A 55607-nucleotide genomic window follows, 5' to 3' on the forward strand; every position below is an offset into this window, starting at 1 on the left:
ACATTCAAACTGATTTGCGAATCCCAGATTCCGCTAAATCACAGCATGCTCTAGAGGCCGGTATCTCGGTGACATGAGAAAGGACGCTGTAACACATTGGATTGCTGCATCATTTTATTCTTAAATCGACTCCGATTTAAGGTATGGGTTGAGATAGCAGCCGGCAACGGTTATTTGGTGCCGACCTGCAAGCGGACTCTCCGCGAACGACAAGGCGCATAGCTCCTATGATCCCCGATTTCCTCGTCACCCATTCCGGTGGCTTTCATGCCGACGAATTGCTGTCGAGCGTCATCCTGACCCGGCTTTTCCCGCAGGCGCGAATTGTCCGCAGCCGTGCGCCGGAGTGGATCACGCCGGGCGAAGACCGGATCATTTATGATGTCGGCGGAGCCTATGATCCTGCTGCCGGGATATTCGATCACCACCAGCGCGCCGCGCCGCTACGCGACGATGGCCAGCCCTACAGCTCGTTCGGCCTGATCTGGAAGCATTACGGCCGTGATTATCTGGCAGCCTCCAGCCTTCCCGAAGCACATGTGGAAGCGATGCATGGCTCTTTCGACGCCAGCTTCGTGCTGCCGATCGATCTGACCGACAATGGCGCGTTTAGCCCGTCGGGGCCGCTGGCCGGGCTGACACTGCCGGCGCTGCTGGAGACCCTGAAACCGGTTTTCGACGAGACGGCCCCTGACGCCGACGATCGCGCCTTCCACGCGGCCCTTGCCATTGCCCGCAGTTTCGTCGAGGCCAGGATTGCCCAGAGTGCTGCAAAATTGCGGGCCGAGGCGATCGTGCAGCGGGCAATCGAGGCTGCGGGGCAGGGGCGTGTTCTGGAATTGCCGAGGGGAATGCCCTTCCGTCCCGCCATCGTCAAGGCGGGCGCCGATCACCTGCTGTTCGTCGTCCACCCGCGCGAAAAGGACTGGTGCGTGACCGGCATCCGCCGCGCCGAGGACGGGTTCGAGCTCCGAGCCGACCTGCCGGCAGCCTGGGCCGGTCTCGCCAATGGTGAGCTGGAGGCGGCTTGTGGAGTAGAGGGCGCGAGCTTCTGCCACAACGGCCGCTTTATCGCCGCCGCCAGGACCCGCGAGGCCGCTCTCGCCATGGCCGAGTTGGCGGTAGAAGAGGCGCTTTCGATCGGGACGTAGTCAAATGGCGGCAGCTGGGGTGGCGCGAGACCAGCATCATATCCAGCCCCGGCGGCAGGTCGCTGATCCTGTTACCGCCCTCCGGACGTTCGCCCAGCCTTTCCGTGACGAAGGCGGTTTGCCCGTCTTCGCTATCCGGCCTGCAATGTTGCCATCTTGGCGCCGAAGCCGATGAAGACCACGCCTGTCGCGGCTTTCAACCAGCGCTGGAAGCGCTGGTTGCGCGCAGCTCTGGCGAGCCTCGCAAAGAGCATGACCATCGAGCCGAACCAGATGACGTTGAGGCTGGCATGGACGGTGACCAGAAGGAAAGCCTCGCCGATCGCGGCCCGGCCATTGGCATCGTGGTGGATGAACTGCGGGAAGACCGCGAGGTAGAACATCGACACCTTCGGGTTCAGGGCGTTGGTGAGGAAACCCTCGAGGAAGGCGCGGGGGAGGTGCCTTACCTTACGGGAAGGGGTCACTGACGTTACGGCAGCATAACCGCGCCAGGCGCCGACCAGCGCCTTGATGCCGATCCAGCAGAGATAGGCGGCGCCAACCATCTTGACGACGAGGAAGGCCTGCGCCGACTGCGCCAGCAGCAGGGAGATGCCGCAGATCGACAGGGTGCCGTGCACATAGAAGGCGGCGACGAAGCCGGCAATATTGGCGAAACCGGCGCCACGCCCCGAGGCCGGCACCGTCTTGGCGATGAGGACGCCGTTGGGGCCGGGGGAAATGATCAGCAGCGCGGTGACGAAAGCAAAAGACAGAATTTCAGCAATCGACATTGCGCGCCTTTCCTGGGGCTGGTTTCGACTGTGGGGGCTTCAAGCAAGTATGTCGTCGCCGATACCGGCGTCAATATCCAATTCTCTGGGGTGACGGACCCTCCCGAGACTGGAACAGGCCCGGCCTGCGTCCAAATTGTGGAACCGATTGACTTGCACCCACGAACGACTAATCTTCATGATATCGCGACACCATTCGCGGGAGAGAGACGGCGGATGGTGCGAGTGGGTGGGAACCCTTCAGGAGGAAGAGGTTTGCCGTGGATTACCGTATTGTACTGCTGATCGGTGCTGCCGTGATTGCCCTTTGTCCTGGTAACGCCGGGGCTCAGGAGGGCGATCCGACGGCGGGTGCTGTCGTTTTCAAGAAATGCGCCACCTGTCATATCGTCGATTCCGATACGAACAAGGTCGGCCCGTCGCTGAACGGGTTGTTCGGCCGCAAGGCCGGAACGCATCCTAATTTTGCCTATTCGGCCGGTATGAAGGCGGCTGGCGAGGGTGGTCTTGTCTGGGACGAGACGGTGCTGCGCGATTATTTGCACAATCCGAAGGCGAAGGTGAAGGGCACGAAGATGGCCTTCGTCGGCGTGAAGGACGACCAGGAGATCACCGATCTCATCGCCTATCTGAAACAATATTCCAAATGATGGGCAATATTCCAACTGCGGGCATTACTTCAAATGACGGGTCGCGGCCGGTGGCGCGTGCCTAAATTGCGGTAATTGCCGATATTTTCTATCTGTGCGATAATAAAGACGGACTTTTTACGGAATGCGGTTTCACGGGTCACTGCTCGAGGAGGAGCGGACATGGCTGTCGTGCTGATCCTCGTCCTGATTGTCGTCGGCTCGGTGCTGTTCCATGTGCTGAGCCCGTGGTGGTGGACGCCGATCGCGTCCAACTGGACCTATATCGACAGCACCCTCGTCATCACCTTCTGGATCACCGGCATTGTCTTCGTGGCGGTGGTTTCGTTCATGGCCTATTGCGTCTTCCGCTTCCGGCACAAGCCAGGCAACCGGGCGCATTATGAGCCCGAGAACCGCAGGCTGGAATTGCTGCTGGGAGGGGGAACGGCGGTCGGCGTCGCGGCGATGCTGGCGCCTGGCCTGATCGTGTGGAACCAGTTCATCACGGTGCCTGCCGATGCCGCATCGGTCGAGGTCGTCAGCCAACAATGGCTGTGGAGCTTCCGGCTGCCCGGAGCCGACGGAAAGCTCGGCCGGGCCGAGACGCGCGACGTCACCCCCGAAAATCCGCTCGGCCTCGACAAGAATGATGCAAGCGGCCTTGACGACGTCATCATCGAAGGCGGCGAGCTGCATCTGCCGATCGGCAAGCCGGTCCACATATTGCTGCGCTCCGTCGATGTGCTCCACGATTTCTACGTGCCTGAGTTTCGCGCCAAGATGGACATGATCCCCGGCATGATCACCTATTTCTGGTTCACGCCGACGCGCACGGGGACCTTCGAGATCCTCTGCGCCGAACTCTGCGGCGTCGGCCATCCGCAAATGCGCGGCACCGTCGTCGTCGATAACGACGCGGACTACCAGACCTGGCTCGGGCAGCAGCAGACATTCACCCAGTTGACGGCATCATCGGGAGAGCTGCCGCCGGCAAACTGAACCGGCCGGAGGCCGCGTACCGGTTCAAGGAACCGGAGAAGCAGTTGCAGACCGCTTGGGAAAGGGAAGAGAGATCATGGTCGAGATTCCATCCGGCAGCATCCCATCCGCCGAAGTCGAGGATGTCGAGCTTTATCACCCGCACAGCTGGTGGACCAAATATGTGTTCAGCCAGGACGCCAAGATCATCGCCGTGCAATATTCGATCACGGCCATCTCGATCGGCCTGGTGGCGCTGGTGCTCTCCTGGCTGATGCGGATTCAGCTCGCCTTTCCCGGCGCTCTCTCCTTCATCGATGCCGATCACTATTACCAGTTCATCACCATGCACGGCATGATCATGGTGATCTATCTGCTGACCGCGCTCTTCCTCGGCGGCTTCGGCAATTACCTCATTCCGCTGATGGTCGGCGCCCGCGACATGGTGTTTCCCTATGCGAATATGCTGAGCTACTGGATCTATCTGCTTGCGGTGCTGATCCTGGTCGCCGGCTTCTTCGCCCCCGGCGGCCCGACAGGGGCCGGCTGGACGCTCTATCCGCCGCAATCGGTTCTATCAGGTACACCCGGCGGCAAGGACTGGGGCATCCTCTTGATGCTCTCCTCGCTGATCGTCTTCATCATCGGCTTTACCATGGGCGGGCTGAACTATGTGGTGACGGTGTTGCAGGGGCGGGCGCGCGGCATGACACTGATGCGGATGCCGCTCACCGTCTGGGGCATCTTCACTGCGACCGTGATGGCGCTGCTCGCCTTTCCCGCGCTCTTCGTCGCCTGCGTCATGATGCTCTTCGACCGCGTGCTCGGCACCAGCTTCTTCATGCCTGCCATCGTCGAGATGGGCACGCAGCTCCAGCATGGCGGCGGCAGCCCGATCCTCTTCCAGCACCTGTTCTGGTTCTTCGGGCATCCGGAGGTCTATATCGTGGCGCTGCCGGCCTTCGGCATCGTTTCGGACCTGATCAGCACCCATGCGCGCAAGAACATCTTCGGCTACCGCATGATGGTCTGGGCGATCGTCATCATCGGCGCGCTCAGCTTCGTCGTCTGGGCGCACCACATGTATGTCAGCGGCATGAACCCGGCCTTCGGCTTCTTCTTCGCCACCACGACGCTGATCATCGCTGTGCCCACGGCGATCAAGGTCTATAACTGGGTGCTGACGCTGTGGCGCGGCGACATCCACCTGACGCTGCCGATGCTCTTTGCGCTCGCCTTCATCGTCACTTTCGTCAATGGCGGGCTGACCGGCCTCTTCCTCGGCAATGTCGTCGTCGATGTGCCGCTATCGGATACGATGTTCGTCGTCGCGCATTTCCATATGGTCATGGGGGTGGCGCCGATCCTCGTCATCTTCGGGGCGATCTATCACTGGTATCCGAAGGTGACGGGACGCATGCTCGACGAGGTGCTCGGCCAGATCCATTTCTGGGTCACCTTCCTCGGCACCTATGCGATCTTCTTTCCGATGCATTATCTCGGCCTGCTCGGCGTGCCGCGCCGTTACTTCGAGATGGGAGAGACGGCTTTCGTTCCGCCTTCGGCCCACACGCTGAACATCTTCATCACCGTGATGGCGCTTGTTGTCGGAGCCGGGCAGATGGTCTTCCTGTTCAATCTGGTCTGGAGCCTTTTCCGGGGCAGGGAGTCCGGCGGCAATCCATGGAGGGCAACGACGCTCGAATGGCAGACGCCGCAGACGCCGCCGGCCCACGGCAACTGGGGCAAGGACCTGCCCGTCGTCTACCGCTGGGCCTATGACTACAGCGTGCCGGGGGCGGCTGAGGATTTCATCCCGCAGAATGTGCCGTCAAGCGACGGCGTCACCCGGGAGGTCCACGCATGAACGTCATCCTGGTCTTCCTTGCTGCAATCGGCGCCATCATCATCTGGTGGCTTTCCGGGCAGCGGCTGACCTCGAAGCCCTGGCTGGAAACCGGATCGGTGCAACTGCCGGATCATCACAGCGCTGACCGGCCGCCGGTGCCGGCGGTGAAGATCGGCCTCTTCGTGTTTCTCGGCGTCGTTGGCGCGCTCTTCAGCCTTGCCGTCAGCGCCTATTTCATGCGTGCGGCGTCCGCCGACTGGTGGGCGATGCCGGTTCCCCGGCTGCTCTGGGTGAACACCGCGGCACTTGCCTTGAGCAGTGCCTCGCTGCAATGGGCGAAACGAGAAGCGGGGCAGGGCCGCATGGAAAACCTGCGGCCGGCGCTTGCCGCCGCGTTTGTCCTTGCCGTCGCTTTTCTCGTCGGACAGGTCCAGGCATGGCGGGAGCTGGTGGCGGCCGGCTACGTGCTTGTCGACAATCCCGCCAACAGCTTCTTCTACATGCTGACCGGCCTGCACGGGCTGCATATCCTCGGCGGGCTTGCCGTGCTCGCGCACACGACGGTCAGGGCATTTTCAACTGATGTCGCGCCGGAGAGACTGCGCCTCAGCGTCGATCTTTCCGCCATCTATTCGCATTTCATGCTCGCTGTCTGGCTGTTGCTCTTCGCGCTTTTCGCCGGCTGGGCGAATGATTTCGTCGATCTCTGCCGCACACTACTGAACTAAGGGGTTTGCAGATGGCACAGACTATCGAGACACACGGCGAGCCAGGCCTCAGGCCGGCCGGTCTGCGCGGTGTCGCGTCCGATTTCAGCTCTGATCAGCGCGCCTTCAAGACCGCCTCCTGGGGCAAGGCGATGATGTGGATCTTTCTCTTGAGCGACACCTTCGTGTTCGGCTGTTTCCTGATCGCCTATATGACGGCCCGCATGTCGACGCCCGTTCCGTGGCCCAATCCGAGCGAGGTCTTCGCGCTGCATATCGGCGGTGAGGACGTTCCGCTGATCCTGATTGCGATCATGACTTTCGTGCTGATCTCGAGCAGCGGCACCATGGCGATGGCGGTGAATTTCGGCTATCGCCGCGACCGCCGCACGACCGCGATCCTGATGCTGCTGACGGCGCTTCTCGGCGCTTGCTTCGTCGGCATGCAGGCTTTCGAATGGACGAAGCTGATCACCGAAGGCGTGCGCCCCTGGGAGAACCCATGGGGGGCGGCACAATTCGGATCGACCTTCTTCATGATAACAGGCTTTCACGGCACCCACGTGACGATCGGCGTCATCTTCCTCATCATCGTCGCCCGCAAGGTCTGGCGGGGCGATTTCGACGTGGAACGGCGCGGCTTTTTCACCAGCCGGAAAGGCCGCTATGAGGCCGTCGAGATCATGGGCCTCTACTGGCACTTCGTCGACCTGGTCTGGGTCTTCATCTTCGCGTTTTTTTATCTGTGGTGAGGTCGTCATGAGCGAGACAACGGCGCATGCACAAGTGCAAACGGCGCATGTACAGGCACACACCGGACAGCAGCATCCGCTCCGGCTCTATTTTCTCGTCTGGGGCCTGCTCTTCGTGCTCAGCGCGGCGTCCTACATGGTCGATTATCTCGGCGTCCAGAGCTACTTGAGGTGGACGCTGATCCTCGTGTTCATGATGCTGAAGGCCGGGCTGATCGTCGCCGTCTTCATGCATATGGCCTGGGAACGGCTCGCGCTCGTCTACGCCATCCTGCTGCCGCCGCTGCTGGTGCTGGTTTTCGTGGCGCTGATGGTATCGGAAGCGGACTACACGATCTTCACCCGGCTGGCGTTTTTTGGGGCTGGGCCGTAGGGCAGCAATCGGGCGGTCTCCGTTAGCGTTCCGATCGTCCATTTACTCGACTGCTACATCTTCAACCTGTCGAAGATGGGTAGTTCCCCTTCTTCTCCCAGGATCGCAGCGCACGCCAGAGCACGGTGTTGTCTGCATAACCCAGGACACGCGCAACTTCGGACATCGGTGCGGCATGTCGGTCGCCGAGATAGTGGGCGGCGAGTGTCTGACGATGCTGGCGAACGAGATCGCGAAGCGACACGCCTTCCTCCGACAGCCGGCGCTGCAGGCTCCGCGGCGACATCTTCAGTTCGGCGGCAAGGGTTGCGACTGTGATCGGCTTGCGGCCGAGATAGATGCTGATCAGAGCCTGGACCTTTTCAGTGACGATATCGCCGGCCGCTGGCTCGTTGACCAGATCGCCGATATGCCGCTCCAGGATTTCGATCAGGCTTTTGTCTTCCGCACGGTGCACACGATCAGCCTCCGCCCTGTTCATGACCATCCGGTTGCCGGATTGGCCAAACAGGATGGGCGCGCCACAGATGCGTTCCAGCGCACTGGCGTCGCGCGGGGCGTGATGCTCGAGCTGGATTTCGATCGGCCGCCAGCCACGGCGGAAGCACGAACGGACGAGCTGACAGGAGGCGGCGATCGTGAATTCGCTGTCCTGCCGGCGCGGCCACATCGCTGGATCGACGATACGGTAGCTCCAGACAAAATCGCCATTCTCCTCGAACACGCCGGAACTGGTCGCGCCCTGGACCGCGTTCACATATTTCGACAGCCGTTCGAAAGCGCTGCGAATGGTCGGCGAGAGCGCAAAGAGCATTCCGATGGGGCCGATGTCGGCGGGCTTGAACCCGGTGCCCATGCGAGCTCCTAGTGCCGGTTCGCCGGTTATCGTCGCGGCCTCCTCGAACAGCGCGACATAACGCGCCATAGGCAGGACAGCGTAGGGATCTTCCAATTGCGAGCGCAGAATGCCGTGCGAAGCGAGAAGAAGGTCGGCTTTCCCGGATCTTTTATCGATTTGTTGCACCAGCGGGATCAAGACGGAGGCTCGAATAGAAGCAACTGCGGGCATGCGGCTGATCAAATGCGATGCAACTGCCATTTTCAGCGTCTCCGGTGACCGTCGTGGCGCGAATTATCGATTCATTGGCATAAACTGCAATTTCGGGGCCAGATCGCCGGGCTTACCTTCTTGGCAACAAACAAGCAAAGAGGGGTTCTCCATGACACTGGAAGCAAGCATGCCCGCACCATTATCGCCGGAGCGTCGTCTGGCCAGGAACTCGGTCGGCCTCGCCCACATCGTGTTCTTCGTCGTTGCCGCGGCCGCGCCGCTCACGGCCGTCGTCGGCGCCTCGCCGGCCGCCTTTGCCTTCGGCAATGGCGCAGGCGTCCCCGGCGCTTTCGTGCTTGCCGGCCTGCTCTACCTGCTCTTCTCGGTCGGCTTCACCGCCATGAGCCGGCATGTGGGCGGGGCAGGCGCTTTCTACACTTATATCACCCACGGCATCGGCAAGCCGGCGGGTGTGGGTGGCGCCTTCATGGCGCTGGTCACCTATAGCGCGGTTCAGATCGCCATCTACGGCCTGTTCGGTTTCTTCATGGCCAATGCCATAGCGCCGCTTGGGCTGGTCCTGCCCTGGTGGGGCTGGGCCTTCGCAGCACTCGTCGTCGTGCTGGTCTGCGGTCAGCGCAACATCGCCTTCTCAGGCGCGATCCTCGGCGTCTGCATGATTGCTGAAATCGCCATATTGCTGGTTCTGGATCTTGCCATCGTCTTTTCAGGCGGCGGACCGGAAGGCATCAGCTTCTCCTCCTTCATGCCATCGTCGGTCTTCGCGCCCGGCCTTGGTGCGGCGCTGGTCTTCGTTATCGGTTCGTTCATCGGCTTCGAAGCTACGGCCATTTTCGGCGAGGAAGCTGAAGATCCGGAAAAGACCATTCCCCGTGCCACCTATGTCGCTGTGCTGCTCATCACACTCTTCTATGCCTTCTCCACCTGGGCAATCGTGCAATTCTACGGTCCGGGCAAGGTGCAGGCCACTGCTGCTGCCGGCCTCGACAGCTTCTACTTCGCCGCCGCCAATTCCGTGCTCGGCGCGTGGTCGAGCCAGGTGATGAACGTGCTGCTGATCACCAGCCTGTTTGCCTGCATCCTGTCCTTCCACAATACGCTCAACCGCTATTTCTTCGCCCTGGGCCGTGAAGGCCTGGCCGCACAGGTGCTCGGCAAGGTGCACGCCAAGCATGGCTCACCCTATGCTGCAGGTCTGCTGCAAAGTCTGATCGCGGCCGTCATCCTTGGCCTGTTCGTGATTTTTGGTGCCGATCCTTACACCGTTGTGTTCTCGTTGATGGCAGCGCTCGCAGGTATCGGTATCCTGCTGGTGCAGGTGCTGGTCTCCGTCGCGATCGTCATGTTCTTCCGCAAGACGCCGAACAGATATAGCGCCTGGACCACGATGATCGCGCCGGCGCTGGCGCTCCTCGGCCTCGTTGGTTCGCTGGTGCTGGTCAGCTCCAATCTTTCACTCCTTTCCGGCAGCGAAAGCCCGATCGTCAAGGCTTTCCCCTATGCCATGGTGCTGGTGGGCATTCTTGGCGCGCTGTTTGCGATCCAGGTCAAGAGATCCAAGCCCGCTCTCTACGCCTCCCTTGGAAAGGTCTTCGAATGAGTGCCGTTGTCGAACTTGCACCCGTCGATTGCCTTCTCGTTCTCGCGGTCGCGATCCTTGCCGGCGCAACACTGCTGGTTGCCGTTGAAGCGCACGCCTTCTGCTCAGTGTTCTGCATTCATCGAGGCACGATGATGATCGAGACGCAGATCTGCTCCGGTCGATCCTGATCACCGCAGCTAGCGACGCGCCATGGTGCGTCGTCTCTTCCGAAACCAAGAGGCCCAAAACCAAAGAGGTATATCCATGGACGCCGTTGTCGCAGTCACCCATCCGCTCGATCCTCTGAGCCTCGACGAGATCGCTTCTGCCGTTGCCATACTCAAGGATACGCAGACACTCGCACCCACCTTCCGCTTTCCGATAACCCGGCTGGAGGAGCCGACCAAGGCGGATCTTGCCGCTCATCGCTTGGGCGACAGGCTGCCGCGCCTCGCCTTCATCCTGGCGATGGATATCAGCAATGGCGAAACCTTCGAGGGCATCGTAGACCTGACTGCCGGCACGGTGTCCTCCTATATCCGGCTGCCTCTTGATGAACTGCCTTATGGCCAGCCGCCGGTCATGCTGTGCGAGTTCGAAACCGTTGAAGGCACCGTCAAATCCGATCCGCGCTGGATCGCTGCCGTCAAGAAGCGCGGCATTACCGACGAGGATATTCCGCTTATCCAGATCGATCCTTTTTCCTCGGGCTATTTTGGCCGCGAATTCGAGAAGGGAAAGCGCATCGTCCGCGCCGTATCCTATTGGCGCGAGGATATCCGTGACAACGGCTACGCACATCCGATCGAGGGCGTGGTGGCGGTGGTTGATCTGATCACCAACCGAGTGGTCGATCTTGTCGACGATGAGAAGATCATTCCGATTCCGAGGAAGAAGCGCAATTATGGCCGCGAAACCTTCCCGGAACCGCGGTCCGATCTCACGCCGCTGCATATCGTTCAGCCGCAAGGGCCGAGCTTTACTGTCGACGGCTGGAAAGTCGAATGGCAGAACTGGAGTTTCCGTGTCGGTTTCACCCCGCGCGAGGGCCTCGTTCTGCATGAACTCGGCATCAGGGATCAGGGGAGGCTGAGGCCCGTCGTCTTTCGCGCCAGTGTCACCGAAATGGTCGTGCCCTATGCGGATCCGACCGCGAACCACTATTGGAAGAGCGCCTTCGATGCCGGCGAATATGGTCTCGGACGCCTGGCCAACTGCCTCGAACTCGGCTGCGACTGCCTCGGCCATATTCACTATTTCGACGTGCCGGCGGCGGACGATTTCGGCCAGCCTTTCATGATGAAGAATGCCATCTGCATGCATGAGGAGGATTACGGTATCCTCTGGAAGCATTACGAATTCCGCAACGGTGTTTTCGAAGTGCGCCGTTCGCGCCGCCTCGTCATCTCCTTCTTCGCAACCGTCGGCAATTATGATTACGGCTTCTACTGGTATCTCTACCAGGACGGCACGATCCAGCTCGAAGCCAAGCTCACCGGCATCATCCAGACGGCGGCGGTCGCGACCGGCGAAACCTATCCATGGGGCGGCATGGTCGATGACAATCTCGGCGGTCCGACCCACCAGCATTTCTTCAATGCGCGCCTGCACATGGATGTCGACGGCGGCGACAATACGGTAACCGAGCATGAGTTCGTGCCGCGTCCCTGGGGTGAAGACAATCCCTATGGCAATGTCTTCGATACCAGGACGCGTGTACTGAAACGCGAACTTGATTCCCCGGCACTCGCCAATGGCGAGACCGGCCGTTACTGGAAAGTCTCCAACACCAACATAAAGAACAGCGTCGGCAAGGCGCCGGGCTACAAGATTGTCGTCATGCCGTCTCCGGTCATGCTTGCCCAGCCGGATTCGACCGTTGCCCAGCGCGGCGGCTTCGCCAAGAAACACATCTGGGTCACGGCCTTCGATGCCAGGGAAAAATATGCGAGCGGCGATTATCCGAACGTGCATGCCGGCGGCGACGGCCTGCCGGGTTATGTCCAGCAGAACCGCGAAATCGAGAATGCCGATGTCGTGCTCTGGCATTCCTTCGGCCATACCCATGTCTGCAAGCCCGAGGATTTTCCGATCATGCCCGTGGAATATGCCGGCTTCACGCTGAAACCGAACGGCTTCTTCGCATCCAACATCGCCATGGACCTGCCGCCGGAAGGAAACAGCCAGAGCGTCGACAATCGCCTGCAGCGTTCGCTCGATGACACCGGAAACGGTTCCTGCTGCCACATGTAGCTGCAATGCTACGGCTGTTCCCTTTTAAATAGCTTTTTGGTAGTCCGACGGATTGTAAGAAAGGCAGGGAACAGAATGCAGTGGCTTCTCCAGCAGTTCGAAGATACCAACAAGCTGGCCGAGGCGCTCGACCAGCTCGGAATCTCCTACACATGGCACAAGGTCGTACCGTTCGTCGGCGAGCTCATCCCTGAGCCGGTCGTCGCTGATCCGGGTTCGGTGGTCATGTTTGGCTCCTACACGCTGTGGAAGAACGCCGAGGCGAACGGTTACCGGCCGGGTGTCTTCAAGCTGCGTCCTTTCGTTCACGAACAGGTGTGGCATCCTTACCTTCTCAACGGCGCTGATGCGCTGTTCCTGACACTCCGGGATGTCCCTCAGTGTCTGGCGGATGACGGAAGGGACTGGTTCCTGCGCCCGGTCGACGACAGCAAGGAGGAGCCCGGAAATGTCAAATCGACCGGCGAGATCATCCGTATGGCGGAAATGGTACTGGCGCTCGACGAAGATGAAATCCCGAACGGATCGCTTCGCCACGACACGCTGCTGATGCTGACCGAGCCTGTCCGCATCAGCAGCGAATGGCGTCTCTGGGTGGTCGACGGCCAGATCGTCACCTATTCGCTCTACAAAGACGGATCGCGTGTCGTCCACCGCCACGAGATCGATGGTGATGCGCTGGATTTCGGGCAGCGCATGGTTGATATCAACCCCGGCTACTCCCAAGCCTATGTCATTGATATCTGTCGGACCGAGGAGGGGCTGAAGCTGCTCGAGACGAACTGTCTCAACGCTGCCGGGTTCTACGCCGCAGATCTCGTGAAGTTGGCGAGGGCGATCGACGGCCTGGCCCGCGATTGACGTCTTCCGGTGAGGCGAGGGCGCCGGAGGCTCCGTATGGCTGGGGTCTTGTTGTTTCATCACACACAGGGGCTGACCCAAGGGTGCGCGCGCGTTCGCCGCGAAGCCTCACACGGCAGGTCGAGAGAGCGTCAGCTCTGCCGGGCTGCTGCGATGAAATCGGCCGACTGGCAGATCAGCGCATCTCCCATGAAGGCCATGTTGGCGAATGAGCGCTCGGCGGCCTCGGCATGCCCGGCGCCGCAGGCGTCGCTGATGACGAGCGGCACGAGCCCGAGGTCGGCACCGTGGCGAACCGTCGGCTCGATGCCGATTTCGGTGGCGACGCCGCAAATGGCGAAGCTGGTCAGACCCAGATCGCGCAGAATGATCGACAAAGGCGTGCCTTCGAAAGCCGAAAAGGTAATCTTGTCGATCACCGCCTCGTCGTAGCGCGGCTGAAGTTCAGGCACGATCTCGAAGCCTTCGCTTCCTCTGAGAAACCAGGGCTTGATGGCGGCCGGATCGTCGATCCTTTGCCAGGCCATGGCCTGACGGCGCTGGAAGGCGCCCATCAGAGCGAGCGGCATCGACATGTGCCGCATGAAGATGACGGGAAAGTTCGATGCCCGCGCGGCGGTCAGAATCGACAGGACGCGGGCGGTGATGCCGGCGCCGTCAGGCATTTGCCGCATGATGCCGATCTGCATGTCATAGACGACGAGAGCCATTTGATCCGGCCGGCAGAAATCGCCGATCGTCTTGCCGGGGTGTTTGATGGAATGCATGCGCGGCCTCCTCTTTTCCTGCTTATGTAGAGGCGATGAATTGCGTCCGGCAAGCAGAAGGTGACAGTTTCCGGGGCGAGGTGGATATTGTCGGCGACGAACTGCCTGCCGGGCTAGTCTGCCGGGTTCTCGTTCGCTCTGAGCGGCTGCGAATACGCGACCGTCCAGGCTGAAGGGGAAGCCGATGTGACATCTTGACTCGCTCCGGCGCTGTGTCAGGCTTCAGATATGAGTATGCCTCGAGTTCGCATGCTCTCGATACCCCTCTATGTCACCTCGGGGATTTCAGCCATGGATAACGCTCAAGGCAAGAAAGTGATCTTGGAATTCTTGCGCCGGCACACCCTGGCGGTGATCGCGACATCGCATGCGGACGGCAAGCCTGAAGCTGCGGTCATTGACTTTTCGGTGCGTGACAACCTCGAAATCGTGTTCGATACCTTCGAACAGACGCGCAAGTTCGAAAACCTGTCGGATAGAGGCAGCGTCGCACTTGTCGTCGGCTGGGACAAGAACATCACGGTGCAATATGAGGGCGATGCCATGAAGGTTTCCGCCTCCGACGTGCAGGAATACCAGAAAGCGCACCTTGAAAGCGTTCCAGTCGAGAGAGAGTTTGTCGAGAAGGGCGCCGTGTTGTTTAAGGTCGTTCCTCGGTGGATACGATATTCCGATTTCACCAAAGACCCTGTCGAACGTTTAGAGCTCCGCTTTTAGGTGCCACGCGAGCGTGCACTGAATCTCTACCCCAACCTTCCTCAGAAAAGCATATCTTCTGTTGCCGATCGATCGCCCGGCGGCTATGTTGCCGATGTCGGAAAAGGCATGACTTGGTGTGGTTGGCCCAAGTCCTTTCGGAAACGAAAGCTCTGTTCCTTGCCTCGTGCATGAGTTCTCCACGACGAACACGGACGCTGCTCAAGCGTCCCACTGTTCGTCCGTGTGGTTCTCGAAACGACGAACTGCTCCGGTCGAACGACCATAAAGGAGTAGTTCATGCCCGATTTTCCCATGATTCATGATGTTGTGATTGCTGGTGCCGGCCCTGTCGGTCTGTTTCTCGCCTGCGAACTGCAGCTGGCCGGCCTCTCGGTGCTGGTGCTGGAGCAGGCCGAGGACCCGCATTCGCCGTTGAAACGGCTGCCGTTCGGCATGCGCGGCCTTTCCGCGCCGACCATCGAAGCCTTCTACCGTCGCGGGTTGCTGGATGACATCACAGCGCCGCAACGCGAAAAAGATCAATCGACTTCAGCGCATTGGATGCAACAGTCACGCCGCCCGGGCGGCCATTTCGCCGGCATTCAGTTCTTCCACGACACCATCGACACAGCGAAGTGGCCGTATCGCCTGCCAGGTCCGGCGGGCACCAGCATGGCGGTCGAGATGGAGCACCTTGAATCCATCCTGGCCGCGCGCGCAAGCGCGATGGGTGTGGAGATCCGGCGCGGGCTCGGCGTCGACGGTTTCGACCAGTCGGATGAAGGGGTGACCGTTCGCGCCGGTGGCGAGAGCTTTCGCGGACGATGGCTCGTCGGTTGTGACGGCGGGCGCAGCATGGTGCGCAGGGCAGGCGGCTTTGAATTCGTTGGCACCGATCCCGAATTCACCGGTTATTCCGTTCAAGTCGAGATGGCCGATTCGGAGAAGCTCGCCCCGGGCCGCCATTATACGCCAACAGGCATGTATACCTATCAAAAGCCCGGCACGATCGCGATGGTCGATTTCGACGGCGGCGCGTTTCACCGGACGCAGCCGATCACGGCGGAGCATGTGCAGCAGGTGTTGCGGCATATCTCCGGCACCGATGTCACGGTGACGGGCCTCGAGCTTGCCACCACCTGGACGGATCGCGCCTATCAGGCGACGGCTTACCGCAAGGGCAGGGTGCTGCTTGCGGGTGATGCTGCGCACATCCATTCGCCCCTCGGGGGCCAGGGGCTTAACCTCGGACTTGGCGATGCGATGAATCTTGGATGGAAGCTTGCGGCGACGATCCGCGGCGATGCGCCGGATGGTCTGCTCGACAGCTATATCTGCGAACGGCATCCAGTGGGAGCTGAGATTCTCGACTGGTCGCGCGCCCAGGTCGCGCTGATGCGGCCAAGCCGGAGCTCGCGCGCGCTCGAAGCCATCATCCGCGATCTGATCGACACGCGCGACGGCGCGACATACTTCGCCGAGCGCGTCTGGGGGGTGTCCCTCCGCTACGATCTTGGCGGCAGTCACCCGCTGGTCGGCCGCAGCGCTCCCGATTTCGAGCTGGCCGACGGCACGAAGCTCGCCGATCACCTCAGGGAGGGCAAAGGCCTGCTTTTGGACTTTGACGCCGGTGCGCCGCTGCAAGCACTGGCAGGCCGCTGCAATGGGATCACCTATGTCGCAGGCGATGCGAGGGATCGGCTGGGGCTGAGCGCGCTGCTCGTGCGCCCCGACGGCTTCGCGGCGTGGGTTGGTGGGGCTGTGCCTGACAATGAGGAAGCCGCGCAGGCCGCATCGCGGTGGTTCGGCAAAGCCCAAAACTATGCCGCCGGCGGCGGCGACCATTTTCCCCGCCATTGAGGTTTGGAAGGACGTTTCTAAGAAGCTCCAACTTTTCCAGAAAATTCGAAAAACCAGAAGCGAAACACGTCTCCAAAATTCCAGGGAATTTGTTGCTTTCTTAGAAACGTCTTTGCCACTCTTAAGAGCTTGAATCACAATGTCTTTTGGAGACAAGACGTTTTTAAGGATGGCATTTGGCCGTTTTTCCCGCTCTAAAAATGCCGGCTGAGCGCAAGAAGGCCTATCAGTCCGGTAGAGCGTCACGGAGGTTTCCCGCTATCGGTTTTCGGCGAGTTGCAGACGTTGCTTCGCAACGTATCCGCACTCTTCCCGACAAGGCGGCGACGCTGTAGAGTGGCGATGCGCCCAACCGTCCCGCCCGGAGGCTCCTAATGGCTGAGATCCTGTTGTTCCATCACGCACAGGGGCTGACCCCGGGTGTGCGCTCGTTTGCCGACGATATCAGGGCAGCCGGTCACATCGTGCACGCGCCTGATCTCTTTGACGGGCGCACATTCCCAAGCATCGAAGCGGGGATCGCCTATATCGGCGAGATCGGATTCGACGCCATGCGGGAGCGCGGCGTGCGCCTCGCCGACGAATTACCGCCCACGCTCATCTATGCCGGGTTCTCGTTCGGGGTGCTGCCGGCGCAGAAGCTGGCGCAGACACGGCCCGGCGCCCGCGGGGCTCTGCTCTTCTACTCCTGCCTGCCGATCAGCGGCGAGTGGGCCTTCGGACCCTGGCCAGACGGCGTCGCGGTGCAGATCCACGGCATGGACAACGATCCGATTTTCGTCGGCGAGGGCGACATCGACGCCGCCCGCGAGATCGTGGAGAAGGTCGAGGACGCGGAGCTTTTCCTGTACCCAGGCGATCAGCATTACTTCGCCGACAGCTCGCTGCCCTCCTATGATGCGGATGCAACCGCGCTGCTCACCCTCCGCGTGATCGAGTTCCTGAATCGTGTCTGATCCAGACATTCCGCGGGAGATCCGGTTTGGCGCTGGTATAGCCGACCTGAGATGGGAGCCTTTCATGCTGCAGCGCGTGCTTTCGGCCCGGAGCGGACTATTCGGACGCCACGCAGAAGTTGTTGCCTTCGGGATCATTCAAGACCGTGTAGCCATCTGCTTCCCGGACGAAGCTCGCTCCGAGGGATAAAAGCCGCTCTACCTCCCTGGCCCGATCAGGGGTGGCAATATCGAGATGAAGTCGGTTGCGGGCGGGACGTTCCCCCTGGCGAAGGTGGAAGCAAAGGCGGGTTCCGGGACCTTCGACCATCACGGTCGGGTCAGTCTCGGGTGTCAATCCGAGAGCGGCAAGGCGGGCCAGTTCTTCGTCGTCATATGGCATCATGTCGTAGCCATCGAGCGCCTCCGCCCAGAACCGGGCGACGCGCGAGGGAATGTCGCAATCAATGACGATTTCTTTCAGCCTTGCCATGGACCCTTCAAGAATTGTTGGGCCGGCGACGGCAAACGCGTTCAACGAGAGCGCCACCGATGGCCGGCAACAATGCGAAAAGCACGAGCTGCGGTGTCTCCGTCAGCGCCAACAGGCTAGACATGAGGAAGGCGACCAATAATCCTGCCAGCACCCCGGCTGCATAGGGCAGATAATCCTTCAAGAAAGCCTCCGTCTTGTGCTGATCCCAAACAGAAGGGGCATTGTTGGCTTGAGATAGAGATCTTGGCGGTATCGGCAATGGCTGGTTGCGGCCGAACCTCACGTCGTCCAATCGGTTTATGCGGAATGCCACCACGTTGGTTTACGGGACAGGTCGACCCAAATGACGTGAGCCGGTGCGCCTGATTTTGCAGGAGACGACCAATTTCTTTCGCGCTATGAAGACTGACCGCATATCCCCGCCACATCCGACACCGAGGTCCTTCACATGGCTTTGAAAATCCTTTTCGTTGGCGGTACCGGCCAGATTTCATATCCATGCGTCGAGCGCGCCGTTGCCGAGGGCCACCATGTCAGCGTCTATAATCGCAGCTTGAGAGGCGACCCATTGCCTGCGGGGGTTACCGCGATCGTCGGCGATCTCGCGGCGCCCGCCTACGCGGACTTGGCCAGGGCCAATTACGACGTCGTGTGTCAGTTCATTGCCTTTACACCCGATCAGATCGCGCGTGACATCGATGTGTTTTCCGGGCACTGCGGCCAGTACATCTTTATCTCTTCGGCCTCGGTTTATGAAAAGCCGCCGCGCCACTACGTGATTACCGAGCAGACCCCGGCGATCAACCCCTACTGGCGCTATAGCCAGGACAAGATTGCCTGCGAGACGCTGCTCAAGAACTCCCAGAATCTCGCCTGGACCATCGTTCGTCCCAGTCACACCGTTCGCACGGGCCTGCCGATCATGATGGGCGACAGCGATGTCATGGCGAGACGCATGCTGGATGGCGAGCCCACCATTGTGGCGGGCGATGGCCATACGCCCTGGACGCTGACGCGCTCGGTTGATTTCGCGGTGCCCTTTGTCGGGCTTTTCGGCAGGCCGGCGGCGTTGAACGAGATCTTCCACATCACCTCCGACCGCGCCCACATCTGGAACGATATTCAAACGGCGATCGCCAGATTGCTTGATGTCGAGGCCAGGATCGTACACGTGCCGACGGACACCCTTGTCCGCTACAATCCGGAGTGGGTTGGCCCGCTGCGGGGCGACAAGGCATGGTCGGCGATCTTTGACAATTCAAAGGTCAAAAGCGTGGCGGGCGACTTCACCTGCGCCGAGAGCCTCGAGGAAATTCTGGCGGAGCCGATCATGCATCTCAAGCAGCGCCTGACCAAGAACCGCCCGCCAAAGGGCGATCTCGATACTTTGGTCGATCGGATTTGCGCCGCGCAAAGCGCTCTCGGCTAGGCCGGTCCTCGTAGAGCAACTTTCCGAAAGACACGGCGCAGACGGTCGTGCCCGCGCTGATCACCCGGACTTGCGATGTCGCCGATCTCGACAGCCTGTCGGGTTGGCTGGAAAACAACCATACCCACCTGAACGGCGGATTGAGACTTGTGGCCGGCGACCCGAAGGGCCGGGCGAGGTATCACGGTATGCAGTTCACAAAAAATCCCAGCCTAAAACACGTCCTAAAACATGATGAAGGTCGCGCCGGCGGAGGATCTCGGCAATGATGGCCATCTGTTTGCCACTCCGATCCTGCAGGCCATGCTGTTCATTCCGCTTCCCTTCGTCGTTGCTCTTCTGCTGCTCATCCTCTTCGTCACCGTTCTCAGGCGCGACGAGGAGGCGCAGCCCAACCGGTCGTTTCTGGCACTGATCCTGCTTGCAGTGCTGCAATCCGTCCTCTCCGGCCTGCGTTGGGGCTACGGGGTGCAGGCGGTGAGCGTGATCGCGCCGGTCACCGCGGCGATGGTGCCGCCGCTTGCCTATGCCGGGGTTTCCAGTCTGGTGAGGACGAGCCGGCGGTCGCTGCCGGCGCGGATTACGCTGCATGCCGTGCCCGCCGCCGTCATCCTCTTGTTGATGGTGGTCTGGCGGGATGTGATCGATCTCGCGCTGGTGCTTGTTTTCGTCGGTTATGCCCTGGCGATCCTGCTTCTGATGCGGCCGGGCGCGGATGCGCTTCGGCTTGCGCCCTTCGAGGGAGCGGTGCCGGCCTATCGGGCAATCATCTTCGCGGCGGCGGCGCTATGCCTGTCGGCCTCGGTCGATATCTTCGTGTTTCTCGACTTCACTTGGGCGCATGGCGAGCATGCGCTGACGCTGATCAGCGTGAGCAACCTCGCCGTCCTCGTCATCCTCGGCATCGCGGCAGCCGCCGCCAGCCGAAGCCGGGCGCCCGCCGAGACGGCGGAGGCGGCGCTGAAGCCCGAAACGACGGAGGATAAGGAGACGATCGCCATGGTCGATGCATTGATGGACGCGAGGAAACTCTATCGCGACGCCAATCTCAATCTCGACCGGCTGGCCCGCAAGGCCGGCATTCCCGCCCGCCAGATCTCGACGGCGATCAACCGGGCGATGGACAAGAACGTCTCGCAATATGTCAATGACTACAGGATCGGCGAGGCCTGCCGGCTGCTTGCCGTGACCCAGAAATCGGTGACCGAGGTGATGTTCGAGGTCGGCTTCCAGACCAAATCCAACTTTAACCGCGAGTTTCGCCGCGTGACGGATATGACGCCGGTTGCCTGGCGGGAGAAGAAGGCAGAGCGGTGAGGAGCAGGCCCGACGGGGCTTTGGTCCTCGTCAGGTTCGCTTGCCTATAACGCCCAGATGGGTGTGGCTGAAGGCGGATGCGTATTTCAATCCATAACCCAGGCTTCGGTCAAAGCCGGCATGAGCCGCCAGAATGAGGGCGATCTGCCAGAGCAGGTCGATGCCCAGCAGCCAGCTCGCGCCGGCGAGCAGTATGGCCGAGATGTAGCTGTGAACCATATTGTAGACGATCGCTCCCAGCCGGGCATTGAGAGCATAGGCCGCGAAGCTGAGATCCGGCGTGAAGAACAGAATGGCATAGAGCCAGGGGTTGCCGCCGGAGACGAAATAGGCCGTTGTCGCGGCCGCCATGATCGCGAAAGCCTCGAGCCGCAGCACCTCACGGACGCCGCCGGTCACTGATCCTGCGGAAGGAGAAATGATGTTCGCTGCCTGGTTCATCGGTCCTGTTCCTTCATGACAATTGTCGCCGCGCTGCCGGCGCCCTGATGTGTGGATTTCCTAGCATGAACATTGCGGGTGCAAAATTCGCGATCGATGAATAAGCGTCATACATATTTGTATCTTTGGCTCGTAGGCACTAACGTTTTCGAATGCCGAAATCCCATTCGTCTGGATGGTCATCGCCGTACAATTCCGCAATTATGAACGACGTGCCGCGCCAGCCCTGCGCCGGGGGATGAGATAGGAGGTCGCTGCCACACACATATCTTCTCCCAGCGGGAAGAGGCGCTGGCAGGCGAATGAAGAGGTGAGCAGTGGAACTGCGAATGCTCGGAGCGTAAGCGAGGGCAATAAAGGGCGTGCCGTGTGGCCCGCTCATCCGACCCTCCACCGACAGGGAGGCTCGACCCGTCCCACGGACTCCCGGAGAAGAAGGGAGCAAGCCTCAGCCGCCGACAATTGCCGTTACCACGTACACAATCGCGATCGAGGACTGTCTGGAACGTGTTCGAGGTCGCAGTTCCGGCCGGATCGGCGATGCTTGCGGCATGAACACGACAACCGAACATGACCGTAACCTTGTCGCCAAGCTGAAATCGCTTTCGATCGAGCCCGCGGCCTTCAAGACAGAACCGCCGAACCGTCAGGCCCGGCGGCGCGTGATCCCTGTAGCAATGCTTGCCCTTGCGGCAATGGCATCGCTAGCGGCAGTGTTTCTTTATCGACCCGATAGGCTTCAGCGCATTGAGACGGTGCTGGCAGGTTTCGCGGGCAAGGATGGGACGGTGCTATCCGTTGGTGGAGCGGAGGTGCCGGCCGAGAGCGGCGCCGCCATCGAGCCGACACGGGTTTTGCCTGCTAATACGCCATCGGCACGGGCCTTGTCGCCCCGTGAGGTGACTGGCTCCGGTTATGTCGTCGTCGCCGACATCGCCACCGTCTTCTCCAAATATGAGGGGCGGATCGTCACTGTTGACGTTGAGGCCGGCGACCGGGTGTCGGTGGGGCAGGTTCTGGTGCGGCTCGATGATGCCGGTGCGCGCTTTGCGCTTGAGGGCGCCGAGATTGCCGGGCGGTCGGCGGAGCTGGCGCTGGCGGCAAAGAGTATTGATCTCTCGCAGGCGCGGTCTTCGCTCACGCGGATCGAGCGGCTGGCCGGGCGCGATGCGATGTCGGCGCAGGTGCTGGAGGAGGCGAAGACCGCGTTCGACACTGCCGAAAATGCTGCCCTGCAGGCACGGCAGGATGTAGCCAAGGCGGATCTCGATATCGACAGGGCGCGCGAGCAGGTGGAGGCGCTGACCGTCCGGGCGCCGATATCAGGCACAGTAACGCGGCTTACCGCGCATGTCGGCGACACCGTGCTGTCGCGCGAGGACAGCGTCCGGGAGAATGAAAGCCTGCTTGCGATTGCCGACATGGCGAACATGGTCATCGATGCCGATGTGGCCGAGGCGAATATCGCGTTGATGCGGCCAGGGTTGCGTGGCGAGGCGGTGCTCGACGGCTTTCCCGACCGGCCCTTTGCGGTGGAAGTATCGAAGATCGCTCCGATGATTTCGCGCGAGAAGGGGACGGTGACGCTTCGCCTGTCACTCTCCTCGCCGCCGCCAGACATGCGCCCCGCCATGGCCGCGCGCATCCGCCTTGTGGTGGGTGAGGCCGCAACCTCTGTTCCCACAGCCTCTCATCCCCCGGGCACCGGCGCACAGACGGGCGGACCTACGACCTTTCGGCCGCAGGCCGGGGATACCAGAGACCATCAGCAACGAGCAGAGCGATGACCGACACTCAAGAACCCTATATCGCGCTTCGCGGCGTCAGGAAGGCATTCAAGATTGGCGCGGAGACGATCCCGATCTTTTCCGGACTCGACCTTTCCATAGCCCGCGGCGATTTCGTAGCCGTCATGGGCCCGTCGGGCTCGGGGAAATCTACACTGCTCAACATGCTCGGCGGCATCGATAGCCCCGACGGAGGGGAGATCAGGATCGGCCGCAGCCATCTCGAGCAGATGGGCGAAGGCGCCAGAGCCGCCTGGCGGGCACACAGCATGGGCATTATCTTCCAGTTCTACAATCTGCTGCCGATGCTGAATGCGGGCGAGAATATCGAGCTGCCGCTGCTATTGAAGCCGCTCAAGCGGAAGGAGCGGCGGGCGCGCGTCGAGACGGTGATGGACCTGGTCGGGCTCTCGGGGCGGCAGCGGCAGTTTCCATCCAGCATGTCCGGCGGGCAGCAGCAGCGTGTCGGCATTGCGCGCGCCATCGTCAGCGATCCGGATCTCTTGCTCTGCGACGAACCGACCGGCGATCTCGACCGGAAGTCTGCAAACGATATCATGGAGATGCTCGGCTTTCTTAATCAAGAACTGCGGAAGACCATCATTATGGTGACGCATGATCCCGAGGCGGCTTCCTTTGCCCGGCGCACGCTGCATCTCAACAAGGGCGAATTCGTCGAGCAGGAAAGGTTGGCCCAATGACCTTCTTCCAGCTGATGCGCCGCAATGCCTGGCGCAAGCCGCTCAGGGCCACGCTTCTGATGTTCTCGGTCGGCGTCGCCTTCCTGATCTATGGGCTGACGGCGAGCTTCCTCAGCGGCTCGCAAGGGGCGGCCGGGGCGAGCGATACGCTGCTCGGCGTCTTCAACAGATCGGGGCGGGCGCAGCCGCTGCCGCTTGCCTATCTCAACCGGATTGCCGCCGATAGCGATGTTGCCGCCGTCGCCTATATGACGCGCATGCGGGGCTTCGTCGATGTCGAGAAGAATGTCGTGATGACGAGCGCGGTCGATCCACGATTGATCGCCGCGGCCAATGGCGACGAGCTCGGGCTGACGCCGCAGCTGATCGCTGCACTGGAAGAGAGCCGCGACCGGGTGTTGGTCGGGCGGGCGCTCGCCGAGGCACAGGGGTGGTCGGTCGGCCAGCGGATCGGCGTCACCAGCCAGGTGACGAGGGAAGGCGGCAGCCGCGATTGGAGCTTCGAGATCGCAGGCATCTTCGAAGGTGCCGATGCCAGCACCGACACCTATTTCATGATCGCCCGCTATGATGCCATCAATGAGGCGCGCGCCCGCGGAAAGGATACGGTCGATGGCTTCGTGGTGCGCCTGCGACCGGGCGTTTCATCCGGCGTGCTGGCGGCAAGGATCGACGCGCTGTTTGCCAATTCGGCGGCACCGACCCGCACTCAATCGGAAAAGCAGTTCCTCGAGGCTTTCTTGCGGCAGTTCGCCGATATCGGCCTGATCGTCAGCCTCGTCGTCGGCGCCGCCTTCGTGACGATCCTGATGATCGTGGTCAACACCATGCTCTTTGCCGTGAGGGAGCGAAGCTTCGAGATCGGCGTCATGAGGGTGTTCGGCTTTTCCAGGGGGCGGATCATTGCGTTGATCCTCGGCGAGACACTGTTCGTCTTCGCCGTCGGCGGGGCGGACGGGCTCGTTCTCGCCAAGCTCGCGACGCTGTTTGCCGGGCCGGAATTCGGCCTCGCCTTCACCTCGCCCGTGCTGCTGAAATCCGTCGCCATCATCGCCGGTCTCGGCCTCCTGACTGGATTGCTGCCTGCCGCCAATGCCATGCGCCTGCCCATCGTCAACGCCTTCAGATCGAGATAGTCCAATGTCATCAGCACTCAAGCAGATCTTTCTCATGATCAGAGTCAATCTCGGCAGCCTGCCGCGGCGGGTGTGGATCTCGCTGTCGATGGTACTCTCGGTGGCGCTCGTGGTGGCGGTGCTTGCGGGTTTTCTCGCCATGGCCAGGGGCTTTGAGGCAGCCCTTCAAGGCGCGGGTTCGACCGGCATCGCCGTCATTCTCGGCGGCGGCACCAACCAGGAGACCGGCTCGGATGTGCCGGCCGAAGCGATCCGCAGCCTGACCGCCGCAACCGGCGGGATCGGCGTGGCGCGGAATGCCGCGGGCGGGCTGGCGCCCGCCGGCGGATTGGCGCTGTCGCGCGAGATCGTCGTTCCCGTCGATGTCGTGAGGGCCCGCGACGGCGCAGAGCAGACGCTGTCGCTGCGAGGCATGGATCTGGCCGGCTCTGCTTTACGCGACCGTGCGGTGCTCTCCCAAGGGCGGCTGTTTTCGCCGGGCGCGCGCGAAATCGTCGTCGGCGCACGCATCGCCGATGAATTCTCCGGCTTCGCCGTCGGCGACAAGGTGCGACTCGGCGCGGTCGACTGGACGGTCGTCGGGCATTTCACCTCCGGCGGCAGCGCCTTCGAATCCGAGATCTGGGCGGATCTGGAGGCGGTGCAATCGGCCTTCGACCGGCAGGGACAGGTGCAGAGCCTGCGCGTGCGGCTTGCGGGGGCAGGCGGATTGCCGGTGCTGCAGGAGCATCTTTCCGCATTTCCCGGTACGCCGCTCACCGCCGTCTCCGAGGCCGATCTTTATGCCGCGCAATCTGAGCGCACCGCGAGCCTCATCCGCCTGTTCGGCTGGCCGCTGGCGCTGCTGATGGCGGTCGGCGCCACCGCTGGCGCTTTGAATACTATGATGAGCTCGGTCTCCGACCGCACCGTCGAAATCTCAACGCTGCGCCTGCTTGGGTTCGGCCGCCTGCCGGCATTTGCTGCGACCTGGGTCGAGGCCGTGGCTCTCTCGATATCAGGCGCCGCCCTCGGCATCCTCGCCTCCCGGCTCGCCTTCAACGGCTGGCAGGCCAGCACGATGGGCACCAACAACACCAAGATGGCCTTCCAACTCGACGTCACCACCGACGTCGCGCTCACCGCCGGGCTGCTGGGGCTTGCCATCGGCATCATCGGCGGAGCGTTGCCAGCGCTGGCGGCGACACGGTTGCCGCTGACCTCGGCTTTGCGGGCGAGGGGGTAGAGGCTGGCTGTCTAAACCTTCCGGACGGGTCACATCATCGCGGCGACCGTCCTGATCGGCCCGAAGGGACATCCGCTACAGGCGGAGCGCCGCCGCCTCATCTGTGCAGCCCACGGAAACTGTGGCATAACTGAGCCATGGCAATGAATGTCTTGGCGGTCCATCGCGACACGGTCGGGACGGAGCAGGCGCCAGGCAATTCGCTTGCCGCCGCCTATTCCGTGGGTGTTCTCTGCTGGCTGCTGTCGGCAGGCGTCTATATAGCAGCGAAATGGGTTTCTTCGGAGATGCCGCCCTGGGCGCTCTGCTTCTGGCGCGTTCTGATCGCCTTCGCGATCCTGATGCCGATCGTGCGCTGGCATTTCGGCGACATGGTCGCGCTGGTGCGGGCTCGCGCCCTCGAACTGCTTGCGATTGGCGGTGTGGGACTGGCGATCTGCCAAGGCATGATTTTCGTCGGTCTCGAACATGCCGATGCCACCACTGCCGGCATCATCATCGCCCTGATCCCGATCATCACCATGATCCTTGCCCGTTTGATGCTAGCCGAGCCGATGGGACGCTGGCAGGTGATCGGATCGATCTTGGCCTTTCTCGGGATCGTGGTCATCATCATCAAGGGCAGTCCGGCCGCGCTGATGCGGCTCGACTTCAACCCGGGTGAACTGTGGATCGTCGCTGGCGCGTTCTGTTTCAGCCTCTATACCGTCCTGCTCCGCCGCGCGAAATTCGATATGAATCGCCTTGCGCTCCTGGTGCTGCTGCTCGGCGCGGCGGTGCTGACGGCGCTGCCCTTCTACCTGTTCGAGCTATTCTCAGACGAGCGCTCGACGCTCAACGGCAGCGGGCTCATCGCGCTCGCCTATGTTGCGATCCCTGGCGGGGCGGTCATGTACTATCTCTTCAATCGTAGCATCGAGGCACTGGGAGCGGCTCGGGCCGGCGTCCTCCTTTACATTCAGACCATCTTCATCGCCGTGCTCGCCTATCTGATCCTCGGCGAGCAGTTGCAACGCTATCACCTCGAAGGCGCGGCACTCATCATCGCCGGCTTGCTTCTCATCATCCTGCTGAAGCCGAAGATCAAGGCCGAAGCGGCTACTGCATAATTCCTTAAATCGGAATCGATTTAAGGATAAAATTATGCAGCAATTCAAAGTGCTACAGCGTCCTTTGCGCGTCTGAAAAGACGCGCGGCGCTGTAGGGCCTGAGGTCTCCCCATCGCTGCGACATGGTTGCCGCTGACCTCGGCTTTGAGGGCGAGGGGGCTAGGGTTTCACCTTGGAGTGCGCCTTTCGCTTACGCTCAAGGCGTTCGTCGCTGGCGCTCCTCACGTCTTGAGCGCAAGCGAAGGCAAGAATCATATGGCGTACAGACCGAAGGCGACGTGCACCTCGCGCAAACACGCTGCGATTTATTCACCTCGAAGTCGCCGATTTCTCGGCCCAAGTTGTAACTTTCGTCACACCAGGCAATTGCCTGTGGAATGAGGCGCGCGAACCCGCCCGCTGCCCCATTGACAACATCTTATCGCCTTCTTGCCGTGGCCGGTTGCCCTCCGCCGCATCCGATCGGCCGATTCTGGGCGATCCCGGCGGCGACATTAGCGATCCGACGAACAGGGCAACATGGCGATATGACAGTCTACTATGTGAACTCAGCGACTGGCTCCGACCGCAACGGTGGAACGGGCCAGAACTCGGCTTTTGCGACTTTGTCCAAAGTGGAATCCTTAAAACTGAAACCCGGCGACAGCGTGCTTCTTGCCAAGGGGAGCGTGTTCAACGAGCAGTTCGATATCAAATATTCCGGCAGCGAGAGTGCGCCGATCAAGATCGGCAGTTACGGGACGGGGGCTGCGCCCGTCATCCACAGCAGCGGCGACGGCATCCACAGTCTCTATGCCTCGAACATCGTCATCGAGAACCTGAAGATAACGAATACAGCAGGTGCGGGCATCTATGGCGGCAGTGTCACGAACTGGACGGTCCGCGACGTCGAGATCGCCAAGACGGGATTGTCCGAAAACGCAGGCGCCGTCACCTTCCGGAGCAGCAAGAACGTCACGATCGAAGACAGCAAGATATCGGACGTCAGAGGCGACGGCTTCTGGATCGAAAAGGTCACCGGCATCAAGCTTCTCAACAATACCGTCACCAACGCCCATGGCGCGACGGCCGATGCCGTGCAGATGAACGACAGCAGCAACATTCTGATCCGCGGCAATCATCTCGACCAGACACATGCCGATAGTCCGAAGGGCGTCATCGCGCTCGTCAGGCCGGTGAATGCCGTGGTCGAGGATAATACGCTCACCGGCGGCAGCTTTGGCATCAGCGCGCAGGCCGGCAAGAATGTTGCCATCCGCGACAACGACATATCGGGTTTTCACGGCTACAGCTGGTCCTTTGCCGTCGGTCTCGGCGACACGGGCGATACGAGAGACTACGATATCGCGGGCAACCACATCCATGACGGCGCCTGGGGCGTGGTCATCTCCGCTGCCGGCAGCCCGAGCTATGACCGCACGAATATCAAGGTCCACGACAATGTCTTCGACGACCTCTCACAGGCAGCGTTGAAGGTGGACAGGCTGGCATCCGGCTCCTTTTCCAACAACACCATCGAGAGCGGCGTCAAGGCCACCAGCATATCGCCTGATATCGTCGACGCCCACACCTTCTCCGTCAGCAACAACCATACGGTTGCCAATGTCGAGACGGCGCTCGCGAGCCCGGTTGCCAAGACTGCCGCAGCGACGGAGGCGGCCGTGGATCCGGCGGTTGTCGCTGTCCATGACAATTTGAAGATCCTGACTGATACGGGCGCTGCCCATCATGGCAATCTCCTCGAAAACGACAGCTCGGACAATGACACCCTGGTGCTTCGGCGCTTCGGGGATGAAACTGTCGGCAAGCACGGCCTGACGCTGACCGGGGAATACGGCGACATCCACGTGGACAGAGAAGGCAACTATGCCTACACGCTCGATGAAACGAAGCTCCCTGACCATAGCGGACATGTGAGCGAGTCCTTCAGCTACGGGATCAATGATGGAAGCTCGCATCATAGCGATGGGGATACGCTGACCGTCTTCATCCATTTGGATGGCTTGCTAAGCTGAGGTGAGGGTGCCGGGAGCGGCGCTACGCCGGGAGGCGTTCCGTCCGGGGAGGCGTGGCTCCCCGGGGAAGCGTTGCTCTCGCCACCACATGGCTCCGCAGAGTTCCTCATCCGGCTGCCGCCGGGTGAGGGTAAGGGGCTGCAATACGGCCTCAACCTTTCCGGCTTGCGACTGACCTGAAACAGGACGTCTCACCTCCTGCGACCATACGTCGCCGAGGCGGACGATTACCATTCATTCACCTTTTGGTCGTTATTTAGTAGATTGTTTTCGTATAAGTTGTCATCTCCAGTATATCGCCTCCGCCAGGCGTTCTCGGGACCAAGGCAGGCCCACAGGGTCTGCCGACCGTCGTGAAGGCAATATCGAAGGCCATGGCCTTTAGCCCCGACCGCATCCGATCCACGCGTCGCAGCCGATTCAGACGGCTGCGCGGCAATTCGAGAACAAGGCGATATGACAATCTATTATGTGAATCCGGCGACAGGCTCCAATGGCAACAGCGGAACGAGCGAGGCCACGCCGTTTTCGTCGTTCTGGGCGGTGGAAAACTTGAAGCTGCAGCCGGGCGACAGCGTGCTGCTCGCCGCCGGAAGCGTATTCAACGACCAGCTCGACCTGAAATATTCCGGCACAGTGAGTGCCCCGATCACCATCGGCAGCTACGGTGTCGGCGATGCGCCAGTCATCCATAGCCCCGGCGACGGTATTCACAGCCTTTATGCATCGAACATCGTCATCGAGAATATCAAGATATCGGATACCGGCGGCGCGGCCATCTATGGCGGCTATGTTTCGAACTGGACCGTGCGCAATGTCGAGGTCGATCATACCGGCTTGGCAGGCAAGGCCGGTTCGATCACCTTCCGGACCGGCTCGAACATCACCATCGAAAACAGCACGATCAACGACGTGAACGGCGACGGCGTCTGGATCGAAAAAGTCAACGGCGTCAATTTTCTCAACAACACCGTCACCAACGCCCACGGCACTGCGGCAGATGCCGTCCAGATGAACGACAGCAGCAATATCCTGATCAGCGGCAACTACCTCGACCAGACGGGCGCAGCTACGCCGAAGGGCGTCATCGCGCTCGTTCGGCCCGTAAATGCCCTGGTCGAGGACAACGCGATTGTCGGTGGCGGCTTCGGGATCGGCGCGCAAGCCGGCACCAACGTCGCTATTCACGACAACGATATTTCAGGCTATGGCGGCTACAGCTGGTCCTATGCCGTCGGTCTCGGCGACCAGGGCGATACGCGGGACTACGATATATCGGGCAATTACATCCATGATGGCGTATGGGGCGTGGTGATCAGTGCCGCCGGGACGACCAGTTACGTTCGCGAAGATATCAATATCTACGGCAACGTTTTCGATGACCTGTCCTCAGCGGCGCTGAAGGTCGACAGGCCGGCATCGGGCTCCTTCCACGACAATGTCATCGCCAGCGATGTCACGCCCTACAGCATATCTCCCACCATCATCGCCGCGAACACCTTTCCCGTCAGCAACAACACGACGCTCGACGAGGCCCAGGCGACGATGCTTGCGAGCAGCGATAGTCACGCGGTCGGCGATGTGACGCACACGGACACGGCGCCTGCGCTTGTCGCAACCCATGACAGCCTGAAAATCTCGTCCGACCTGGACGCCGCCCATTATGGCAATCTCCTCGAAAACGACAGCTCTGCCAATGGCACCCTGCTGCTTCGCCGCTTCGACGGCGAGATCGTTGGCAAGAACGGCCTGACGCTGACCGGCCAATACGGCACCATCCATGTCGATAGTGATGGCGATTACACCTATACGGCCGATGCGGCGAAGCTCGCCGGGCTCAGCGGAGATGTGAGCGACACCTTCCACTACAAGATCTCCGATGGGACTTCGCTGCATTTCGACACGGATACTTTGAGCGTCTCCATCCATGTGAATGACTTGCTGAGCTGATAGGGATGCCGGCAGCAATTGGCGTTGCATCATCGCGGCGGCAGCCCGCCCAACATTTGCGAAGTCTCATTGATCGCCGAGCAGGATCCTGATGACGTCGACTTCGATTTCCGCGCAGATGATCTCGTATTCGGTGATGATTGCGGAATCGGCCGATCTATCCCGGCGCATGCGATCGAGGACGGCGCAGGCTTCGCCGTAGGCGCCGCATATTTCGTAAAAATGGGGCTGGCTCGCCGCGGCTGTTCTGATCGTTGCCCGCGTCGCAGGCAGCCTCATCATCAGCCTCGCCAGCCCCTGTTCCGCGGCTTGCCGGGTGATATGGGCTACGCCTTCTTTCCTGACCATGCCGTCATTCCTCGCTGCCTGTGTTTTCCCATTCAGGGGGTACGCAAGACCCAACCCCTGAGTAGTACGCAGGAATCCTGCATCTGGTTTCATACCGGATGAAGGATTTGCGTCGCAGTGCTGCGCGTCTTCGACCGAGCTCGGCATTGCGGGACAATTGGCACTGCAATCCGACAGCCGGTGCTACCAGCGCAGGAGGCGGGGCCCGAGCAGCGCGCCGATTGCACCGGTCAAGAGGATGCCGAGCGAATACCAGAGGGTGACGAAGGGCAGGCCGTTTTCCGTGCAAAACCAGGAATAGACCCAGGCGCCGGATGCGCCGGCGGCAATGCCGGCGATGAAGCCTGTGATGCCGAGGTTGCTCGGGGCGCCGCCACGGAGAACCCAGGTATTTGCGATCAGGATCGGCATGGCAAAGGCAAAGATCAGCAGCGGGCAATGCAGGGCGGAGGAGCCGAGCACCAGCACGGGATAGCTTGCGGCCGGCGACAAAGCGAGCTGGATGACCGCCATGACGGCGAGGGCGAGTATGATGGCCGCGGCAATTCCGAAAAAGCGGCCTTCCGAGCCATCCGGCCGGGACAGCCGGTAAACGGCTGCGAAGGCGGCGATTGCGAGCAGGGCATTGTAGGCGGACTTGATCCAGAAGACCGGCAGCATCAGCGCCTGCGCCATATCGGTGCGAAGGCCGACGACGATAAGCATCAGCAGCAGCGAGACTGCCAGAGCAGGCAGGATGGCGAGCGCGAAGCGGCGTTCGAGCGCATGTCTCGGCACCGGCTTCAGATCCCGGACAAGGCTGTCGATCACGTCCTCAGTCTCTCTCACATTCCACCTCGCAATCTTGCCGCCAGCGCCTTGATGCCCCTGTGAACGCCGACCTTGACCGCCGATTCCGACTGTCCGGTGCGGCTTGCCGTATCGGCCACCGACTGCCCCTCGAGCTTGACCTGCCGGATCAACTCCTGCTGGTGCTGCGGCAGGCCGTTCAACAGCCGTTCGACATCCATGCGCGCTGCAATCGCATCCTCCCTGAAGTCGTCTTCGATCTCCTCGTCCAGCTCCATTTCCGCCCTGTACCGGCCGCCATGCTTTCGGTGGTGGTCGATCAGCTTGTAGCGGGCAATCGAGAAGAACCACGCGGTGAACGGCCGCTCCCTGTCATAGGTCGCCCGGCGCGAATGCAGCGCCAGCAACGTCTCCTGCACGAGATCTTCCGTGTCGGATTTCGCCGTCGCGCCGATCCGCCCGCCGTAATAACCGACGAGCAGGGTTCGCAACGTCACGAGCAGACGCCGATAGGCAGCCTCGTCCCCGTCGAGGGAAAGAAGCATCAGCATCTTCAGTGCTTGTTCCGAATGGGTGCTCGTCATGTCGTCTGCAATATCATTCGGGTGGATGAAGCTTTGGTTACAGGCGGGTTCAAAAATCTTCCGGTGGCAATTCAAAGTGTACAGCGTCCTTTGCGCGTCTCGAAAAGTCGCGCAAAGGACGCTGTAGCGCTATCACATAAGCGTGAGGCTGTAACCGTCTTCGCAAGGGGTTCGAATTCAGGACTGTGAGCCGTCGGCGGGTGCCGGCGGACATGTCAATCGATCCGAGGAGACCCTCATGACCAAGATCCTTTCCAGCCTTGCCGCCTGCACCTTCGTCATCGGCCTGTCGCTTGCCGGCGCCGCCAGCGCCCAGAGCAGCGATGCCATGAAGAAAGACAGCATGAAGACCGACGCGATGTCGAAGGACGCGATGTCCAAGGATGTAATGTCGAAGGACGCAATGGCGACCGGCAGCACCAAGGCCGATTGCATGCACAATGCCGGCATGGAGAAGGACACGATGAAGAAAGACACGATGATGAAGGCCTGCGACGCGATGAAGTAAGTTTAGCCGCGGCCGCTGAAACTTTATCATCGGCGGCCGCGTCCTTTCTCGCGAAGACCTTTCATGTCGATCCGGAGGAACTACAATGGCCACGACCGATGCCGGCATGGCGAGCGGACGCATGCTCTTCTACCGCCATGACCTGCTGGTGCGCCTGTCGCACTGGGTGAATGTGCTGTGCATGACGGTGCTGCTGTATAGCGGCCTGCAGATATTCAACGCCCATCCGGCGCTCTATTGGGGCCAGTATGGCGCTGACGACGATCCGTCCTTCATCTCCATGGAGGCGGAACAGGAAGGCGATGTGCTGAAGGGTGTCACGCACTTGGGCGGATTGAGCTTCGACACGACGGGCGTTCTCGGGGTTTCGAATGTCGACGGCGAGGCTGCGGTGCGCGGTTTTCCAAACTGGCTGACCTTGCCGAGCTATCAGGATCTGGCATCGGGCCGGCGCTGGCATTTCTTCTTTGCCTGGCTGTTCGTCATCAACGGCTTCATCTATCTCGCTTATGGTTTTGTCAGCCGGCATTTCCGCCGCGATCTGCTGCCGGCGGCCGAAGAGCTGAAGCCTTCGCATCTCGGCCATGAGATCGTCAATCATGCCCGGCTGCGCTTTCCCAAAGGGCCTGAGGCCCGCCACTATAATACGCTGCAGAAACTCGCCTATGTCGCCGTGATCTTCGTGCTGCTGCCGCTGATGATCGGGACAGGGCTTACCATGTCGCCGGGCTTCGACGCGGTCGCCCCCTGGCTGCTCGATCTGTTCGGCGGCCGGCAATCGGCCCGCACACTGCATTTCCTGACCGCCTTCTCGCTCGTCGCCTTCGTCGCCGTGCATGTGGCGATGGTGCTGGTTTCGGGCGTGTTCAACAACCTGCGCTCGATGGTCACCGGTTATTACGACATCGGGCAGGGAGGAAAGTCATGAGCCGCATCATCACCAGACGTCGCTTCCTGATCGGCGCGACGATGACGGCATCGGCGCTGGGGCTCGCCGGCTGCGATGCCCTCGTCGAAAACGATCGAACGAAATCGGTGCTTAAGATCGCCGAAGGCTTCAGCATGAAGACGCAACGCTTCTTGCTCGGCGACGACGCGCTCGCCCGCGAATTCACGGAAGCCGATATCTCGCCGACCTTCCGGGCCAACGGCACGAGCATGCCGGATAATGCCCGCTATATCGACTGGATGAACCAGCGGTTTTCAAGCTGGAAGCTCGAGGTCGGCGGGTTGGTCGACAGGCCGATGCAGCTGTCGCTGGCGGATCTGAAAGCCCTGCCGGCCCGCACGCAGATCACCAGACATGACTGCGTCGAAGGCTGGAGCGCGATCGGCAAATGGACTGGCGTGCCGCTCGGAGCGCTGCTGCAAGCGGCCGGTCTGAAACCCGAAGCCCGCTACATTGTTTTCCACTGCGCCGACGAATACGAAAAGACGCTCGACGGCAGCGGCTGGTATTATGAGAGCATTGATCTGATCGATGCGTTCCACCCCCAGACGATCCTTGCCCATACCATGAACGGCCGCGATCTCGAAGTCGCCCATGGTGCGCCGCTCCGGCTCCGAGTCGAACGCCAGCTCGGCTACAAGCAGGCAAAGTACCTGACCGGCATCGAAGCCGTCGCCGATCTCAGCCAGCTTTACGGCGGCAATGGCGGCTTCTGGGAGGATCGCGGTTATGAATGGTATGCGGGCATATAGGCAGTGTTCTCCGACCGACATGCCGAACTTGACCTTTTCCTCGTGCCGGATTCCACGGCCGGAGGTCGTCGTGGTCGAGGGTGCGAAAATCCCGCTGCTCCCTCTCAGGCAGAGAGACCGATCGTGATGGTGGCGGACAGCACGCCGCCATCGAGCTTTTCGAAATCGAACATGTGATCGGCCGCATCCTCTGGAATGATACCGTCTTCGTCGTTGCGCGTATCGCGGGCAGGGCGCCCGAGATAATCAGGATGCTCGCCATAGATGATGTCGCTCAGCGCATCGTCGAAATAGATCTGGCTGACGAGAAGCTCCTTGCCGTCGACAAGGATGCGGCAATGAACATGCGGCGTGCGGCCCTTGTACCATCCGGGATAGGCCGTCAGGAAGCTTGCCTGCCCCTTGGCATCCGTCAGCTGGCGGCCGCGGAAGGCAAGACCGCTGATCGCCTCGACATCGCCGAAGGTACACATCTCCGCAGCCTCGCGGCCGGAATAGATGCCGCGTTGATCGGTATGCCAGATTTCGATATCGGCATTTTCGATCGGCCGGCAATCGGCGGCATGGACGATCCTAATGGCCAACCGCAAAGGCAGCCCGGCCTTTCCTTCCGAAACGTCCTGACGGGTCGGGACATTGTTGACATGACAGGGGCCAAGGGTCTGGGCGACGGTGACGACGCAGTTCGGACGGCTGCGGAAGAGCGGCTCGGGCAGCTTTTCCAAGGCGATCGACTTTGTGCCGCCGTTTACGAAATCGGTTCCCCTCCAGTCGAATGTCCGGGCGGCAACAGTGATATGCCGCCGTGGCCAGATTGCCGCCGCAGCCACGAATGATGCGACAATGGCCGTACCTCCAAGCACAAGGGTCCGTCTTTTCATCTATTTCCTTTCCTGAAGACGCAGGATTTAAGGAGGATGCGCAGGAAACTCCAATTAAATCCAGGCAATGATCGATGGCAACGCGATCATCGGCGTCAGATGTCTGCCGAGACAGTAGGCTGCGGTCCCGAAGCGGCGATTCCGTCCGGCGCATTGACGAGAAAGCGTATTCTGCCGATGCTAGCACACGGACGGGTTGCTCTAAGCCGTCCACTGGGATTCGTCGCGAAAATGCAGGGTAACGCTTTGAATTGTTGTGCAATTCTTTGAAACGACTCCAGATTTGAATTATGCAGAAGGTATCCGAAATTCGTTGCTGAGCCGGGGCAGAGGCACATGGAACCAACCCACTTATTCGAGCTCGTCATCGCGATGTTTCTGGCGATCATCGCGCTGCACTATGCCGCCCACCGGCTCGGACTGCCGCCGTCCGTCGCGCTGCTGACTGGGGGCGCATTGCTGGCCTTTGTACCGGGGTTGCCGGCGATATCAGTCGATCCGGAGCTGGTGCTCGTCATCTTCCTGCCGCCGTTGTTGATGGACGGCGCCTGGTCCATTGCTGTGGCGCGGTTGCGGCGGCATGTGATCGGCATCGCCTCGCTTGCCGTCGGCGCGGTGTTCTTCACCTGCGCGGTCGTCGCCGTCGTCGCCCATCTGATCTTTCCATCGATTCCCTGGGCAGCTTGCGCAGCCCTTGGCGCGATCGTTGCGCCGCCGGATGCGGTTGCGGCGCGTGCCGTGCTGCAGCGAGTCAGGCTGCCGCGGCGGCTTCAGATTCTGCTGGAAGGCGAGAGCCTCCTCAACGATGCGAGCGGCCTGGTGCTCTTCCGTTTCGCCGTTGCCGCTGCCGCAACGGGCGCCTTCAGCGCGGCGGAGGCGGGCGGCAGTTTCCTCGTGCTGGCGCTCGGCGGCGCCGTCGTCGGCATCGTCGTGGGAACGGCGTGGTTCAAGCTCGTCCGGCTCCTCGGCGACGAATATCTCATCATCGCAGCCTCGGTGCTGCTCGGCTGGATTGCCTATCTCGCCGGAGAGCAACTGCATGTTTCCGGCGTCATCGCCACCGTGACCGCGGGTCTGATCATGAGTTGGCACCAGCACACCGTGCTATCCGCCGCGATGCGCATGCGCGGCACCTCGTTCTGGACGGTGATGATCTTCCTGATGGAGGCGGCGGTCTTCATCCTGATCGGACTGTCGCTTCGCGATGTCGTCGAACGCGGCGGGGGCTTTACCACCGTGATCGCGACGATGGGGCTGCCGATGCTGGCGATCCTCATCGCGCTCGTTCTGGCGCGTTTTGCCTGGGTCTTCGCCTGCGATTTCGTCGTCAGGTTCTGTGCCGCCATGGGGTTTGCGCGCGCCCGGCCGCTCGGCGTCGGCGGCGCTGCGGTTCTCAGCTGGGCGGGCGTGCGCGGCGTGGTGACGCTCGCTTTGGCACTGAGCTTGCCCGAGGGATTCCCGGGCCGCGACTTCATTCTCGTCACGTCCTTCGCCGTGATCCTCGGCACCGTGCTCATCCAGGGCACGACATTGGGGCGGGTGATCGCCTGGGCGCGGCTGGTGGAGCCGGAGTCGGAACGGGCGCGGCTGACGATGAGCCAGGCCGAAGCCGCCATGGCGCAGGCACAGGTTGGGGTCGTCCAGAACCTGGCCTACGACGCGGAGGGAAAACTCATCCACCCGCAATTGCTGGAGCGTTACCAGCGCCGTGCCACGTCGATCATCGACTACGCCGAGAAAACCGAGCAATACATGCCGGTGCTCCATGCGCATTTCGACGTCATTCTCGAAGCGGTTGCCATCGGGCGTCGGGAACTCATACGCCTCCATCGCGCCGGCGAGATCGACGACGAGACGCTGCTGGAGCTGGAACGGGATCTCGATCTCGAGGAACTGAGCGCGATCTCGGCGAAGGCGTGAGGTTCAGCGCCTCGCGTCTTCGGCTTCAACGCATTGCGATATGAGGCTGAAACAAGCGCGGTCCGGACGCCGTCGCCGGGTGGCGTCCTGCTCTAAATGGCGATCTGTTCGCCGAGTTCGACGACGCGGTTGGATGGCAGGTTGAAGTAATCGGAAGGATCAATCGCCAAGCCTTCCAGCGCCATGAATATGCGCTCCTGCCAGGCGGGCAGCCCGGTGTTCGGCGTCCTGACGAGGTTCCGGCGGCCGAGATAGAAGGAAGTCCTCATGATCTCGAACTTGAAGCCGCCCTCCCGGCAGAGAGCCAATGCCCTGGTGACGTCGGGGTCATCCATGAAGCCGAAGGTGATATCGAGGCGCACGAAACGCGGCGAGAGCTGGCTGATCTTGATGCGTCTGATATCGGGGACATAAGGTTCGTCCTCCGTCCAGACGGTCAGGATGACGTTCTGTTCGTGGAGCACGTGGTTGTGCTTGAGATTGTGAAGTAGCACGTTCGGCGTCCGGTCCGGAACGCTGGTCAGGAAGACTGCCGTTCCAGGAACGGTGACGGGGGAATGGTCCGATTTTCGCTCGATCGACCTGATGAAGGAATCGAGCGGGATCTCGTTGTTGGCCCGCAGTCTCTTCAGATAGGCCTGGCCTCGGGTCCATGTCCACATCAGGATCATGATCGCCAGCGCAAGGGCGACCGGAACCCAGCCGCCATCGTAGATCTTCAGCAGATTGGCCGCCAGGAACATGACTTCGATGGTAAAGAGCGGCAGCAGCCAGGCGGCGGCGTGCACGAGGGAGTAACCCCAGACGACCCGAAGGAACTGGAAGACCAGCATCGTCGAGATGACCATGGTTCCCGTCACTGAGATGCCGTAGGCCGTTGCCAGCGACTCGGAGTCGCCGAAGGAAAAGATCAGCATCAGCACGCCGACCAGCAGGAGAAGATTGACGGCCGGCACATAGATCTGGCCGGTGTTGGTCTCCGACGTGAACTTGATCCTGAGCCTCGGCAGGAAGCCGAGGTGAACCGCCGAGCGGGACAGCGAAAATGCGCCTGTTATCACCGCCTGGCTGGCGATGATCGTTGCCATCGTCGCCAGGAGAACCATCGGCGGCAAGGCCCAGTCGGGATACATCAGAAAGAACGGGTTTCCGGCCGTTTCGGGATGGGCGAGAACCAGCGAGCCTTGCCCGAGGTAGTTCAGCAACAATGCGGGAAAGACGAGCACGAACCACGCCATCTGGATCGGGCGGCGTCCGAAATGCCCGAGATCGGCATAGAGCGCCTCAGCACCTGTCACCGTCAGAAAAACGGCGCCGAGCACGATGAGGCCGACGCTGCCGGCATGGGTGAGGAATAGGAATGCGTTGGCGGGATTGAGTGCGGCCAGGATCCTCCAGTCGTCGCCGATATGGATCAGGCCGCCCGCCGCCATGGCCAGAAACCACAACACCGTGATCGGCCCGAAAAGCTTGGAAACGGCGGCCGTTCCCCTCGACTGGACGGCAAAGAGAACGATCATGATCGCCGCCGACGCAAGCGGGACATATTCGGCAAAGGCGGGCGTGATCAATTTCAGGCCTTCGAGCGCCGACATGACCGACAAGGCAGGCGTGATCATCGCATCGCCGATGAAGAGGGCGGCGCCGATCAGGCCGGCGAAGAAGAGCACCGGCACGTTTCGCCCCATCTTCTTCACCAGGAGGGCGAGGAGCGACAGCGCGCCGCCTTCGCCGTCATTGTCCGCCCTGAGAAGGAAGAGCACATATTTGAAGGTCACGATAATGGTCAGCGTCCAGACCATCAGCGAAATGAGACCGATGACCTCGGGTTCGTGTATGCCATCGGCGGCAAAGGGCCTCAGCGCCTCGCGGAAGGCATAGAGCGGGCTGGTGCCGATATCGCCATAGACGACGCCGATCGCGCCGATGACCAATCCGACAAAGCCCTTCCGGCCGACGCCATCCCCCGTCTTATCCCTATGCGTCGACGCCATGCTTCCCCGCTCATGCCATTTGCCTATGAGCACAAACATATGCCGCATTGCAGAACGGCAAGCAAATTGATGCTGGTGCGAATTTTTTATGTGGGGCGGATGCGGGATGGGGAGGGTGGCCTTGTGATCGTCAATTCACATCCCCTTGTGATTGCGCTGTCGCATGATAATAAGGATGCATGACCTGCACCCTGAACCTTTCGAACTTCTATTACACGCTGCTCCCATAGAGCGGCGCAAGGTCATATTCCTGACACTCGAGACGCCGCACGGTCGGCGGCACGTGTGTCAACAGATGGTCTCCGGCCTCATCGGCCCAAATGGAGACCCTTGTGACACTATCCTCTCAGCCCACCGGACCCAGATCCGACTTTCTTCGCACTCTGAGCGAGCGCGGCTTCCTGCATCAATGCACCGACTTGGAAGCGCTCGACAGCTGGCTTTGTTCAGGAGCCGGCACGGCCTATAACGGCTTCGATCTCACCGCCGACAGCTTGCATGTCGGCCATCTCATTCCGATCATGATGCTGCGGTGGTTCCAGAAGACCGGTAACAAACCCATCGCTTTGCTCGGCGGTGCGACAAGCCGCCTGGGCGATCCGAGTTTCCGCGACACGTCGCGTCCTTTTCTCAGCCAAGAGCAGATCATGAAAAACTTGATCGGCATCCGGAGGGTCTTCGAGCGCTTCCTCGCTTTCGGGGACGGCCCGACCGATGCTGTCATGGTCAATAATGCCGACTGGTTGGGCGGGCTCAACTATCTCGATTTCCTGCGCGATATCGGACCATATTTCTCAGTCAACCGGATGCTCACATCGGAGAGCGTGCGCCAACGGTTGGAACGAGAGCAATCGCTGTCATTGCTGGAATTCAACTACATGGTCATGCAGGCTTACGACTTCCATGTCCTCGCAGAAAGCCGCGGCTGCCTGCTTCAACTGGGTGGCTCCGACCAGTGGGGCAATATCGTCAGCGGCGTCGAATTTGGACGGCGGATAGGCGGGCGAGCGCTGTTTGGATTGACTGCCCCGCTGCTGACGACGTCGTCGGGTGCGAAGATGGGCAAGAGCGTTTCGGGCGCGGTTTGGCTGAACGCCGATCGGTTGTCGCCTTATGAGTTCTGGCAATTCTGGAGAAATACGGGGGATGCCGACGTGGGTCGTTTTCTCAGATTGTTCACCGAGCTACCGTTAGGCGAAATTGCACGCCTCGAAGTGCTTGGGGATTCCGAGATCAACGAAGCGAAAAAGATCCTTGCCAACCAGATCACGAGCCTATGCCACGGGGCAGATGCGGCAGCGCAAGCTTCCGAAACCTCCCGGCGCACTTTCGAAGCAGGCGAGGTGCCGGCGGGTCTCCCGACAGTCAGACTGCCGGATAGCCTTCGCGGTGCATTTCCGCTGGTTGACGCCATGGTCGTTGCCGGGCTCGCCAAGTCGAAAAGCGAAGCACGGCGACTGATCGTCGGCGGCGGAGTTCGGGTGAACGGCGGCAGCATAAACGACGAGGCAATGCGGCTTGGCGACTGCGACATCCAGGACGGCGTGATCCGGCTGTCGATCGGCAAGAAGCGACACGTCCTGCTTCGGCCGGTCTAGCGTGGGATGCTCAATTCGGGGAGCGGGCAAACTCGACCACCTGTCGCGCTCCCCATTGATACAAGCTTGATGTGGCAGTGTGCGGCGGCGCCCCCTTTCACCCGGACGACCACGAACCGCCTGTTCAAGTCGCTCCAGGCTGTTTCACCACTTCGTAGCGAGCCCGGCTCAGGCTGACCAGGCTCGCTATTGCCGCGCAGCCACCCGCAGTGACGACCGCGAATTCGAGCGCGCTCGACAACGGCAATGTTGCGAAGATGATCGACATGCAGATCCCGCCCAGGGTTTGGCCGAGAAGCCGCGCGGTGCCTTGCATGGCGCCCGCGGCGCCGCTTCTGGCTTTCGGTGCCGACAGAAGGAGAATTCGGTTGTTCGGCGTCTGGAACAGTCCGAAACCGAGGCCGGCGATCACAGTGCCGACGAGAAACGCGATACCTCTCGGGTCGGGCGGGATGAATCCGACCACCAGGAGACCCAGGGCGAGCAGCGCGCCGCCGATGGCGCAAAGCCATGCCGTCTTGACGCGGTTTGCCAAACGTCCCGAAATGGGCGCGATGATCGCGGTCGCGGCAGGCCAGGGCACCATGTATAGACCGGCCAGAACCGGCGTCATGTGCAACGTGTGTTGAAGGTAAAAGGGTAGCGCGATGTAGCTCAGCATCTGGCCGCAGAAGCAGAATATCGAGGCGATGACCGCCACGCGGAATGCCGGTGCCGCCAGCAGGTCCGTAGGAATGATCGGTGCGTCACTGTTCCGTTCAAGGCGCAGCAGGACGAAAAGGCAGGCCAGCGATGCGGCGATGAGGACGGCACCGCTTATCGGCGCGATCGCTATCCGGTCGGCGCCGCAGAAGAAAAGGATGAACATCAGCGTGTTGGCCAGCATCGCCTTGGCGTTCAGCTTTCGCTTCGCGCCCTGAATTTGCCCGAGCAGACCGCCGCCGAGCAGAACGATGGCGCCGAGTGGTATATTGACTGCAAACAGCCAGGGCCAGGTGGTGACGGAAAGAATGGCGCCGGCAATGCCGGGGCCGGCAGCGGAAGAAATGGCGATGACCATGGCATTGATGCCGATGATCGGACCCAGCATATGCTGCGGCACGGCCGAGCGCAGGTTCATCATGGCAAGCGCCATGATCGCGCCACCTCCCAAGCCCTGTGCGAAACGAGCAAGGATCAGTAAGGGAAGATCGCCCGCAAAGGCGCAGGCCGCGGAAGCCGCGGTGAACAGCGCGACGCCGATCAGGAAGACCCGCCGCGCGCCGTAGATTTCACCCAGCGCACCACATGGGAGAATGGCGACGAGCACGGCCAGCTGATAGGCCGAGACGACCCATACGGTGCTACCCGCCTCCGCGCGCAGCGAGACCGCGATCGAGGGTAAGGCGACATTGGCAATGGCTCCGTCCAAAACGACAAGAACAAGCGTAAGAAGCAACATGGCAATAGCCAGGTACCGTCGAGGTGACGTCAGGCCGTCTTGAGAAACTGGTGCGGTGTAGGTGAGGGACATGAGAACTCCTCGATGTTTGTTGGACGGTCGATTACTTAGGCTTTGCTGATTACCCGCGCCAGACGCAACAAAATCAATTGACCATTGCGTATCGCGCCATGCCTGAATAGAATTGAGCCATGTCTGATCTCGATCTCAACCTCCTGGTGGCACTGGATGCGTTGCTGCGCGAGCAGAGCGTATCTGCCGCCGCTCGGCGGCTTGGCCTCAGCACGTCCGCCATGAGCCGGACGCTGTCACGGTTGAGGGCCGCGCTAGGTGATCCGATCCTTGTGCCGGCCGGGCGCGGCATGGTTGCGACGCCGCATGCCCTGGCGATTGGCGCCGAGGTACATTTGTTGAAAGAAGCCGTGCAATCCGTGCTTAGTCCGCCGTCGACCGTGGAGATCCGGGAGGTGCGCCGCCATTTCACGATCCGTGCCAATGAGGCATTCGTGCTTCTCTACGCCGCGGGTCTGAGCGCCGCTGTGACGAGCGCTGCGCCGGGGATAAGGCTTCGCTTTGCGCCGAGATCAGACAAGGATGTTCAGGCTTTGAGGGACGCAGCCATAGATCTGGACATCGGTGTCCTCCCGCGAGACAGCGGGGAACTGCGTTGCCAAACCCTTTTCGAGGATCGGTATGTCGGTCTCGCAAGGCTAGGGCACCCGATCTTCGATGCAGATCGGATAACGGCGGAGCGTTTTGCTGCCTGGGGCCACGTGCTCTTCTCGATGCAAGCGGATTTTGCCGGTCCGATCGACAGGGCGCTCGCCGAATTGGGCCATGTCCGTGATGTCAGACTGATCGTGCCAAGCTTTCCGGCGGTGATAGCAGTTGCGGCGGCATCCGATTTGATCGGCTCGATTCCGAAGTCATATTGCAAGTCCGCCGCGATAAGCCATATCGAAACCTTTGACCTGCCCGTGGACGTGTCGGGTTTCAACATCGTGCAGGCGTGGCACCCCCGCATGGACGCAGATCCCGTGCATCGCTGGCTGAGGGCGCTGATTTTTGAGACGTTCCACTCAATGAACTGAGCGCGTGGCCCGCCAAAGCAAGCGCTTCGTTCCCGTTCCGCAGGCGTGATTAGCGATGTTGTTCGGTGCAGCCTCCCGCTGATGCAGGGAGCGAGAATTGCCGCTCGGCAGCGCCGAATGAACGGCTGCCAACCACTGTGAAATTACCGACGGCTGCGTCATGCTGACAGGGGCTGTCAGCAAAGGTGGTCGATAATCCAGAGACCATGGGTGTCCGAGCCAGTCGCCATTTTGTCGGAATGTCCAGCTATGCGTCGGATGCCTGGGCTTCAATCCCGCCGCAATCAGAGCAGAGGCCCCAAGATGAAGCCGCACCATCGTATTTTCTTCATTCAGTTTGCCGTGGCCCTTTCCCTGGGCGCGTTTGTTTCGCGGCTGCCTGACCTTCAGCTCAAGTTCAGCCTCACAGAGGGAGAGCTGGGCCTTCTGCTCGCCGTCATGTCCTCCGGGGTTCTCTGCGGGTTGACGTTCTCGGTGAGGTTCATCGAGAGGCTCGGTGCGCGCACCACCGCTTTCGTCACCGTCTTCGGTGCGTCGCTGTTTTTCGCGCTGATCCCCTGGATGCCATCAGCTCTTCTGGCGGTGCCATTGTTCTTCATTGCCGGCGTTTTCACCGGAGCATTCGAGATCAACGCCAATATCGAAACCGATCGCCACGAGGCGCTGCTTGGGTACCGCATCATGAGCCGGGCTCACGGCATGTGGAGCCTCGGCTTCTGCATCACCGCCCTTGCCGCCGCCGGCATGCGGCAGGCTGCCGTCTCCATCGAACTGCATACATTCATCGTCCTCGTGTCGGTCTTGATTGCCGGGTCGATCGTTTTCTCCGGGATCGAGAACGCGCCCCGGCGGCAGGAGGCCCACCCAGGAGATACTCCGATCATCGCTTTTCCGACGATCGGACTGCTCCCCCTTTGCCTTGTCGCCGCAGCTCCGCTTCTTGCCGAAGGCGCAAGCGTCGATTGGTCGGCGATCTATATGCGCGACGTATTCGCGGTCGAACCCTTCGTCGGCGGGCTCAGCGTGACCATTTTCTCCTCGTTCATCGCCATCGGGCGGCTCGGCATGGACCCTGTCATCGACCGCTTCAATCCGCGGCCGGTCGCAATCACTCTTCTTGGGATCGCGGCCATCGGTCTCGTCATGGTTGCGACGGCGACACACCCGGTTGTCGCGCTCGCAGGCTTTGGCCTGACAGGTATCGGCTGCTCTTCGGTCTATCCGCTTGCCATCTCGGCTGCGGCCCGACGCACCGATCGGCCCGCACCGATCAATGTTGCGGCTCTGGCGCAGACGACGTTTCTCGTGTTTTTCGCAGGGCCGCCGCTGCTCGGTTTCGTTGCCGAAAATTTCGGCATCCGCTTTTCGTACTGGGTGGTCGTCCCGGTTATCGGTGCCGCACTCCTGGTTACCAAGGCGCTTGCCGCTGCTTCCGCGCCGGTCACAGGGCAGCCCGAACCGGTGCAACCGTAGGGTTGAGACGCTGCGCCGCCCGTCGGCGATCCCAAGGTCGTACATGTTGGAAACCGGCAGGGCGCGACCACCGGCCTTTGCTGGTGAATGGAGCGAGGCGCAATGTATTGCCCGTCGCGTCGAAGTATTACAAATGATCTCCGGAAATATAGCTCGTATAGGTGACGAGCCTAGGTCGTGGGCAGCCGTCAACTCTGGACGAATGGTCTTGTCGTTCAAGCACTTGCGGGCGCGGTCGATCTCCTCAGAATGAAACTGGTTTGGATGGTGAAATTCCAGCCTTTCGTGCTTGCAAAACATATGTTTGCGGGTTTTTCGATCGTCGCCTTCCGCCGCAAAGGGCGGCTTGCCTACGGAGTTCCGCGCCTCGCTTCGGACAAATTTCTGCCGCCAAAATGCCAGTATTAGTTGTTTCTAAATCACGCCATAATTCGCATCTACGTTGCCGCGCCTGTTTTATTCTTCGCCACATTTCGGAATTTCAACATTATACAAACAATGGTGGGTAACTATGAAGGTTATTCTCGTCATCGTCCTCACGGCGCTTGCCGTGCCCTGTGAGGCGGACATGCTCGGCACGGCGTCCCGATACAAAAGCATGCATGAACGCTCCATCTCCTTCCTCAGCATCAATCCGCGCAGGGTATCGTGGTGCGGGGCGTTCCTGGCCTTTGTCGCCAAGCGATCTTCGCGACAGCCGCCGCCCAACCCCAACATGGCGGCGTCCTGGAGGAAGTTCGGCCAACCGGTCGGCGTCCGCTCCGCCAGGCGAGGGGATGTCGTGGTGATCCGCACCGGCAGGCGCTTTCATGTGAGCCTGTTCGATCACATCGACCCGCGCCGACAGTACGTCTACCTGTTCGGCGGCAACCAATCCAACCGGGTCCAGCTGTCCAGATATCGAGCCAGTTCGGTCGTCGCGGTGCGACGATGATGCCAGGAACGTGAGCAGGCATCGCTTCTGAAAAAGGCGAAGTATCGCTCCTTGAAAACCTCTTGTCTGCAAAAGATAATTGAATTCAATATCTTGTCGTTGACAGAGAGGTTTTTAAGGGGCAACTTTTATAAAAGAGGCAGGCAGTTTTTGCCGCTGATGTTTCGGGTTTTCCCGGAAAAAGTTTGGTTTCTTGAAAATCGTTCCAACCTCGACGGCTGCTGCCGGCAAGTGGGCTTCAGGTCCTGCGGGCCCTGACGTGGAGGAAGATCGGCGCGATACGGGTATCGGCAACCATTGGCTCGCGCCACGGGCTCGCCGAAAGCTTCGATCGTCAGTCCCGCTTCGACGATCATCGACACCCAGGTCGACAGCGTCCGGTGAAAACGCGGAATGGCAAACGGCGTCAGCGTCGCCCGTTCCGCTTGCGGTATGGAGGAGAAGATCCAGCGATCAATCCGGCCGTCGCGCTCATCGAAATAATCGGCGATTTCAACCGCGATAGGCTCGCCGGCCTCATTGCGGATATTGCGGCGCGTCGGCGGCACGAAACAGGGATGCAGGATCGAAAACTGCAGGAAGCCGCCCGGCTTCAGGACGCGGTGGATGCCCTTCAGCACGCCGCGCTGGTCGGCCATGTCCATCATCGACATGAAGGCGGTGACGAAATCGAAGCTCGCCTCCGGGAAATCGATGCTCTGGCCGTCGCCGAGCACGTAGTCGATGCCGAGCGGCGCTTCTGCCTCGGTCTCGCGGGCATAGCGAATGAAGGTCGGGGCGATGTCGAGACCGGTCATGCGGGCGCCGAGGCGGGCGACCGCGCGGGTATTGGAGCCTTCACCGCAGCCAAGGTCGAGCCCAGCAAGGCCTGCGACCGGCAGCAGCATGTCAAGAAAGGCCGGCGTGTTCAGCGCGTCGCGATATTTGTCATAGCCGGCGCGACTATAGATCGTCCAGGTCTCGGCATTGCTCTCCCAATGGGCGGCGACATCATTGGCGTTCATAGCTCTCCTCCTTGCGCGATCGGAACGGGCGGGGAGCTATAAGCGCAGCCTGTGGCAATGGGAAGACAGGCGACTAAAAGGAGGCAGGCAATGCTGCCTGCCTGGACATTCGAGAACGTTAATCGCCCGGTACAGAACATCGGATTGGGCATCCATTGCCGCGTCCGCGTCAGGGACGGAAGCGAAGTCTTTACACTTCGGAGCGCTCATGGCCGGCGAAGGCGGTGATGCTCCTCGACATAGCTCTTTTCCCAGGCGCGGTGTAATGCAGGTTTGAGCCACGTGGAGAAATGGAGGGAAGGATTGTGACTGCTCTTTCAGATGAACAACAGAGCGAATTGAAAGCTTTATGGCGCAGTCGAGACTTCCGAGCCTGGTTCGCCCGGCTGCAAGAAATCGCGCCCGAAGAAGTGGAGAAACTGCCAAGTTTTATGCGCGACGCGTTTCTCAAGCTCAACGACAATCAAGACAACGGCTTCGCAATATATGTGCCGCCCGAATGCGCGCCAGAAAAATTGGCCCATTATGAGGTTGCGCCCCACGACGAACTTGTGGTCGATCTCCCGTATCGCGACGAAGCGTCCGGTGAAACGCGCTTTGAACAGGGAACTGCCGCGATGTTACGGCAATTGGTTGAACTGGCGGAGCGTGATCCTAAGATCGTTTATCTTGTCATGGAGTATTGGGAGGCACTTCAGAAAGGTGCAGAGCTGAAGCAAGAGGTAGGTGGTGACGAATTGTGGCTCTCTCTACTGGAAGCTTATGATCATTTACTCGCAAGTGTATTTGGTCAGGGCAAAGGTCGGGGACGCGTCGGGGTGAAATTGCTGAATATCTCGATTCACATGATCAGAAGCCACGTTCTTTCTAATCGCGAGGCATGAGAAATGGATGGTAGAGGGACGGGCTGTTTGATGAAGGCAGTTGGGACCACGTTCGCAGGCAGCGCTTATGTTATATAAGGGCACGATGTTTGCCATTGCCCTTCTCACGGCATATTCGCCCGACGTTGCGGCGGTGCGAGAAATCCCCGCACTGGAGCCCCCTGCCGACGCCGGCGCCCCCTGGGCGATTGAGTGGTCAACGCCCGATCTGAAAGACCAGATGACGCCACAGACTTTGGTTCTTTGTTCGGATCGGGTGGACTACCAGATCGAACGATATCGGTCGCTGACCGAAAAGCTCGGCGTCCTGAAAGGCCACACGGTTCTGGATGGAAGCAAGCTTGGCGCGCACAAGCCAGTCGCCGGCAGCGTCGGTTACATCGTCTCCGCACATCGGGGCAACGAGGAGCAAGCCTTAAGCCATTGCGTCGCCAGTCCTGAACTCCGGGCGATTGTCGCCGATTTCATCGACAAGGAGATATCGGCTCAACGGGATACCCTTCAGGATCTCATTCGGGTTGGAATTTTGCCGAAGGGAACACGGCCGTCTCAATGCTACACGAGGTATTATTATCCGACCGAGGACTATTATCCGACCAGAAGCTCAAAGCAGTGGTTTGCGGTGGTCGAAGTGGACGATTCCGCCGACAATAGGTGCTCTGATGACTTTCTTCCTGGCATTTTTGGCATCTCGCTCGGTTCCTGCCGTTCTGCCGGCATCTGCCGCTGATGGCAGAAATATAGCGTCAAGAAATGAGCAGCGTAAACGGAAGGTTCATTGCCGAAATTGGGAAGGACGTCGCCTAGATAGGTCTCGGGATCGAGACCGTCGAACCTAGAGATGCCGGGGTACCTTCGCCTTCAGCAGCTGAACGAGCGCGGGGTCCATGAAATCGTAGTCATCGGGAATATGAAGGCATATCAATCGCTTGTCCTTGAGAGCTGACCGGTACTTGCCCTGGACCTTCGTGCGGTGAGCTTTCTCCATGACGAAGACGATATCAGCCCATTCGATCAGTTCTGTCGATAGCGGATTTTCGGCATCGTTGTTGGTGCCTGCCGAGGAGACTTCGATATCAGGCCAGCTTGCGAAGACCTGTTCGGCCGTCGGGCTGCGAAGCTTGTTCTGACTGCAGACGAACAGGACGTTTTTCACGTTTCGATCTCTCTTGGAGTGAGCGAGGCCGGCGATAGCACAATTCCGTGTCCGGGCGAACCAAGGGAGTTGATGCGTCATCCCAGGCGCACACTCTTGAACGCAGCGATGATGCTTTGTGCGGCGCGTTGCGCCTCATCTGATGTCGTCTGGAAATTGGTGACGGAAAGGCGGAGCACGTCGCGGCTGCGCCATTTGGCGCCGCCGGCGAAGATCATGCCGTCCGCCTGGATCTTTTCAATCGTCTTTCGCGTCAGCGTGTCGCCTTCTTCGGAGGGCAGGTCGGCTCCGAGGCGGATGACGAGCTGGTTCAGCGCCACCTCGTTCAGAATGGCAATGCCGGGCTCGCGTGCAAGCAGGTCGGCCACCAACCGCGCTGAGGCGCAGCACTGGTCGATGAGGGTGGCGATGCCGTCGCGGCCGAGGTGTTTCAGCATCGCCCAAGTGGCAAAGCCGCGCGCTCTTCTCGAAAGCTCGGGCACGTAATGGGAGGGATCGCGTTCGCCTTGACCGGCGAGCGGCAGATAGCTCGCGGCGATCGTCATGGCGCGGCGATGGGCGAGCTCGTTGCGGACGATCGCATAGCCGCAATCATAGGGCGTCTGCAGCCACTTGTGGCCGTCGGTCGCCCAGCTGTCGGCCGCTTCGATGCCGCGGCTGAGGTGGCTGGTTTTCGCTGAAGCCTGCGCCCAGAGGCCAAAGGCACCATCAACATGCACCCAGGCGCCTTTCGCCTTCAGCGGCGGGATGATCTTGCCAAAGTCGTCGAAAGCGCCGGTATTGATTTGCCCAGCTTGAAGAACGGCGATCAAGGGACCGGCGACGGAATCGAGCGCCCCCAAGAATGCCGTCGGGTCGATCCGGCCGGTCGCGTCGGTGGGCACCCGCAGCACGCGATCATGCCCGAGGCCGAGGAACTGAAGCGCGGAGAAGACGGTGGTGTGGGCGTCGTCGCCGATCAGCACGGTAATCTCAGGCGCACCGAACAGGCCCTTTGCATCGGCATCCCAGCCCACCTGGCGCAGCACCTCGCCGCGTGCGGCGGCAAGGCAGGTGAAGTTCGCCACCGTCGCTCCCGTGACGAAGCCGACCGAGCTTTCGGCCGGCAGCTTCAGGAGATCGAGAAGCCATCTCGCCGCGACGGTCTCGACGGCGGCCGCGGCCGGGGCGACGACATGGTTTCCGGCATTCTGGCCCCAGGCGCTGGTGAGAAAATCGGCGGCGACGCCGACCGGATGGGAGCCGCCGATGACCCAGCCGAAAAAGCGCGGCCCTGTGGTCGCATGCAACCCGGGTTCGGCGCCGTCCGAGAGACGCCTGATGACATCAAGCATATCGGAACCGGCCGCCGGCAGCGGCTCGTCGAAACAGGCAAGCGAGGCTGCATAATCGTGGGTGGGCATATGGCGGGCGGGCGCCGCCTGCCGGAACACCGCGGCAAGGCGGGCGGCTTCCTGAAACAGAGATGCGATTGCCGACATGCGGACCCCCCTGCCGCCGCCGATCCTGAAGGGGCCGCCCTCAAAAGCAGGCTGCTGGCGCCATACAATCTAGCCCATATCGCCGACGTTGTCTTCGCCCGGGAGATCCGGGCCGGGGTCTGGTGGCTCTTCCTCGTTCTTGCCCAGACTTCAAGACAAATTGAGCATCGGGGAGAGACTTCCTAAATATATACAATAATTACCTTATCCCGTTCTGTGCATTTTTGAAATTTCGTGGCTCTTGTTAAAAATGATTGCCTTCTCTTCAAGTATCGTTCAATGATGCGGAAATATCATTTGCACCATTGTCAAGTTGGTGCTGCCAATCAGCGAGGGATATGCACTGAAATATTTCCTTCTCTACGCGCTGACGTGCACGTTGGTCGGGATAGTTCTTCTCTTCATCATCCGTGAAGTTGTACCGTTCACGATCGACAAGCCAACCGATCAATCGGTGGTCGGATCAACTGATGAGCCAGTTGCCGTACCAACCGAGCAATCAGCCGGACCAATCGGTGAGCCGTTGAACGCGGCAACCGGGGAGCCGGTGCCCGCGGCAACCGGGGAGCCGGTGCCCGGGCCAACAACCGATCAATCCGCCGTCCAGCCAGCCGATCCCTTGGTCGTCCGGTCTACCCGCCAGCCGGTCGACGGGCCAACTGGCAAACCAGTGAGTGGACCGACCGACGAACCGACCGCAAGGCCGACCGATCAATCGGTGGTCGGTCCGAGCGGTGAACCGGTCGTCCGGAAGGGCGGCCGGCTGGGGAGTCCGGCGCAGTGATCGGCGCTTGAGATGATGGATTTCTATTCGATCTCATAACTCCGAGCATATGCTGAAGGACGAAGCTTGCTGACACCGGTTGACGGCTGGGCCATCTGTATTGACAGTACCTCTCATCTTGCAGGAGGTCCCGATGGATGGAAGCGGCACGACGATCAGACATATCCAGGCAGACGAAGTGGAGGCTTTCCGGCGCATCCGTCTGGAAGCGCTTCGCACCGAACCGTCCCTCTTTGCAAGCCGTTATGAAGACTGGGAGGTTCTTTCTCTCGAGGAGTGGCGCAATCGCCTGAACGAGCCGGTTTTCATCGCCTTTCAGGATGGCGAACCCGTTGGCATAACGGGCCTGCTTCGGCAGCGGTCGAGCAAGATGGCCCATCGCGCGACGATCATCATGGTTTATGTCAGAAGGAACCTGCGCGGAACGGGCCTTGCGGGCAAGCTGCTCAGCGCGGTGGCCGATCACGCGCGCGATATCGGCATACTGCAGCTCGAACTCTTCGTCAGCGCGGAGAACCCGGCGGCAATACGCTTCTATCAGCGGGAAGGCTTCTCCGAGATCGGTCGGATTCCCGGCGGGGTTCTGGAAGAGGGCAGGGAGATCGACGACGTCATGATGGCTCGCCGTCTGGTTGGTTAACTCTCACCGAATATCAGCCCATATCGGTTCGTCTGACCTATTGACCTCAAGCGGGGTTGGGGTTGCAGCATGCCGGCATGGGCTGGAGGTTTGGCCGTGACGAAAATTCTGAAAGACGAGGATCTGGTCGGCAGCGTGCTGATGGTGGTCGCGATCGATGCGCTCGAGACTGCTTTTCTCGCGAGAGCCGGCAATCGACTGATCTCTCCACCCCGGCACCATGTCTCGGTTCCCGATCGAGGCGATCTGGTCTTCACCGTCGGCGGCATCCTCGGCGAGAAACCGCTCGCGGGCTTCCGGGTCTATGAAACATTCGACGGGGCGGAGCATTCGCAGATCGTCGCGGTGTGGTCGGCCGACGACGCCAGCCTCAAGGGCATTATTCTCGGAGAGCGCCTCGGCAACCTCAGAACCGGCGCGATCGGCGGTCTCGCCGTCCGGCATCTCAGCGCGCCTGATGCCAGGATCGTCGGGATCCTCGGCAGCGGGGCGCAAGCGCGAACCCAGCTTGCCGCAGCGGCCGCCGTTCGAAAACTGGACCGCGCCCGCGTCTATAGCCGCGACGAGAGGAATCGCGCCGCCTTTGCAACTGAGATGCAGCACGCCTTGGGTATTGAAGTGGAACCTGCAGGCAGCGCCTCTGAAGCCGTCGATGGTGCCGACATCGTCATCTGTGCGACGACGAGCCGAACGCCCATCATTCATGCCAGGGATTTGAAGCCCGGGATGCACGTCAACACCGTCGGCCCGAAAACGCGTGCGGGATAAGAACTCGGCCTGGATATCGCCGATGTCGCAGCCGTGATCGCAACGGACTCTCCCGAACAGACGCGCGCCTATGCTTTGCCCTTTTTCCTCGCCGGCTCCGGCAATGAGCACCGCATGGCCGACCTTGCAGATATCATTGCCGGGAAAGCGGCGGGGCGAGGGTCGCCTGGCGATACGACCTTGTTTTGCTCCGTCGGCCTGGCTGGAACCGAAGTCGTTGTCGCCTCGGCAATCCTCGACATGCTGTGAGCCTGTTTCCCTTATTCACGCCAGACCCAGCACATCCCCCATGCCGTATTCGCCGGGTGCGCGCCCTGCGATCCAGCGGGCGGCGGCAAGTGCGCCGTGGGCAAACATGCCGCGATCGAGAGCCGAATGCGAGAGCGTCACGACCTCCTCGGCGGCTGCAAACATTACGCTGTGTTCTCCGACCAGCCCTCCGGCCCGCAACACGGCAAAGCCGATTTCGCCGGGCGGTCGCTCGCCGGAGATGCCGTCGCGCCCGCGCCGCTCGACGGATGCGAGGGAAACGCCGCGGCCCTCGGCGGCGGCTTCGCCAAGCATCAGCGCCGTGCCGGACGGCGCGTCGATCTTCCTGTTGTGATGGGCTTCGAGGATTTCGATATCCCAGCCATGTGCGGGAAGAGCGCGGGCCGCCTGGGCGACCAGGCCGACCAGCATGTTGACGCCGATGGAGAAATTTCCGGAGCGCAGAATCGGAATTCTGCGGGCGGCCTCTGCGATCCGTTCGAGCTCATCCGGCTCGAAACCCGTCGCCCCGATCACCAGGGCCGGCCCGCCGGCCGAAGCGCACAGGTCGGCAAGTTCGGCGGCCGCACGTCCCGTCGTGAAATCCAGGATCACGTCGGCCGCCTTAATCGCGGTCGAACGGTCGATCAGCCCGGCGTCTGTGGAGCCCTCACGGCCGATGCCGCCGACAAAGGCAAAACTCGGATCGCCCGCCAGCAGCGGCAGGATGGCGCGGCCCATGCGACCATTCGCGCCGGCGACGGCTATTTTGATTGGTGAGATCACGGTCTTTCCTTGGCTCGCGATGTTTCCGGCTGAACGGCTATTTGCATCCAGCATTCGCGCCGGAGAAGGCGAGCTGCAACTACCTCATTCCGCTCCCGGCGCAAAACCGTATTTCCAGTCGCCCCTCTGGTCGTCTGCCGCTTACCAATTGCCGGGATCGGCGGTGTGATCGATGCTGGCGAATTCGTCGGCCTTTTCCCGATCCAGCTTCACCTCGGTGGCCACCTTCGTCTCGTCGGTGACGGAGTAGCGGTCAGGGATCGGTCCCGTTGATAGTTCCTGGTACATGAGCAAGGCGGCCTCCTCGGCGGTGTCGGCCTCGATCTCCCGGGTGATTGATACGGTGAATTTGTGCATGGCTTCGGCCTTCTCGATCGGCGCGCCGGCGTGTGCGCAGCTTGCACAGTCTGACACGAGTTTTGTGTCGATGACACTAAAACTGCTCGCTTAGAATTTGATTCATGCGATGGCTTCAGGTCTTTGTTTCTATGTGTGTCGTGGTGCCAAGCCGTCGGACAGTTTTGGGCGAACTCAGCTGGGAGGATAGGTCATGCGCCTGAACCAGGTAACCGTTACGATGCCTGACCTCGATGCGGGCTGGAACTTCTACTGCATTCTCGGTCTCAGGCCCGTCGTCGACGCCCGTCCCCGGTATGCGCGTTTTGTCTGCCCGAATGGGGACAGTACCTTCTCCCTGCATCAGGGCGAAAGTTGCGGTGGCGGAACCACGGTGTATTTCGAGTGTGAGAAGCTGGACGAGACGGTCGGCAGTCTCAGCGAGGCCGGTTTTCGTTTCGTCAGCGGCCCGGAGGACAAGAGTTGGCTCTGGCGCGAGGCCGAGCTGTTCGACCCCGGCGGCAACCGCATCATCCTTTATTTCGCCGGTTCGAACCGCCTCGATCCGCCCTGGCGGGTGGATCAAGATAGGCCCGCTTGAGGTAGGTGCTCGGCCGGCGATTCCGGTCATTCCCCGAATTGACGAATCGCGGCCGCCTCGGCATCTTTGGCTCGGTGTGGCCTACCGCCGAACCTCTCCAGACCTTCCCCAGCAGGGTCTTTAACCGGAGGCAAAGGGACTTTCGTCTCGGGTCGTGATCCTTGGTCCTGATGTTTCGGGCCTGTTGCTGGGGAGCGATGTCCGGAACGTGAGAGGCCCTGATATGACTGAGAATGGAAATTTCAAACGGCGGGTGCGTGCGCGCGCCGCCAAGACGGGTGAATCCTACACCACCGCCCGCATGCATGTTCTCCCCAAGTTGGCGAACGACGCAGTGCCTGAGGCAAGACGCCTGCGTCTCGCCGTGGCCCAGACCACCCACGCGGACGATCCGCGCGATATCGACAAGCTTCGCCAGAGCGGCCAGGAGATGCGCCTGCTGATGCGGCAGGCGCGAGAAGCAGGGGCGCGGCTCTTGCACTTTCCCGAAGGGGCGACATCATCGCCGAACAAGCGCATCATGTCGGAAATCGGGCCGAGGGAGATCGGACCGTCCGATTGGCGGCGGTTCGAATGGGCCGTGTTGCGTGAGGAGTTGGATGCAACGCGGAGGCTGGCGCGCGAGCTGGGACTCTGGACGGTCATCGGCTCGGTGCATCCGCTGACGGCGCCGCACCGGCCGCACAACAGCCTCTACATTGTCTCCGACCGCGGCGAATTGGTGACGCGTTACGATGAGCGCCTGCTGTCGAACACCAAGATCTCCTTCATGTACACGCCGGGTTCGATCCCCGTGACCTTC

The 55607-nt window shown here is 60.9% G+C and carries 54 protein-coding genes and 3 pseudogenes (1 of these 57 running past the window's edge); 40 read left to right on the top strand and 17 right to left on the bottom strand.

Annotation, left to right across the window (positions count from 1 at the left end):
- Positions 1-227: 227 nt before the first annotated feature.
- Positions 228-1151, top strand: a complete 924-nt coding sequence (locus C3Y91_RS29710) for an MYG1 family protein (RefSeq protein ID WP_024322459.1) — start codon at positions 228-230, stop codon at positions 1149-1151.
- A gap of 131 nt (positions 1152-1282) precedes the next feature.
- Here C3Y91_RS29710 and C3Y91_RS29715 read toward each other — a convergent pair whose 3' ends face one another.
- Positions 1283-1927, bottom strand: a complete 645-nt coding sequence (locus tag C3Y91_RS29715; RefSeq protein ID WP_130655824.1) for a LysE family translocator — start codon at positions 1925-1927, stop codon at positions 1283-1285.
- 260 nt (positions 1928-2187) lie between these two features.
- On the opposite strand from C3Y91_RS29715, the gene C3Y91_RS29720 reads away from it, so the two are divergent.
- The 6 genes from C3Y91_RS29720 to C3Y91_RS29745 all read left to right on the top strand — a co-directional run bounded on the left by C3Y91_RS29720 (position 2188) and on the right by C3Y91_RS29745 (position 7218).
- Positions 2188-2577 carry a c-type cytochrome gene (locus C3Y91_RS29720; protein WP_018074371.1) on the top strand — a complete coding sequence of 130 codons (390 nt, stop codon included), beginning with the start codon at positions 2188-2190 and terminating at the stop codon, positions 2575-2577.
- A 162-nt stretch (positions 2578-2739) separates the two neighbouring features.
- Positions 2740-3558 carry a cytochrome c oxidase subunit II gene (locus C3Y91_RS29725; RefSeq protein ID WP_018074372.1) on the top strand — a complete coding sequence of 273 codons (819 nt, stop codon included), beginning with the start codon at positions 2740-2742 and terminating at the stop codon, positions 3556-3558.
- Between the two features lie 76 nt (positions 3559-3634).
- Positions 3635-5404: a cytochrome c oxidase subunit I gene (ctaD, locus tag C3Y91_RS29730; RefSeq protein ID WP_018074373.1), complete on the top strand. Its 1770-nt coding sequence runs from the start codon at positions 3635-3637 to the stop codon at positions 5402-5404.
- Entirely contained in the window at positions 5401-6114 is a 714-nt protein-coding gene (locus C3Y91_RS29735) for a cytochrome c oxidase subunit 3 (protein WP_018074374.1), read from the top strand. Before ctaD ends, C3Y91_RS29735 begins: the two co-directional genes overlap by 4 nt.
- Before the next feature lie 11 nt (positions 6115-6125).
- Positions 6126-6845: a heme-copper oxidase subunit III family protein gene (locus tag C3Y91_RS29740; RefSeq protein WP_018074375.1), complete on the top strand. Its 720-nt coding sequence runs from the start codon at positions 6126-6128 to the stop codon at positions 6843-6845.
- Between the two features lie 7 nt (positions 6846-6852).
- Entirely contained in the window at positions 6853-7218 is a 366-nt protein-coding gene (locus C3Y91_RS29745; protein WP_018074376.1) for a cytochrome C oxidase subunit IV family protein, read from the top strand.
- 61 nt (positions 7219-7279) lie between these two features.
- On the opposite strand, the gene C3Y91_RS29750 is transcribed toward C3Y91_RS29745, so the two are convergent.
- Positions 7280-8317 carry an AraC family transcriptional regulator gene (locus C3Y91_RS29750; protein ID WP_024322458.1) on the bottom strand — a complete coding sequence of 346 codons (1038 nt, stop codon included), beginning with the start codon at positions 8315-8317 and terminating at the stop codon, positions 7280-7282.
- Positions 8318-8438: 121 nt separating this feature from the next.
- Between C3Y91_RS29750 and C3Y91_RS29755 the strand changes: the two genes are divergently transcribed.
- From C3Y91_RS29755 to C3Y91_RS29770, 4 genes are all read left to right on the top strand, one after another.
- The gene (locus C3Y91_RS29755) at positions 8439-9890 is read left to right on the top strand and encodes an APC family permease (protein ID WP_168576131.1); all 1452 of its coding nucleotides are present in this window, start codon (positions 8439-8441) and stop codon (positions 9888-9890) included.
- Entirely contained in the window at positions 9887-10060 is a 174-nt protein-coding gene (locus C3Y91_RS29760) for a hypothetical protein (RefSeq protein WP_165410329.1), read from the top strand. The genes C3Y91_RS29755 and C3Y91_RS29760 overlap by 4 nt, the downstream gene beginning before the upstream one ends.
- A gap of 76 nt (positions 10061-10136) precedes the next feature.
- Complete coding sequence (locus tag C3Y91_RS29765; protein ID WP_168576132.1) at positions 10137-12125, top strand: primary-amine oxidase; 1989 nt, start codon at positions 10137-10139, stop codon at positions 12123-12125.
- Between the two features lie 75 nt (positions 12126-12200).
- Complete coding sequence (locus C3Y91_RS29770) at positions 12201-12986, top strand: ATP-grasp domain-containing protein (protein ID WP_075224006.1); 786 nt, start codon at positions 12201-12203, stop codon at positions 12984-12986.
- Positions 12987-13117: 131 nt separating this feature from the next.
- Here C3Y91_RS29770 and C3Y91_RS29775 read toward each other — a convergent pair whose 3' ends face one another.
- Positions 13118-13753 (bottom strand): cysteine hydrolase family protein, encoded by a 636-nt coding sequence (locus C3Y91_RS29775; RefSeq protein WP_018074382.1) that lies wholly within the window; start codon positions 13751-13753, stop codon positions 13118-13120.
- A 291-nt stretch (positions 13754-14044) separates the two neighbouring features.
- Between C3Y91_RS29775 and C3Y91_RS29780 the strand changes: the two genes are divergently transcribed.
- From C3Y91_RS29780 to C3Y91_RS29790, 3 genes are all read left to right on the top strand, one after another.
- Positions 14045-14470: a pyridoxamine 5'-phosphate oxidase family protein gene (locus tag C3Y91_RS29780; RefSeq protein ID WP_018485746.1), complete on the top strand. Its 426-nt coding sequence runs from the start codon at positions 14045-14047 to the stop codon at positions 14468-14470.
- A 279-nt stretch (positions 14471-14749) separates the two neighbouring features.
- Complete coding sequence (locus C3Y91_RS29785; protein ID WP_168576133.1) at positions 14750-16312, top strand: FAD-dependent monooxygenase; 1563 nt, start codon at positions 14750-14752, stop codon at positions 16310-16312.
- Between the two features lie 374 nt (positions 16313-16686).
- Entirely contained in the window at positions 16687-17268 is a 582-nt protein-coding gene (locus C3Y91_RS29790) for a dienelactone hydrolase family protein (protein WP_018074385.1), read from the top strand.
- Positions 17269-17365: 97 nt separating this feature from the next.
- Here the strand turns inward: C3Y91_RS29790 and C3Y91_RS29795 are convergent, their stop codons facing one another.
- On the bottom strand, positions 17366-17740 hold the full coding sequence (locus C3Y91_RS29795) for a VOC family protein (protein WP_018074386.1): 375 nt from the start codon (positions 17738-17740) through the stop codon (positions 17366-17368).
- A gap of 7 nt (positions 17741-17747) precedes the next feature.
- Positions 17748-17924: a hypothetical protein gene (locus C3Y91_RS29800; RefSeq protein ID WP_018074387.1), complete on the bottom strand. Its 177-nt coding sequence runs from the start codon at positions 17922-17924 to the stop codon at positions 17748-17750.
- 267 nt (positions 17925-18191) lie between these two features.
- Here C3Y91_RS29800 and C3Y91_RS29805 point away from each other — a divergent pair, with 267 nt between their 5' ends.
- From C3Y91_RS29805 to C3Y91_RS29810, 3 genes and pseudogenes are all read left to right on the top strand, one after another.
- On the top strand, positions 18192-19172 hold the full coding sequence (locus C3Y91_RS29805) for an SDR family oxidoreductase (RefSeq protein WP_130655817.1): 981 nt from the start codon (positions 18192-18194) through the stop codon (positions 19170-19172).
- A 47-nt stretch (positions 19173-19219) separates the two neighbouring features.
- Positions 19220-19441 carry a hypothetical protein gene (locus C3Y91_RS38620; protein ID WP_318030781.1) on the top strand — a complete coding sequence of 74 codons (222 nt, stop codon included), beginning with the start codon at positions 19220-19222 and terminating at the stop codon, positions 19439-19441.
- A pseudogene (locus C3Y91_RS29810) lies at positions 19438-20489 on the top strand (helix-turn-helix domain-containing protein). Before C3Y91_RS38620 ends, C3Y91_RS29810 begins: the two are co-directional and overlap by 4 nt.
- A gap of 30 nt (positions 20490-20519) precedes the next feature.
- Here the strand turns inward: C3Y91_RS29810 and C3Y91_RS29815 are convergent.
- Positions 20520-20930, bottom strand: a complete 411-nt coding sequence (locus C3Y91_RS29815; RefSeq protein ID WP_024322449.1) for a DUF4260 domain-containing protein — start codon at positions 20928-20930, stop codon at positions 20520-20522.
- Positions 20931-21481: 551 nt separating this feature from the next.
- Here C3Y91_RS29815 and C3Y91_RS29820 point away from each other — a divergent pair.
- The 7 genes from C3Y91_RS29820 (at position 21482) to C3Y91_RS29850 (ending at position 30854) form a co-directional block, all read left to right on the top strand.
- Positions 21482-22717, top strand: coding sequence for an efflux RND transporter periplasmic adaptor subunit (locus tag C3Y91_RS29820; protein WP_246780238.1), 1236 nt, complete (start codon positions 21482-21484; stop codon positions 22715-22717).
- Complete coding sequence (locus C3Y91_RS29825) at positions 22714-23418, top strand: ABC transporter ATP-binding protein (protein ID WP_024322447.1); 705 nt, start codon at positions 22714-22716, stop codon at positions 23416-23418. Before C3Y91_RS29820 ends, C3Y91_RS29825 begins: the two co-directional genes overlap by 4 nt.
- Positions 23415-24554: an ABC transporter permease gene (locus C3Y91_RS29830; protein ID WP_168576134.1), complete on the top strand. Its 1140-nt coding sequence runs from the start codon at positions 23415-23417 to the stop codon at positions 24552-24554. The genes C3Y91_RS29825 and C3Y91_RS29830 overlap by 4 nt, the downstream gene beginning before the upstream one ends.
- Before the next feature lie 4 nt (positions 24555-24558).
- Complete coding sequence (locus C3Y91_RS29835; protein WP_168576135.1) at positions 24559-25779, top strand: ABC transporter permease; 1221 nt, start codon at positions 24559-24561, stop codon at positions 25777-25779.
- A gap of 137 nt (positions 25780-25916) precedes the next feature.
- Complete coding sequence (locus C3Y91_RS29840; protein ID WP_168576136.1) at positions 25917-26888, top strand: DMT family transporter; 972 nt, start codon at positions 25917-25919, stop codon at positions 26886-26888.
- Between the two features lie 528 nt (positions 26889-27416).
- On the top strand, positions 27417-28904 hold the full coding sequence (locus tag C3Y91_RS29845) for a right-handed parallel beta-helix repeat-containing protein (protein WP_168576137.1): 1488 nt from the start codon (positions 27417-27419) through the stop codon (positions 28902-28904).
- 456 nt (positions 28905-29360) lie between these two features.
- Entirely contained in the window at positions 29361-30854 is a 1494-nt protein-coding gene (locus C3Y91_RS29850) for a right-handed parallel beta-helix repeat-containing protein (protein WP_164567481.1), read from the top strand.
- 66 nt (positions 30855-30920) lie between these two features.
- On the opposite strand, the gene C3Y91_RS29855 is transcribed toward C3Y91_RS29850, so the two are convergent.
- From C3Y91_RS29855 to C3Y91_RS29865, 3 genes are all read right to left on the bottom strand, one after another.
- Positions 30921-31202, bottom strand: coding sequence for a nodulation protein (locus C3Y91_RS29855; protein ID WP_130655809.1), 282 nt, complete (start codon positions 31200-31202; stop codon positions 30921-30923).
- A 183-nt stretch (positions 31203-31385) separates the two neighbouring features.
- Positions 31386-32030 carry an NrsF family protein gene (locus C3Y91_RS29860; RefSeq protein WP_024322440.1) on the bottom strand — a complete coding sequence of 215 codons (645 nt, stop codon included), beginning with the start codon at positions 32028-32030 and terminating at the stop codon, positions 31386-31388.
- Entirely contained in the window at positions 32027-32575 is a 549-nt protein-coding gene (locus tag C3Y91_RS29865; RefSeq protein ID WP_075224000.1) for a sigma-70 family RNA polymerase sigma factor, read from the bottom strand. Before C3Y91_RS29865 ends, C3Y91_RS29860 begins: the two co-directional genes overlap by 4 nt.
- A 238-nt stretch (positions 32576-32813) precedes the next feature.
- Here C3Y91_RS29865 and C3Y91_RS29870 point away from each other — a divergent pair, with 238 nt between their 5' ends.
- From C3Y91_RS29870 to C3Y91_RS29880, 3 genes are all read left to right on the top strand, one after another.
- Positions 32814-33083, top strand: coding sequence for a pentapeptide MXKDX repeat protein (locus C3Y91_RS29870; protein WP_130760834.1), 270 nt, complete (start codon positions 32814-32816; stop codon positions 33081-33083).
- Positions 33084-33168: 85 nt separating this feature from the next.
- Positions 33169-34011: a cytochrome b/b6 domain-containing protein gene (locus C3Y91_RS29875; RefSeq protein WP_130760833.1), complete on the top strand. Its 843-nt coding sequence runs from the start codon at positions 33169-33171 to the stop codon at positions 34009-34011.
- Positions 34008-34784 carry a molybdopterin-binding protein gene (locus C3Y91_RS29880; RefSeq protein ID WP_018074402.1) on the top strand — a complete coding sequence of 259 codons (777 nt, stop codon included), beginning with the start codon at positions 34008-34010 and terminating at the stop codon, positions 34782-34784. Before C3Y91_RS29875 ends, C3Y91_RS29880 begins: the two co-directional genes overlap by 4 nt.
- A gap of 104 nt (positions 34785-34888) precedes the next feature.
- Here C3Y91_RS29880 and C3Y91_RS29885 read toward each other — a convergent pair whose 3' ends face one another.
- The gene (locus C3Y91_RS29885) at positions 34889-35665 is read right to left on the bottom strand and encodes a dioxygenase family protein (protein ID WP_130775509.1); all 777 of its coding nucleotides are present in this window, start codon (positions 35663-35665) and stop codon (positions 34889-34891) included.
- A gap of 336 nt (positions 35666-36001) precedes the next feature.
- Here C3Y91_RS29885 and C3Y91_RS29890 point away from each other — a divergent pair, with 336 nt between their 5' ends.
- Positions 36002-37585: a Na+/H+ antiporter gene (locus C3Y91_RS29890; RefSeq protein WP_018074404.1), complete on the top strand. Its 1584-nt coding sequence runs from the start codon at positions 36002-36004 to the stop codon at positions 37583-37585.
- Positions 37586-37677: 92 nt separating this feature from the next.
- Here the strand turns inward: C3Y91_RS29890 and C3Y91_RS29895 are convergent, their stop codons facing one another.
- A complete protein-coding gene (locus C3Y91_RS29895; RefSeq protein WP_024322433.1) occupies positions 37678-39579 on the bottom strand; it encodes a potassium transporter Kup in 1902 nt (633 codons plus the stop codon).
- 332 nt (positions 39580-39911) lie between these two features.
- Here C3Y91_RS29895 and tyrS point away from each other — a divergent pair, with 332 nt between their 5' ends.
- Entirely contained in the window at positions 39912-41177 is a 1266-nt protein-coding gene (tyrS, locus tag C3Y91_RS29900; protein WP_024322432.1) for a tyrosine--tRNA ligase, read from the top strand.
- Between the two features lie 124 nt (positions 41178-41301).
- Here the strand turns inward: tyrS and C3Y91_RS29905 are convergent, their stop codons facing one another.
- Positions 41302-42618: an MFS transporter gene (locus C3Y91_RS29905; RefSeq protein WP_024322431.1), complete on the bottom strand. Its 1317-nt coding sequence runs from the start codon at positions 42616-42618 to the stop codon at positions 41302-41304.
- A 191-nt stretch (positions 42619-42809) separates the two neighbouring features.
- Here C3Y91_RS29905 and C3Y91_RS29910 point away from each other — a divergent pair, with 191 nt between their 5' ends.
- The 4 genes from C3Y91_RS29910 (at position 42810) to C3Y91_RS29925 (ending at position 46116) form a co-directional block, all read left to right on the top strand.
- Positions 42810-43709 carry a LysR family transcriptional regulator gene (locus C3Y91_RS29910; protein WP_018074408.1) on the top strand — a complete coding sequence of 300 codons (900 nt, stop codon included), beginning with the start codon at positions 42810-42812 and terminating at the stop codon, positions 43707-43709.
- A 303-nt stretch (positions 43710-44012) separates the two neighbouring features.
- Positions 44013-45182 (top strand): MFS transporter, encoded by a 1170-nt coding sequence (locus tag C3Y91_RS29915; protein ID WP_024322430.1) that lies wholly within the window; start codon positions 44013-44015, stop codon positions 45180-45182.
- A 177-nt stretch (positions 45183-45359) separates the two neighbouring features.
- Entirely contained in the window at positions 45360-45590 is a 231-nt protein-coding gene (locus C3Y91_RS29920; protein WP_024322429.1) for a hypothetical protein, read from the top strand.
- A gap of 103 nt (positions 45591-45693) precedes the next feature.
- A complete protein-coding gene (locus C3Y91_RS29925) occupies positions 45694-46116 on the top strand; it encodes a TIGR02594 family protein (protein WP_018074411.1) in 423 nt (140 codons plus the stop codon).
- Positions 46117-46354: 238 nt separating this feature from the next.
- Here the strand turns inward: C3Y91_RS29925 and C3Y91_RS29930 are convergent.
- Positions 46355-47120: pseudogene (locus C3Y91_RS29930) on the bottom strand (class I SAM-dependent methyltransferase).
- 305 nt (positions 47121-47425) lie between these two features.
- On the opposite strand from C3Y91_RS29930, the gene C3Y91_RS29935 reads away from it, so the two are divergent.
- Positions 47426-48004 (top strand): hypothetical protein, encoded by a 579-nt coding sequence (locus tag C3Y91_RS29935; RefSeq protein WP_343227750.1) that lies wholly within the window; start codon positions 47426-47428, stop codon positions 48002-48004.
- A gap of 67 nt (positions 48005-48071) precedes the next feature.
- Positions 48072-48734 (top strand): hypothetical protein, encoded by a 663-nt coding sequence (locus tag C3Y91_RS29940; RefSeq protein WP_024322427.1) that lies wholly within the window; start codon positions 48072-48074, stop codon positions 48732-48734.
- Positions 48735-48839: 105 nt separating this feature from the next.
- On the opposite strand, the gene C3Y91_RS29945 is transcribed toward C3Y91_RS29940, so the two are convergent.
- Positions 48840-49160 (bottom strand): low molecular weight protein tyrosine phosphatase family protein, encoded by a 321-nt coding sequence (locus tag C3Y91_RS29945; protein ID WP_024322426.1) that lies wholly within the window; start codon positions 49158-49160, stop codon positions 48840-48842.
- Positions 49161-49237: 77 nt separating this feature from the next.
- Complete coding sequence (locus tag C3Y91_RS29950) at positions 49238-50641, bottom strand: pyridoxal phosphate-dependent decarboxylase family protein (protein WP_018074413.1); 1404 nt, start codon at positions 50639-50641, stop codon at positions 49238-49240.
- 313 nt (positions 50642-50954) lie between these two features.
- Between C3Y91_RS29950 and C3Y91_RS29955 the strand changes: the two genes are divergently transcribed.
- The 3 genes and pseudogenes from C3Y91_RS29955 (at position 50955) to C3Y91_RS29965 (ending at position 53082) form a co-directional block, all read left to right on the top strand.
- On the top strand, positions 50955-51425 hold the full coding sequence (locus C3Y91_RS29955; protein WP_024322425.1) for a PT domain-containing protein: 471 nt from the start codon (positions 50955-50957) through the stop codon (positions 51423-51425).
- A gap of 133 nt (positions 51426-51558) precedes the next feature.
- Positions 51559-52065, top strand: coding sequence for a GNAT family N-acetyltransferase (locus C3Y91_RS29960; RefSeq protein ID WP_018493158.1), 507 nt, complete (start codon positions 51559-51561; stop codon positions 52063-52065).
- A gap of 69 nt (positions 52066-52134) precedes the next feature.
- Positions 52135-53082 (top strand): annotated as a pseudogene (locus C3Y91_RS29965) (ornithine cyclodeaminase family protein).
- 15 nt (positions 53083-53097) lie between these two features.
- On the opposite strand, the gene dapB reads toward C3Y91_RS29965, so the two are convergent.
- Both dapB and C3Y91_RS29975 read right to left on the bottom strand, forming a co-directional pair.
- On the bottom strand, positions 53098-53922 hold the full coding sequence (dapB, locus tag C3Y91_RS29970) for a 4-hydroxy-tetrahydrodipicolinate reductase (RefSeq protein ID WP_130688322.1): 825 nt from the start codon (positions 53920-53922) through the stop codon (positions 53098-53100).
- 87 nt (positions 53923-54009) lie between these two features.
- Complete coding sequence (locus tag C3Y91_RS29975) at positions 54010-54225, bottom strand: hypothetical protein (RefSeq protein ID WP_018074418.1); 216 nt, start codon at positions 54223-54225, stop codon at positions 54010-54012.
- Positions 54226-54418: 193 nt separating this feature from the next.
- On the opposite strand from C3Y91_RS29975, the gene C3Y91_RS29980 reads away from it, so the two are divergent.
- Together C3Y91_RS29980 and C3Y91_RS29985 are read left to right on the top strand one after the other, a co-directional pair.
- A complete protein-coding gene (locus C3Y91_RS29980; protein WP_024322423.1) occupies positions 54419-54805 on the top strand; it encodes a VOC family protein in 387 nt (128 codons plus the stop codon).
- 223 nt (positions 54806-55028) lie between these two features.
- Positions 55029-55607, top strand: the 5' portion of a protein-coding gene (locus tag C3Y91_RS29985) for a carbon-nitrogen hydrolase family protein (RefSeq protein WP_024322422.1). It continues 426 nt past the right edge of the window; 579 of the gene's 1005 nt are visible here — the first part of the coding sequence; the start codon lies at positions 55029-55031; the stop codon falls past the right edge of the window.

This window comes from Rhizobium ruizarguesonis (assembly GCF_012349115.1).
GTDB lineage: Bacteria > Pseudomonadota > Alphaproteobacteria > Rhizobiales > Rhizobiaceae > Rhizobium > Rhizobium ruizarguesonis.

Coding starts and splice junctions, on each gene's coding strand:
- C3Y91_RS29735 (WP_018074374.1), top strand. CDS start 5,401: ATGAACGTCATCCTGGTCTTCCTTGCTGCAATCGGCGCCATCATCATC.
- C3Y91_RS29855 (WP_130655809.1), bottom strand. CDS start 31,202: ATGGTCAGGAAAGAAGGCGTAGCCCATATCACCCGGCAAGCCGCGGAA.
- C3Y91_RS29895 (WP_024322433.1), bottom strand. CDS start 39,579: ATGGCGTCGACGCATAGGGATAAGACGGGGGATGGCGTCGGCCGGAAG.
- C3Y91_RS29770 (WP_075224006.1), top strand. CDS start 12,201: ATGCAGTGGCTTCTCCAGCAGTTCGAAGATACCAACAAGCTGGCCGAG.
- C3Y91_RS29715 (WP_130655824.1), bottom strand. CDS start 1,927: ATGTCGATTGCTGAAATTCTGTCTTTTGCTTTCGTCACCGCGCTGCTG.
- C3Y91_RS29950 (WP_018074413.1), bottom strand. CDS start 50,641: ATGTCGGCAATCGCATCTCTGTTTCAGGAAGCCGCCCGCCTTGCCGCG.
- C3Y91_RS29815 (WP_024322449.1), bottom strand. CDS start 20,930: ATGAACCAGGCAGCGAACATCATTTCTCCTTCCGCAGGATCAGTGACC.
- C3Y91_RS29885 (WP_130775509.1), bottom strand. CDS start 35,665: ATGAAAAGACGGACCCTTGTGCTTGGAGGTACGGCCATTGTCGCATCA.
- C3Y91_RS29870 (WP_130760834.1), top strand. CDS start 32,814: ATGACCAAGATCCTTTCCAGCCTTGCCGCCTGCACCTTCGTCATCGGC.
- C3Y91_RS29755 (WP_168576131.1), top strand. CDS start 8,439: ATGACACTGGAAGCAAGCATGCCCGCACCATTATCGCCGGAGCGTCGT.
- C3Y91_RS29890 (WP_018074404.1), top strand. CDS start 36,002: ATGGAACCAACCCACTTATTCGAGCTCGTCATCGCGATGTTTCTGGCG.
- C3Y91_RS29775 (WP_018074382.1), bottom strand. CDS start 13,753: ATGCATTCCATCAAACACCCCGGCAAGACGATCGGCGATTTCTGCCGG.
- C3Y91_RS29745 (WP_018074376.1), top strand. CDS start 6,853: ATGAGCGAGACAACGGCGCATGCACAAGTGCAAACGGCGCATGTACAG.
- C3Y91_RS29915 (WP_024322430.1), top strand. CDS start 44,013: ATGAAGCCGCACCATCGTATTTTCTTCATTCAGTTTGCCGTGGCCCTT.
- C3Y91_RS29880 (WP_018074402.1), top strand. CDS start 34,008: ATGAGCCGCATCATCACCAGACGTCGCTTCCTGATCGGCGCGACGATG.
- C3Y91_RS29910 (WP_018074408.1), top strand. CDS start 42,810: ATGTCTGATCTCGATCTCAACCTCCTGGTGGCACTGGATGCGTTGCTG.
- C3Y91_RS29975 (WP_018074418.1), bottom strand. CDS start 54,225: ATGCACAAATTCACCGTATCAATCACCCGGGAGATCGAGGCCGACACC.
- C3Y91_RS29960 (WP_018493158.1), top strand. CDS start 51,559: ATGGATGGAAGCGGCACGACGATCAGACATATCCAGGCAGACGAAGTG.
- C3Y91_RS29780 (WP_018485746.1), top strand. CDS start 14,045: ATGGATAACGCTCAAGGCAAGAAAGTGATCTTGGAATTCTTGCGCCGG.
- C3Y91_RS29940 (WP_024322427.1), top strand. CDS start 48,072: ATGTTATATAAGGGCACGATGTTTGCCATTGCCCTTCTCACGGCATAT.
- C3Y91_RS29785 (WP_168576133.1), top strand. CDS start 14,750: ATGCCCGATTTTCCCATGATTCATGATGTTGTGATTGCTGGTGCCGGC.
- ctaD (WP_018074373.1), top strand. CDS start 3,635: ATGGTCGAGATTCCATCCGGCAGCATCCCATCCGCCGAAGTCGAGGAT.
- C3Y91_RS29740 (WP_018074375.1), top strand. CDS start 6,126: ATGGCACAGACTATCGAGACACACGGCGAGCCAGGCCTCAGGCCGGCC.
- C3Y91_RS29850 (WP_164567481.1), top strand. CDS start 29,361: ATGACAATCTATTATGTGAATCCGGCGACAGGCTCCAATGGCAACAGC.
- C3Y91_RS29875 (WP_130760833.1), top strand. CDS start 33,169: ATGGCCACGACCGATGCCGGCATGGCGAGCGGACGCATGCTCTTCTAC.
- C3Y91_RS29795 (WP_018074386.1), bottom strand. CDS start 17,740: ATGGCAAGGCTGAAAGAAATCGTCATTGATTGCGACATTCCCTCGCGC.
- C3Y91_RS29980 (WP_024322423.1), top strand. CDS start 54,419: ATGCGCCTGAACCAGGTAACCGTTACGATGCCTGACCTCGATGCGGGC.
- C3Y91_RS29925 (WP_018074411.1), top strand. CDS start 45,694: ATGAAGGTTATTCTCGTCATCGTCCTCACGGCGCTTGCCGTGCCCTGT.
- C3Y91_RS29765 (WP_168576132.1), top strand. CDS start 10,137: ATGGACGCCGTTGTCGCAGTCACCCATCCGCTCGATCCTCTGAGCCTC.
- C3Y91_RS29845 (WP_168576137.1), top strand. CDS start 27,417: ATGACAGTCTACTATGTGAACTCAGCGACTGGCTCCGACCGCAACGGT.
- C3Y91_RS29905 (WP_024322431.1), bottom strand. CDS start 42,618: ATGTTGCTTCTTACGCTTGTTCTTGTCGTTTTGGACGGAGCCATTGCC.
- C3Y91_RS29840 (WP_168576136.1), top strand. CDS start 25,917: ATGGCAATGAATGTCTTGGCGGTCCATCGCGACACGGTCGGGACGGAG.
- C3Y91_RS29825 (WP_024322447.1), top strand. CDS start 22,714: ATGACCGACACTCAAGAACCCTATATCGCGCTTCGCGGCGTCAGGAAG.
- C3Y91_RS29865 (WP_075224000.1), bottom strand. CDS start 32,575: ATGACGAGCACCCATTCGGAACAAGCACTGAAGATGCTGATGCTTCTT.
- C3Y91_RS29835 (WP_168576135.1), top strand. CDS start 24,559: ATGTCATCAGCACTCAAGCAGATCTTTCTCATGATCAGAGTCAATCTC.
- C3Y91_RS29830 (WP_168576134.1), top strand. CDS start 23,415: ATGACCTTCTTCCAGCTGATGCGCCGCAATGCCTGGCGCAAGCCGCTC.
- C3Y91_RS29760 (WP_165410329.1), top strand. CDS start 9,887: ATGAGTGCCGTTGTCGAACTTGCACCCGTCGATTGCCTTCTCGTTCTC.
- C3Y91_RS29725 (WP_018074372.1), top strand. CDS start 2,740: ATGGCTGTCGTGCTGATCCTCGTCCTGATTGTCGTCGGCTCGGTGCTG.
- C3Y91_RS29710 (WP_024322459.1), top strand. CDS start 228: ATGATCCCCGATTTCCTCGTCACCCATTCCGGTGGCTTTCATGCCGAC.
- C3Y91_RS29820 (WP_246780238.1), top strand. CDS start 21,482: ATGAACACGACAACCGAACATGACCGTAACCTTGTCGCCAAGCTGAAA.
- dapB (WP_130688322.1), bottom strand. CDS start 53,922: ATGCTGGATGCAAATAGCCGTTCAGCCGGAAACATCGCGAGCCAAGGA.
- C3Y91_RS29805 (WP_130655817.1), top strand. CDS start 18,192: ATGGCTTTGAAAATCCTTTTCGTTGGCGGTACCGGCCAGATTTCATAT.
- C3Y91_RS29790 (WP_018074385.1), top strand. CDS start 16,687: ATGGCTGAGATCCTGTTGTTCCATCACGCACAGGGGCTGACCCCGGGT.
- C3Y91_RS29750 (WP_024322458.1), bottom strand. CDS start 8,317: ATGGCAGTTGCATCGCATTTGATCAGCCGCATGCCCGCAGTTGCTTCT.